The sequence below is a fragment of the Pseudomonas sp. SMN5 genome, from assembly GCF_052041925.1.
Taxonomy (GTDB): Bacteria; Pseudomonadota; Gammaproteobacteria; order Pseudomonadales; family Pseudomonadaceae; genus Aquipseudomonas.
Map to the genome: position 1 here is coordinate 1 of NZ_JBKGGX010000011.1, position 56,071 is coordinate 56,071.

The following is a 56,071-nucleotide window of genomic DNA, read 5'->3' on the forward strand; positions in this document are numbered from 1 at the left end:
CAAGCTCCCTCGCCACAACAGCGCTTTTGCCAAAGAGGCTCTGTTTGCCAAGGCTCAAAACGGTGCCGGGCACTCGAAGCGCAGGCGTTCGCCGCTTTGCGGGTGGGTGAAGCTCAGCATGCTGGCGTGCAGGCACAGGCGCGGCCAGGCGGCCAGGGCTTGCGGGTGGGCGTAGAGCCCGTCGCCCAATAGCGGGTGGCCGATGGACAACATGTGCACGCGCAGTTGATGCGAGCGCCCGGTGATCGGTGTCAGCTCGACGCGGCACCAGTCGCCGCAGCGTTCCAGCACGCGCCAGAAGGTCAAGGCATGTTTGCCGTGCTCATGGTCGACCACGTGGCGCGGCTTGGTTGGCGGGTCATAACGCAAGGGGAGGTCGATGCTGCCGCTGTCCAGCGCCGGCTGGCCCCAGCACAACGCGGTGTAGGCTTTTTCGGTTTCGCGATCATGGAATTGCCGGGACAGTTCGCGATGGGTGTCCGGGTCCCGGGCCAGCAGGATGATGCCGGAGGTTTCCCAGTCCAGCCGGTGCACGATTCGTGCTTCCGGGTAGCCGTTTTCCTGCAAGCGGGTGATCAGGCAGTCCTTGTTGTCGTCGGCCCGGCCGGGCACGGACAGCAGCAGGGTCGGCTTGTCGACCACCAGCACGGCGGCGTCCTGGTGAATGATGCGGATGTTGGAAAGGGGCATTGAAAACAGTCTCGGTACAAACGCCAACGGCGGCTCGGGCCCTTGCTCTCTAACCTTTGGGGGATAGAGGGAAGGGCCCGAGCCGCCGTGGCTCCCGCAGGATCGATCAGCGATCCGGCAGGGTGATGTTGAGTTCCAGAATCGAGCAGCTGCCCTGGCTTTCCAGCGCGACATGCACGTCATCGTTGCCGATGTTGACGTACTTGCGGATCACTTCGACCAGTTCCTTCTGCAAGGAGGGCAGGTAGTCCGGGGTGCTGCGTTGGCCGCGTTCGTGCGCCACGATGATCTGTAGACGCTCTTTCGCGACCGAGGCGGTACTGGGCTTTTTGTTGGCACGAAAGAAGTCAAAAAGGTTCATTACCTACCTCCAAACAGGCGCTCGAAGAATCCCTTCTTCTCGACGTTGAGGAACCGGTGTTCCAGGTCTTTGCCCAGCAAGCGGTCGACGGTATCGCTGTAGGCCTGGCCGGCGTCGCTCTGGTCGTCGAGGATGACCGGGACACCCTGGTTGGAGGCCTTGAGCACCGCCTGGGATTCCGGGATCACGCCCAGCAGCCGGACGGCGAGGATTTCCTTGACGTCTTCGACGCCGAGCATTTCGCCTTTCTCGACACGCTCCGGGTGGTAGCGGGTGATCAGCAGGTGTTCCTTGATCGGCTCTTCGCCTTTCTCGGCACGACGGGATTTGCTTGCCAACAGGCCCAGCATGCGGTCGGAGTCGCGTACCGAGGACACTTCCGGGTTGGTGACGACGATCGCTTCGTCAGCGAAATACATCGCCAGGTGGGCACCTTTCTCGATACCGGCCGGGGAGTCGCAAACCACGAACTCGAATTGTTCCTTGAGCTCCATCAGGACTTTTTCCACGCCTTCCTGGGTCAGCGCGTCTTTGTCGCGGGTCTGGCTGGCGGCCAGCACGTAGAGATTCTCAAGGCGCTTGTCCTTGATCAGGGCCTGTTGCAGGTTCGCTTCACCGTTGACCACGTTGACGAAGTCATAGACTACGCGGCGCTCGCAACCCATGATCAGGTCCAGGTTACGCAGGCCGACATCGAAGTCGACGATGACTGTCTTGTGGCCGCGCAATGCGAGGCCGGTACCGATAGCGGCGCTGGTGGTGGTCTTACCCACACCACCCTTGCCGGATGTAACCACGAGAATCTTGGCCAAGGTGTTTCACCCCTAAGGAAAAAGGACTTTGTCAGCCCCTGAAAAACATCTCTAGAGAACGGCGGCAATTGTACAGGCCTGGCTGGAACAGGGCGCGGGACGAGGTTCACCTCCGGTAAACCCTGCCTGATCCTGTTTCCTACGTCGTTTCAGCCGTTTCGCTACGTTTTAGAGATGCTTGGAAAATGCGGCAGTATCCGTTAAAGCCGAATGATGTTCAACACGTCGCCCGACAGGCTGACCTGCACGCCGGCGCCCCACAACGGGTCACGGCGCAGATCCTCGGAAACCTTGTACTGCCCGGCGATGGAAACCAGTTCAGCGCTCAATTGCTGACAGAAGATCCTGGCTTTGGTGTCGCCCTTGACGCCAGCCAGCGCACGACCGCGCATCGGGCCGTATACATGGATATTGCCATCGGCCAGAAGTTCCGCACCCGGGCTGACCGAGGACACGACCACCAGATCGCCACCCTGGGCGTAAATCTGTTGTCCGCCGCGCACCGGCGAGGTGATGACCCGGGTCGGCTTGACGGTCGGCTCCGGCGGCTTTTCCGGGACTTTCCTGGTTTCGACGGGACTCAGCTCCAGCACCCGCTCCCGGGCCCCGGACGGTGGCAACACCGGGATGTCCACGGCGATGGCAGCGGCGATGTCTTCGATGCGGCTGGCGCGGATTGCCAGGGTACGCAGACCATGCTGGCGGCAGACGCGCATCAGGCCCGGCAGGTCCACCGAGCCCTGGTCGGCCGGCAATTTGTCGAGGGCCAGCACCAGGGGGGCATTGCTGAAGAAATTCGGCGCCTGGGCGACTTTTGCGGCGAGCTGCCGGTCAAGGCCCTCCAGGTCGTTGCGGGCCAGCTCCAGCACCGTAATGGCGAGCATGCTGCCCTTCAGCTGGAACACGGGATCTTGGTCTAGCGGTTCGGTTTGGCTCATGGTCGGCGTACAACGGCTTGTCACTAAAAGTGCCGAGACTTATAACGAGATCGCCCGCGAGCCGCAAGCCGGGTCGAACGATGTAGAATGCGCGGCCCATGTCTTTGTGGAAGCTGTAATGGATCGCCCGCGTTTTCGAGCTGCATTTTTTCATCCGCGTTTCTGGCTGCTGTGGTGCGGCCTGGGGCTGTTGTGGCTGATCGTCCAGTTGCCTTATCCCTGCCTGTTGTGGATCGGTCGTGCATTGGGTGCGCTGATGTACCGGGTGGCCGGTGACCGACGGCGCATCGCCCGGCGTAACCTGGAGCTGTGTTTCCCGGAAAAATCCGCCGCCGAGCGCAAGCGCCTGCTCAAGGAGAACTTTGCCTCCACCGGCATCGCCTTCTTCGAGATGGCCATGAGCTGGTGGTGGTCGCGTTCGCGGCTGGCGAAACTGGCCCATGTCGAAGGCCTCGAGCACCTTAAGCAGGCTCAGCGCGAGGGCAAGGGCGTGATCCTGATGGCGCTGCATTTCACCACGCTGGAGATCGGCGCGGCGCTGCTCGGCCAGCAGCACACCATCGATGGCATGTATCGCGAGCACAAGAATCCGCTGTTCGACTACATTCAGCGCCGTGGCCGCGAGCGGCATAATCTCGATTCCCTGGCCGTAGAGCGTGACGACGTGCGCGGCATGCTCAAGCTGCTGCGCGCTGGCCGGGCGATCTGGTATGCGCCGGACCAGGATTACGGTGCCAAGCAAAGCGTGTTTGTGCCACTGTTCGGCATCCAGGCCGCGACCGTCACGGCCACCAGCAAGTTCGCTCGGCTGGGCAAGGCGCTGGTGGTGCCTTTCATCCAGGAACGCCTGGCCGACGGCAGTGGCTATCGTCTGGTGATCCAGGCACCGCTGGAAGATTTCCCGGGCGAGACCGAAGAGGCCGATTGCATCCGCATCAATCAATGGGTCGAGCGCTCGGTCAGCGATTGTCCCGAGCAATACCTCTGGGCCCACCGGCGCTTCAAGAGTCGTCCGCCGGGTGAGCCGAAGCTGTACGACAAACGCGGTTGAGCCTTTAGTCCACCTTCATGAGCACGGAGCAATGCGATGACCCCAGCTGAACCGGTAACGGGTTTGATTCTTTCCGGCGGCGGGGCTCGGGCGGCGTATCAGGTAGGGGTATTGGCAGCGATTGCCGAATTGTTGCCCGCCGGGGCAGATAATCCGTTCCCGGTGATCGTCGGCACGTCGGCCGGGGCCATCAACGCGGTCAGCCTGGCGAGCGGGGCGATGGATTTCAAGACCGCCATCGAACGGCTGACAGCCTTCTGGCAAGCTGTGCGCAGCCATCAGGTGATGCGCAGCGACTGGCGCGGCGTGCTGGCCCAGGCGACGCGTTTCATCACTCATAGCCTGCTCGGCCTGGGCGCCAAGTTGCCGGTGGCGCTGATTGACAGCTCGCCGTTGCGCGAACTGCTCCAGGCGCAATTCCACGCCTCGGGTATCGAGCAGGCCATCGCCGCGCAGCAATTGCGGGCGGTGGCGGTGACGGCGTTCGGTTATGAGTCCGGCCAGGCCGTGACCTTCTATCAGGGCCGCGGCACCATTGATGCCTGGCTGCGACATCGGCGCATCGGCGTGCCGACGCCATTGTCGGTGGAGCATCTACTAGCCAGTTCGGCGATTCCCTTGCTGTTCGCACCGGTCAAGATCGGCCCGCAATACTTTGGCGACGGCGCCGTGCGGCAATCGGCGCCGATCAGCCCGGCCCTGCACCTGGGGGCCAATCGCGTGCTGGTCATCGGTGTCAGTGGCAACCCGCGAGGCGCCGGCGGGCGGGATCCCATGGAGCGCAGCTACACCGGCCTGCAACCGACTCTCGCGCAGATCGGTGGCCACATGCTCAACAGTACGTTCATCGACAGCCTGGAAAGCGACATCGAGCTGTTGCAGCGCCTGAACGGCTTCAGCCGCTGGTTGCCCGACGACGTCGCGGCCCATACCTTGGGCGCGGCGCCGGTGGAGGTACTGGTGATTTCCCCCAGCCAGCCCATCGACGAAATCGCCGCCCGCCACCGCCAGGAACTGCCCCGCGCGCTACGGGTGTTCCTGCGCGGGCCGGGTGCGACCAAGACCAGCGGCGCCGGGGTGCTGAGTTATCTGTTGTTCGAGGCGGGGTATTGCAGCGAGCTGATCGAACTGGGGCGCCAGGATGCGTTGGCGCAGCGCGAGGAGTTGCGGCGGTTTTTGCGGTTGGCTCAGGAATGACACAAAAGAGCCAGTCGACCCAAATCCCGAGTGGGAGCGAGCCTGCTCGCGATGACGATTGGTCAGTCACTGCTGAGTCGACTGATGCGACGCTATCGCGAGCAGGCTCGCTCCCACAGGGGATTTGTGGCGAACGCTGAATCCGAATCCAATACAGGCCCCCCTGTGTATCAAGGAGCAAGTTGGGTAATCAGAAATGATACTTCAGCAAAAAGCTGGTATTGCTCTGGTTGGTCTTGAACCCTTCGCTGTCTTCGATCCCGTACTTGTTCTTCCAGTAGTCGTACTCCACACCCACATACAGCTGCTTGGCGCCCAGGTTCAGGGCCTTGCCCAGGTCATATTTGATCTGAGGGTTGATGTGCAGGTTGGCGTGGTAGGTGCCTTTGGAATTGCTGTCGTTGTCCACCACCCAGTCGATGAACCCGTCGATCAGGATGTCGGACGAGCCCACGGCAATGGTATAGGCCCAGGCCGGGGTGATCTGCCAGACGTTGTCGCCGGCACGTGGGCCTTCGGTCTGGCGGTTGTAGAAGTTCAGCTGGAAGTAATCGAAGCCGGGAATCGCCAGGTCGAAGCCGGGGCCGATCAGGTACGACTCGTTGTCACCTTCGCCGAACTCGTAGGTCATCGCCAGCAACACATCCTTGATCGGACCCAGTTCCAGCTTCTGGTCGAAGATCTTGCCGAACGACAGGCGCGGGCTGAACTCGCCGTAGTAGGTGTTCGGGCCCGACTGGCCGTCTTCCTTGCCGTTGTAGAAGATCCGGTCGAGGAAGAAAAAGTTGTCGCCGTATTTCCAGGCATCGGCGTGTTCGAAGGTCACGGTCTGCTGGATGCGTGGGTTGACCTGAAAATCCTTGCCGTACAAATAGGTCAGGCTGTTGTTCTGCCACTGGAACAGATCGTCGGCCATGGCCTGGCCCCCGGCCAACAAGGATCCTGCGAGTACCAGGCTGGTGCACGTACGTTTCATTCGGTTTGCTCCCAAAGGTAAGTGATACCGCTTTTTTTTCAATCAGCGCTCTGATGTGGCGCCTTTTTTCGGCGGATGAAACATCCGTTCGGTCAGCTTTTTGCTCGTGACAAAGGCTGACAGGATCTGGGCCATGACCGGAAGGGACTGGCAGTAGGTCAGGCGTTTTTTGGAATTATTGGAGTCGGCCGGATTCGAACGGCCGCGCAGGATACGGGCTTGCATCAACGGGCTCAAGTGGCCGGCGACGGCGCGTCAGCGCTGGTTCTGCAGCGGTGGGGCGGGGCTGGATCATCGGTCGCTTCGCTCTTGCTGTTATTGTCGAGGCGCAGCCTGTCGCCGACAGGAGACCGGTCGTGTTCCGGCCTGCCTGTCAGCGGTATAACGGTGGTGCAGTGTTCGGCTCAGTTGGTCCGTGCGCCCTGGGTGATCCAGGCGCCGATCAGGTCGCGTTCCTGCTGGGTCATCTGGGTGATGTTGCCCAGGGGCATGATCTGGGACGTCACGGCCTGGGCCTGGATCCGCGCGGCCTGTTGCTGGATCTGTTGCGGCGTATCGAACATCACCCCGCCGGGCGCAGCGCTGAACAGCGGGCTGGTGGGCTTGGCCGAGTGGCAGACCGCGCAGCGTTCCTGAATCACGCCGTGGACTTTTTCGAAGGATGGACCTTGGGTAGTGGAAGCCTGGGCTGGAGCCGCCGCAGGAGCGGCCGGCGCGGCTTCAGGCTTGGCGCCGCCACCCATGGCGGTTTCCGGCAGCGGCTGGTACTCGATGGCCGCCGGCGCCTTGGCCACGTCTGGTGCGGTGGAGACAGGCTTGGGACCGGTGACGTAGGCCAGGCAGATCATCGCCAGGGCGCCGACCGGCAGCGTCCAGGCAAACCGGTTGCTGTCGTGGCGGGTGTTGAAATAGTGCCGTACCAGCACCGCCGCCACTGCAATCCCGGCCAGGATCAGCCAGTTGTATTGGCTGCCGTAGGTGCTCGGGAAATGGTTGCTGATCATGATGAACAGCACCGGCAGGGTGAAGTAGTTGTTGTGCCGTGAACGCAACAGCCCTTTGGCCGGCAGTGCCGGATCAGGCGTGCGATTCTCGGCAATGGCTGCTACCAGCGCACGCTGTGCCGGCATGATGATGCGGAACACGTTGCCGACCATGATCGTCCCGATGACCGCCCCGACATGCAGGTAGGCACCGCGACCGCTGAATACCTTGCTGAACCCATAGGCAGCGGCGATCAATAGCACGAACAGGATCAAGCCGAGCAAGGCGGGGCGCTTGCCCAGGGCCGAGTCGCAGAGAAACGAATAGATGAACCAGCCGACGAACAACGAGCCAATGCCCAGGGCAACGCCTTCGGGCCCGCTCAGGCCACTGCCGGGCGCAAGCAGGTAGACGGTCGGGTTCCAGTAGAACACCACGCACAGCAGCGCGATGCCCGACATCCAGGTGAAGTAGGCTTCCCATTTGAACCAGTGCAGGTTGTCCGGCATGGACGGGGGTGCGAGTTTGTATTTTTCCAGGTGGTAGATGCCGCCACCGTGGATGGCCCACAGATCGCCGGCCAGGCCGCTCCTGGGATTGACGCGATTGAGGTTGTTTTCCAGCCAGACGAAGTAGAACGACGCGCCGATCCAGGCCACGCCAGTGATCATATGAACCCAGCGAATGCTCAGGTTCAGCCATTCCAGCATATGTGCTTCCACAGTCTTTACCTCTCGCCCGTCACGCTTGTCTGCGCGTGATCGGACGCTTCTCTTATTGGTGGGGGGCGAGGATCAGTAACTCATCCTCTTTGAAGAAATGCTCATCGCAGTTATTGCCTGTGCCACTGCGATCAACCACCAGGAAGTCATCCCGCTTTTCGATCGTCAGCACCGGGTGGTGCCAGACGCCGCGATGGTAATTGATGCCCTGCCTGCCGTTGGTGACGAAGGCGCGGGCCAAGCCTGATACAGGTGCATCGCCAAGTGGCGCGACCACGATCAGAAAGGGGTTGCCGAGCAGCGGAATGAACGCCTGGCTGCCCAGCGGATGGCGCTCCAGCATGCGCACGGTCAGCGGCATGTCCAGCGCGTCGGCGCGGAAGATGCTGATGATCGCCTTGTCGTCAGGCAGGGCGGTTTCCACCGTCGCCAGGCGATGGAAGCGCATGGTCGAACCGTTGTTGATCATGAAGTGATCGCTGCCATCGGTTTCGATTACGTCACCGAACGGGGCGAAGGCTTCTTTGGTCAAGGGTTCGATCTTGAGTGTGCGCATGCTGGTCTTCTTAATCCAAAATTCTGTGTTGTCGGTTCAGCTTTTGTGGCGAGGGAGCTTGCTCCCGCTGGGTCGCGAAGCGGCCCTCAACAATGGGACTGCTGTGCAGTCCAGCGGGAGCAGGCTCCCTCGCCACAGGTGCTGGTTTACTTCGCGACCTTGCCCAGGACTCGCAGGCGACTCACACCCCCATCCGGGAACACGTTCAGGCGGATGTGGGTGATTGGGCCCAGGGCCTTGAGCTGCTCGGCGAAGGTATGTTCGGCATGCATTTGCAGCTTCTGGCTCGGCAGCAGTTCGCGCCAGAACAGCGACTGGGTTTCGATCTGGCTGTCGGTGCCGCCCTTGACGAACGCGCCCTGGATCGAGCAGCTGTCAGGGTAGTTGCCCTTGAAGTGCAGGGTGTCGACGATGACTTTCTCGACCTCGCCGGCATGGCCCAGGGCGACGATGACCCAGTCGTTGCCTGGCGTGCGACGGCGGGCGGTTTCCCAGCCGTCACCCATGTTGATGCCACGACCAGGGTTGAGGATGTTGCTCATGCGTCCGAAGTGCTCGTCCGAGCAGGCCAGGGCACGGCCACCGTTGAGGGCGGCGGCCAGGTCGATCTGTTCGTTGTCGCCTACGGCCGACCAATCGCGGTACGGGATGCCATACACCCGCAGGCGGGCCACGCCGCCATCGGGATAGATGTTGAAGCGCAGATGGCTGAAGGCCTGGTCGTTGCTGATTTCATGGTAGTGGTGGCTGTTGCCCTGCAACTCGACCGCCGAGAGCACTTCGGTCCATGGGGTGTTTTCGTCCGGCTCGCCTTCGGTCAGGAAACAGGCTTCCAGGGACGCCGACGGCGGATAGTTACCGGTGAAGAACGAGGTGTCGATATCCACGCCCTTGATCGAGCCCGCCACGCCCAGGCGGATCACTGCACTGTCGTAGCCTTCGAAGCGCTTGCGACGTGACTCCCAGCCGTCCATCCATTTGCCGTTGTCGTCGAACACGCCTTCTTTCCACACCGCCGGGGTCGGCTGGAACAGGCGGTTGGCGTCGGCGAACCAGTCATCGGTAACCGAGATGATCCTGGTGCCCAAGCGGGCGTCGGCCAGGTTGACGAACTTCTCGAAAGGTACGGCGTAAGCTTTCATTCTTCTTGTCTGCCTTTAATAAGTTTGGCTGGGGATGCTTGCAGTGCTGTTCGGCAGGCTGCTCGCTAGAGGGTCAGTAGTCGGAACAACGCGATTTTGTTGATCTCTGCCAGCGCGCATTTGAATTCAGTCTCGACCGAATGGTGGATGCGCGTTTCGAACGCCGCGAGGATCTGGTGCCGGTTGCTGCCTTTTACCGCCATGATGAAGGGAAACCTGAACCTGGCCTTGTAGGCTTCGTTCAGCTCGGTGAAGCGCTGGAACTCTTCAGTCGTGCATTGATGAATACCGGCGCCAGCCTGTTCGTTCGTGCTGGCCTCGGTCAGTTGCCCCTGGACGGCAGCTTTGCCGGCCAGGTCCGGGTGAGCGTTGATCAGCGCCAGCTGACTGGCTTGATCGGCACTCAACAGGATGTCGCTCATGCGCTGGTGCAGGGTTTCGATCTCGTCGATCGACGGGTCCTGGCCCAGGTCGAAGGCTTTTTCAGCCACCCATGGCGAATGTTCGTAGATCTCGCCGAAGGCTTCGACGAACGCCTCGCGGCTCAGGGTGGAAGGCTTGAGGGTCTGGAACGTAGTCATTTCGAGCCCCCCGTTTTAGACACGCCCGGATGCGGATGGACCTGCTGCCAGTGCCGGGCAATGTCGACGCGACGGCTGAACCAGACCTGCTCGTGGCTCTTGGCGTACTCCAGGAAACGCTTGAGGGAGGCGAGGCGGGCCGGGCGGCCGATCAAACGGCAGTGCAGGCCGATGGAAAGCATCTTCGGCGCTTCGCTGCCCTCGGCATATAGCACGTCGAAAGCGTCCTTGAGGTACTGGAAAAAGTCGTCGCCGTTGTTGAAACCCTGGACCTGGGTGAAACGCATGTCGTTGGTGTCCAGGGTGTAGGGAATCACCAGGTGCGGCTTGCCGTTGGGGGTGTTCGGCTCCCAGTAGGGCAGGTCGTCGTCATAGGTGTCGCTGTCGTAGAGGAAGCCGCCTTCTTCCATCACCAGCCGTCGGGTGTTGGGGCCGGTGCGTCCGGTGTACCAGCCCAGCGGACGTTCCCCGGTGATCTCGGTGAGGATGCGGATCGCCTCGAGCATGTGCTCGCGTTCCTGGGCCTCGTCCATGTATTGGTAGTCGATCCAGCGGTAGCCATGGCTGCAGATTTCATGGCCGGCGGCGACCATCGCACGGATCAGGTCCGGGTGACGCTGGGCGGCCATGGCTACGGCGAAGATGGTCAGCGGGATATCGAATTGCTTGAACAGCTTGAGGATCCGCCAGACCCCGGCACGGCTGCCATACTCGTACAGCGATTCCATGCTCATGTTGCGTTCGCCTGGCAGCGGTTGCGCCGCGACCATCTCGGAAAGGAACGCTTCGGACTCCTTGTCGCCGTGCAGGATGTTGCGCTCGCCGCCCTCCTCGTAATTGAGCACGAAGGACAGGGCGATGCGGGCATTGCCCGGCCACTGGGGGTGGGGAGGGTTACTGCCGTAACCGATCAGGTCGCGTGGGTAGTCAGCGCTCACTGCAGTCTTCCTTCTTGTTCGAACCATGTGGGTGGCGCCTGGAGGATGGATCGGGTCTGGCGTCACGACGATGGAGTGATTGTATACAACTTTATGCGCGATTTGTAAGCCTGATTTTTTGCATTTTTCGCTCGACGCTCCCCATGACCTACACTGCAAGAAATCTGCCCGTTTGGTCAATTTATGCTTGGGAGGGCCGGATAACCATTGGTTTAACTCAATACCAGGTCGGGAAGGTCAGCAGGCTCGGGCGGAAGTAAAGAACTGTTTTTTATTGTGTACAATTTCGTTTTAAAGTGTCTTAATTCGTCATCGCCGCGCTGTTCGTGCCTTGAAACGGTGCGGCCTGTCTTTCAACTGATTCAGGAGGCGTCGGGCCGGGCTGCCTTGCAGCGTGGCGCGCACAATCAATGGGACGTTTGACTACTCACGTTTTGGATGCTGCACACGGCTGCCCAGGCAGCGCAATCACAATCGAGCTGTACCGCGTGGAAGGCACGCAGTTGCAATGGGTTGCCAGTGCGCAGACCAACAGCGACGGCCGTTGCGATGCACCGCTGCTGCAAGGGGAGGACTACCGATCGGGGGTCTATCAATTGCAATTTCATGCCGGCGACTACTACCGCGCCCGTGGCGTCCAGTTGCCCGATCCGGCGTTCCTGGACGTGGTGGTGTTGCGCTTCGGCATTTCGGCCGAGCAGGAGCACTATCACGTACCCCTGCTGATTTCGCCTTACGCCTATTCAACCTATCGAGGCAGCTGACCCCAAGCAGTTGCCTGATCCTGGAAGCCACTGCGCATAAAGCTTCTCTGGTTTTCGCCCGCCCACACTGCGGGCTTTTTTTTTGCCCGCGGGTTTACAGCCGGGCGTTGTCATCGCGGATGATGAAAACGGTGTCGGCAGCGCCTGGCAGGATCTGCGAACCGCCCCTGAGCCAGATGATCCTGTTGGCTTCGTGGGCGTCCTTGACGACTTGTGCGGCGGCGTCTCCGACCTGAGTTTCCAGGCTCATGCCCGTCGTGTTGGGGTTGTTTTGCGTGGGCATGGACAGCTTCGGGATCCGGGTGCGGTGCAGGCTCATGAAAAACAGGTAGTCATGGCCTGTGCGTCGAAAGACCAGGGCCGGAAAACTGTTGAAGCTGTTGGGCTCCATGACCGTGTAGCCATTGCGCCTCAGCAGATCGGCCATGAAGCGCTTGAAATCCACAGTGGAGTAGGTGTTGAGGAAAAATTCCCACTGGCGCCGAAACCGCATGGGGTCGAAGTCCAGCCGGTTCAAGGCACCCGTCGAGGACGGGGCAGGCAGCTCGATTGTGCGTGATGTATTGGTGATGCCTGACGTGGTGGGAAGAATCGACAGCATCAGCAACGGATCACTCCATTGCGGGTGCGGGGAAGGGGTGGCGTGTTTCCAGCTGTGGAAAATCTGCCGCAGGGCAGTCAGTCCTGCGGCGTCGGCGTACGGTGAGCTGTTGGCCAGCTCGAATTGCTTCCTGGCGATGTTTTCCAGGGTGACAGTGGTGACCTCCGGAAAAATATCCCTGACATGAGCCGTCAGTGGTTTTTCGAAAGGCAGCCGGGTGTCGATTTCCCAGTGATCATCCGGTGGAACACGTATCGCGGCCCTGGGCTGTTCCTCCGGTGTGTGCCTGAGAATGGCTTCCAGCACATCGAAATCATAGGCCGGATGCGTAGGCGGCTGGATGTACAGAATCGGGAATTGGCGTGCATCCATGCGGCTCATGACCTTGTAGTGGACATCGTTCACGGTGATGAACTGGGGCAGCGCGAGTGTCGGCGTGAACGCCCAATCCGGCCTGAAGAGCGCCGGCGCTTGCTCGGTGGCTTCGTTTTGCGGGGGCGGTGTCGTGCGCTGGCGCTTGGAGGTGGTCGAGGCGTCATCGTCCGACGAGCTGTGCAAGGTGATGGTCAGCACTGAGTCACTGCTGTCTGCATCGACCGCAACGACAACTTGCCGCCACAGCAGGCTGCCTGCCACTTGTTCCAGGCGTGGCCCGGAGGCGACCAGTTCGGCGCTGGAGCGGGCCCTGTAATGGCCTTCGGCATCGTGGCCCAGCAGCACCGTCCCGCCTTCTTCCAATTCGACGTACGTGCGTGTCCTGAAGGTGCGGATTCCCGAAATGGCGTCGGGCTCCGATAACAGGGGCACCAGTTCCGGTGAAAGGTAATAAGGGTCCAACGACAGGGCGACGGATATCGCTCCGACCGGCGCCAGTGAACTGATCTCGGAGAGGTGGACGGGGGTGTGCAGCGGCTCTGGTGCCTGGGTGTCGCTTCCTGACGATGAGCTGGAGCCCGGGTCAAAGCCATCCCCCCTGATGGGATTTCTGGGTAATGTCGGGGCCTGCGTATCGCGCGGGCTGTGGGGCGTCTCGGTGGGCACCGTGGGCCGAATAGGGCGTTTTGGACTCATGAAATGTGTCTGCTCCTGGATTGAAAAATGATCGAGCCTGCGGCCTGTCGCGCTGACAGGCCGCGGTCTTGAAGATGTTCAATGAAAAGGCGCAGGCGGGTGCGTTACATAGATATGCCGTTCGAACGAACCTTTCGTAAGACGCGCCTCAGGGCTGGGAATGTCCTGGCAGCACTTCATCCAGCGCCCGAACCCAGGTGGAATAAGGGAGTTGCTGGCCGAATGTCGGGCTCAGGCTGACGGCGTAGGCCAACATCAGCGACTTGCTCAGCGTAAAGCCCTCTACCAGTTTCACGCACTGTTCCCGCAGTAGGCGCAGTGCATTGTCGTCCAAAGGTGGGTGCTGGCTGAGGCCTTCGCGGACGAGGTCCTGATAGATCTCGAGATGGTGGTCGCACAGCTCGGTCTTTTTCAGCTGATGCGCCCTGATGACCCGGGAGGGTTGTGTATCGAGGCGCCATTGACGTGACTTGAGGTGATAGCTCAAGGTGCCGGATGAGCCGTCCTTGACGGCCATATGTGAGACTTTCAAGGATTCGGCCGTGACCTTGGCCAGCTCCGGTGGCCAAGCGTCGACGTCGATCATGGGCGCCAGGTAGCGGCCATCCAGCGATTCTACGTAGACCCGCTCGAACAGGCTGTCGACCTCATAGACGACACCTTGCGCCGTAATCACCCGTATCCGGTCGACCAGGTCCTGCGCCCCATAGGCAGGGAGATAGATGACCGTTGCGCCGATGTGCAGTCGGTTGGAGACCAGGGTGATCCGGACCGGGCCGAGGGCCGTGGCGTCGAGTTCCCAGGTGGAGGCGTGGGGCAAGCGGGGTTTGGCACTGGCCAGGGCGCCGGGCGTGGACAGGCGCAGCGTCATGTTCGGGCTCAGGTGGACAAGGTACGTCGCGCCCTGGCCGATCAGGACTTCGACACCGCTCTGTTGCACAGAGGCCGTGAGCTTGGCGCAGGTCGCTCGCTGGCCCATGTAATGCGGCTTCTTATCCAGCGGTTGGAGGTAGGCATAGCGCTTTCGAGTGGGCGTGAGCGCCTCGGGCGCTTCGGTCGTCCAGCTCACCGGAGCTTTGTCGATGAAGCGCTTGTCCAGCAACAGGCCGTAGTCGGGAGCGGGCTGAGCCAAGCGGTAGGACGTGCCGTCATTCATGACCAGGATGAACACATGCTGGGACACCAGGGCGGAAAAGGCCCGGCGCCCGGTGGGCTTTATTCGTGCGGTGTAGCGCTCATCGGAACTGGCCAGGTTGTTCAGCACGACCCGCCGTTCGCCGAAGTGCAGCGTCAGCCCACATTCGCCGTATCGGACGCTGTCGCCTTCGTCTTCCTGAGTGACATGGGCATTGTAGTGGGCGTCGATCCGGGTCAGTTCGGCGCGGGTGTAGTCCAGATGAAGGGTGGTGGACCGGTCACTTTTCTGCTTGACGTTCAGGGTGGTGAGTTCGACCAGGCGGGACACATAATGGCTCGTGTCTCGGTCGTGGGCGATCGAGACCTCGCTGCGATCGTTGAGGATGCTCGGGTTCCGCGGTGTGCCCTGTTGCACCATGATGGCTTCTACGGCAAGCCGGTGGTCATCCTCGATGCTGTCGGGCAGGTCGGGCACCCAATGAAAGCCGTCCTGGGTGATGAAGGTCAGCTTGCTGTTTTGCAGTGCTCTTGGGTAGGCGGTGTCGCTGTAGACGTGGTTGACGGTCACGGTGCGAACATCCCAGTCGTTCGCATCGAAGCAGGCCGTCATCACCAGGTTGCCGGCTTCGATGGCCCAGCTTTCAATCAGGTCCGCGCGCCAGTCCAGCGCGATGACACTGTGGTCTGCGCCATCTTCGCTGATCGAGACATGGCCGGGGCGATGGGCGATGGCATAGACGTCAGCCCCCGGGCCGCCATCTGCGTTGCGGTTGCTGCCGCCGAGGATGTGAATCCGGTCATCGCCGGCGCCGGCTTCGATGGAGTCGTGGCCGCGGGACTTCAATATGTTCGAGCCGGCCGTTCCCTTGATGACGCTGGTTCCGCCTTCGAGGATTTCGACGTGTTCGATGCTGTCCAGGACGGTCGGGCGGTAGGCGCCACTCGCGGCTTCAGGCGCTTGCTCGATGACGCTGACTCGCCCGGCGGCGAGATCGACGTGATACCCCAGTCGCGGCGCCTGGGGGTTGCTGTTGCGGCCGGCCAATATCAGCGTGTCGCTGCCTGCGCCGCCCACCAGGCGATTGGGCGAGGGCGCCGGCTCTGGCGCGACGATTTCTGGCAAACCCTCGAAAATGAACACGTCATCTTTCGCGCCGCCGGTCAGCGCTTTGATACCGCTGCCGTAATGGAACACGTTCGGCTTGTTTTCGGCGCCCAGGAGGGTGTCGTTGCCACCGCCGATGTACCAATGAATGCCCTTATGGTCCGCCGCCGCTTCAATAACGGCGCCGGGGGTTTGCTCGGTGACACCGTTGCGTGCGTCGATTGTGTCATCGCTGTCCTTGATTCGCGGGCGCACGGTCGTCGCTTGCTGGCGTTCGCCGGTCCACCAGTTCCAGGTGCTGTAGGTTACCCGTTCGAGTTCTACGGTGAAGTTGCCGTTCACGATCGCTTCGGTGCTGTCTTTCAACGGTCCCCTGAGCAGGTTCAGGGCGTTGGCCCGCAGCCGCCGGGTGTGCTCGGCGGTGGCCTTGGCGACGAGATAGCGATCGCGGATGTCGTCATCCGGGCTGATCATCCAGAAGGCGAACCAGCCCGTGCGCAGGCGTTCATGCACGGTGAGTTGCAGGTAGTCGTCGATTTCATCGACTTGACGGATGGCGCCCCAGACCTGTGAACCGACCACCAGGATCAGCCCTGCCGCCAGGCCCGCGGGACCGGCCGAGGTGAACCCTGCCAACGCGGCGACACCGAGGGTCACGGCCATGGCGGCACTGGTGACGCTCAAGGCGGCGCTGACGTAATGATCGGTGGCTTCCCGGCCGGTGGCGGTGGCGGCGGCCTTGAAGGCATCGACGGCGGCGATGATGTCGAAAGGCAGGGTCAGCACGCTGGCGATCAGGCCGCTGCCACGGGCCAGCCGGATGGCGAACGTGGTCTTGCCGAAATCCCCCAGCGAGCGCTGGCCCGCCTTGATCATCTGGGTGGCTTGCCGGGTCACCAGCGCCTCGACGCCGATGGACGCCACCTCGGCGCTCAGGCTGGCGCCGTTGAACAGCGTCTGGTAAGCGTCCTGGTCGCGGATGGCGTCTTGCAGACCGCGCAGGCCGCTGTAGATACCGAAGGCCTGGAGACCCAGACCGGTAGGAATGAGTACGTGGCTCTTGGCCTGGTTCAACCAGCTCAGTGACTGTTGTGCCAAGCCACGGCTGTCGAGGTTCTGGGCCAGTTTCAAGAGCCTGTCCAGCGTATTCCGGTAACTGCCCGGCTCAGCCTGGGTTTGCCGAGGTTGTCGCAGCAATGGGCGCGCGGCCCGGGACCGCAGGCTTGCCATTTCGAAGAGCAGGGTGGGCAGGCGATAGTCGTCGGCATCGGTGGTGTGTGTCAGGCGGGTTTCGATGGCATCCGGGTTGAGCTGCAATGAGTCCAGGAAGAAGCGGCTGGGGATGCGAAAGAAAGTGTTGTCGCCATTCAGCGGCTGCCCATCGGTCGTCGCGCCCAGTGCATCCAGGGCCGAACGAGTGACGGCCACGGAGCCGATGTGGAGCGGGCCATAAAGTTGATCGACGACCTTGAGCTGGGCGCGTCTGTGGGTGTGTTCGGGGCTGGGCGGCGCCTTATCGGGCACTCGGAAATCGAGTGTCGCGGGGGTGTGTTCATTGGTGTGCAGACCCAGGTCCGTGACGACGACACCGTGGTCGTCAGGAGCAAAGGGGGGTGGTGTAACCTCGGCCATGATGAACTTCCTTGTTCAACGGTACGTGAAATGGCCTTCTATCTAAGGTGTTTTCCCCTGAGGTGTATATCGATGGGTTGTTGCCACGTTTTGCCAAGGCCGGGGCTCGAAAGCTCAGGCCACTGGTGGCAATCGATGCTCAGTGGGCGGACATCAGCGATGCCGCGCCCGCGCCGCCGAACAGGCCGGCGCTGATCCGGTTGAACCAGCTCTGGCCCCTGCCGGTGCGCAGATAGCGCGCCGCGCCGTGGGCGCCGAGGCCGTAGGCCAGCTTGCAGAGCAGGTCGAGGACGGTCCAGGTGGCGATCATGATCGACAGTTGTGGCAGGAACGGCTGCTGGGCGCTCAAAAACTGCGGCAGGAACGCGGCGAAGAACAGGATGTCCTTGGGGTTGCTGGCGCCCAGCACGAACGCCCGCCCGAACAGCGCGCGAAACCGCGGGACGGCGGCGGCCTGGGGCACTTCGGCGCCCTGGGCGGGTTGGCGCGATTGCTGCCAGCTCTGCCAGGCCAGGTAGAACAGGTACAGCGCCCCGAGGATCTTCAGTGCACTGAACAGTTTTTCCGAGGCCAGTAGCAAGGCACCGAGCCCCAGGGCCGAAGCGCTCAGCAGGCAGATCGAGGCGAACACGCCGCCGAGAAACGCCGGATACGAACGACGCAGGCCGTAGTTCAGGCTGTTGCCGATCATCAACAGCGACAGTGGGCCGGGGATGAGGATCACCACCAGGGCTGCACCGCTGAACAACAGCCAGGTTTCCAGATTCATTGCTTTGCTCCTGATAGACAAAAGCCTCACCCGGCGGGGTGAGGCGGATGAAACCGTGGATCGCTTACAAGAAGATGAACTTGGCGATGAAAATCGCGCAGAGCACCCACAGGCTGACGGAAATTTCCTTGCGCTTGCCGGTGCCGGCCTTGAGTACCACGTAGGTGATGAATCCCAGTGCGATACCGTCGGCTACCGAGAACGTCAGGGGCATCATGATGGCCGTGACAATGGCCGGGATGCTGTCGGTCGCTTCGTCCCATTCGATGTGGGCCATGCCGCCCATCATCAGCATGGCGACGTAGATCAGCGCCCCGGCAGTGGCATAGGCGGGGATCATCCCGGCCAGCGGCGCGAAAAACATGGCGGCAATAAATAGCACACCGACGGTCACGGCGGTAAGCCCCGTACGACCACCCGCGGCGACACCGGCGGCGCTTTCCACGTAGCTGGTCACCGGCGGCACGCCGACCATGGCGCCAAAGACGCTGGAGGCGCTGTCGGCCTTCAAGGCGCGGGACAGGTTTTCGATCTTGCCATCGGGCTTGACCAGCCCGGCGCGCTGGGCCACGCCCATCAAGGTGCCGGCGGTGTCGAACATGTGCACGAACAGGAACGCCAGCACCACGCTGATCATGCTGACATTGAACACGCCGGCCACGTCCATCGCCATCCAGGTCGGCGCCAGGCTCGGAGGCGTCGACAGCACGCCGTTGTACTGCACCAGGCCCAGGCCCCAACCGGCCAGGGTGACGGCGATAATGCTGATCAGGATCGCGCCGAATACCCGGTGATAGCTCAGCACGGCGATCATCAGGAAACACACGGCGGCCAACAGCGGACCGGGCTCACGCAGCGAACCAAGCCTGATCAGGGTGGCGGGGCTGTCGACGATGATACCGGCGGTCTTCAGGCCGATCAGTCCAAGAAACAACCCGACCCCGGCGCCCATGGCGAACCGCAGGCTCACCGGAATGCTGTTGAGCAGCCACTCCCGGACCCGCGAGAGAGTCAGGACCATGAACAGCACTCCGGAAACGAACACCGCGCCAAGGGCGGTTTCCCAGTGGTAGCCCATGGTGCCGACCACGGTGTAGGTGAAGAAGGCGTTCAGGCCCATGCCCGGCGCCAGGCCCACCGGCCAGTTGGCGTACAAGCCCATCAACAGGCAGCCCAGGGCGGCGGCGATGCAGGTGGCGACGAATGCGGCGCCATGGTCGATACCGGCGTCGGCCATGATGTTGGGGTTGACGAAGATGATGTAGGCCATGGTGATGAAGGTCGTCAGGCCGGCAATCATCTCGGTCTTCACCGTGGTGCCATGCAAGCTGAGTTTGAAGAGGCGTTCCAGCCAGCCACTGCGAAGGGGCGGCGAAAGGTCCAGCGGCTGGGCTTCGGGTTTGCGGCTTTCCACAGCGAGTACTCCTCAAGAGTTTTATTGTTATTTCCAGCGCCGCACGCCCTGAGGCTGGTTGCGAGGCTTTGAGGCAGGTAAGGCTGGCGAAGTTGTTGACCGTATGGTCAGGAACTCGCACGAAACGAATTATGCTTTTGTATACAAATAAAGCAAATAATGTTTTTCGTTTTGTGGACGGAATGTTGGGCGATAGGGATATATCGGCCTTGAGGAAGTCATCGCGAGCAGGCTCGCTCCCACAGAGGACTGTAGTGGCTGAAGAATTTGTATCCGACGACGCTATCCTGTGGGAGCGAGCCCGCTCGCGATAGCGTCAGCCCAGGCAACCTCTGACCTAAGCCTTCCCCAACCCCAGGTTCACCGCCAACCACCCATTCACCGCCTCTTCCCCAGCCTCGGCAAACACCCGCTCCAGCAATTTCACCTGCTCACGCCGCAATGCCTGTTCGAACCGCTCGCCCTCGGCCGTCAGCTCCAACAAGCGCTTGCGCTTGTCAGTCTCGGAGGCAACGCTGTTCACCAAGTGCATTTCCATCAACTGGCGCAACGGCATGTTCAGCGCCTGTTTGCTCACGCCCAGCAGCGCCAGCAGTTCTTTCACGCTCAAGGATGGGTAGCGGGCGATGAAAAACACGATGCGCTGGTGCACCCGACTCAACCCACGGCGCTCCAGCATTTCATCGGCCTTGGCGGTGAACGCCTGGTAACCGAAGAAAAACGCTTCCATGGCCATTTGTTGGGATATCGGGTTTTTAAGGTCAATCATCTTGACGTATCCAGAGAGGGCGGAGTAATTTCGGTCAACCAGTTTGACTCATTATTCCCGCGACCGGCTACAGGTGACCCATGGCTTTTTCCGAACGTGTCTCGCGCCTCAAAAGTTCTCTGATTCGAGAAATCCTCGCGGCGGCGCAGCGCCCCGAGGTGATGTCGTTCGCCGGTGGCCTGCCGGCCGAGGCCATGCTGCCGAAAGTGCAGTGGGAAGACATGCCGCTGTCCATGGGCCAATACGGCATGAGCGAAGGCGAGCCGGCGCTGCGCGAAGCCTTGGCGGCGCAGGCGCGTTCATTGGGACTGGCCTGTGAGGCGAGCCAAGTGCTGGTGGTCAGTGGCTCCCAGCAAACCCTCGATCTGGCGGCGAAGCTGCACATCGATGTCGGTACCGAAATCATGCTGGAAGCGCCCACGTACCTGGCGGCGTTGCAGATTTTCCAACTGTTCGGCGCCGATTGCATCACGGTGCCCTTGGAAGCCGACGGTCCTGACCTGCAACAGCTGCGGGCCCGATTGGAGCGTCATCGCCCGGCATTCATCTACCTGATCCCGACGTTCCAGAATCCCTCGGCGGTGCGCTACAGCGAAGCCAAGCGCGATGCAGTCGCCGCCTTGCTGGATGAGTTCGGTGTCACCCTGATCGAAGACGAACCCTACCGCGAGCTGACGTTCGATGGCGCCAGCGCCACGCCGATCACCAGTCGCTTGAAGAAGGCCAGTTGGATCTACACCGGTACTGTGTCGAAAACCCTGTTGCCGGGGCTAAGGGTCGGTTATCTGATTGCCAGCCCGGACTTGTTCCCGCACCTGCTGCGGCTCAAGCAGTCGGCGGACTTGCACACCAATCGCATCGGCCAATGGCAGGCGTTGCAATGGATCGGGACCGAACAGTACCGAAGCCATTTGAGTGAACTCAGGGATTTCTACCGGGAACGGCGCGACCGCTTCCAGGCCGCGCTGCACAAGCACTTTCATGACATCGCGGACTGGAACGTGCCCCAGGGCGGGCTGTTTTTCTGGCTGACCCTCAAGCAACCCCTGGACACCCGCACCCTGCTCGCCGCAGCGCTGGCGGCCGATGTGGCGTTCATGCCGGGCGAGCCGTTCTTCCCCGAGCCGGACAAGCACCCCGGGCATCTGCGCTTGAACTTCAGTCACATCGATCCGGCGCGACTGGATGAAGGGCTCAAGCGGCTGGCGGGAGTAGTGCGGGAGGCTCTGGCGGCAGAGGCGGCTTGATATCAGGCCTTGTGGTGGCTATCCGCGCCCCATCGCGAGCAGGCTCGCTTCCACAGGGTTTTGGGGCACGTCTTGATAAGCTGGACGATCACAGTCCCAGTGTGGGAGCGAGCTTGCTCGCGATGAGGCCAGTAGCGACACCGGACAATTGTCAGATTGCCGCGAACCGCTTATCCAGATAATCAATGATCACCTTGGACTCATACATCCAGGTGGTCTTGCCATCTTCTTCAATGCGCAGGCAGGGCACCTTGATCTTGCCGCCTTGCTCCAGCAACGTCTGGCGATCCTGCTGGTTGTTTTTCGCATCGCGCAGGGCCACCGGCACGTTGAGGCGACGCAAAGTGCGGCGGGTCTTCACGCAGAACGGGCAGGCATGGAACTGATAGAGCGTCAGGCTGCGGGCTGCCTGGTCGACCTGCGCCTGGGCATCGGCCGGACGCTGCTTTTTGCTCGGGCGGGTAATGAAATCGATGAGGATGATCAGCTGGCCCAGGCCAACCCGAAGTGCTTTGACGATCACGGAACAAGCCTCGCGGCAGGGAAGAAGAGGGCGCGCAGCTTACCTGATTTTTCACCGGCGAAAAAAAACCGGCGATGGATGCCGGTTTTTCTCGAGCGACAGTTTACTTGATGAGACTGAGGAACTCGCTGCGGGTCGCGGCGTTTTCACGGAATTCACCGAGCATCACCGAGGTGATCATCGAAGAGTTCTGCTTTTCCACACCGCGCATCATCATGCACATGTGCTTGGCCTCGATCACCACCGCCACGCCCAGGGCGCCGGTCACCTGCTGGACCGCGTCGGCGATCTGGCGGCTGAGGTTTTCCTGGATCTGCAGGCGCCGGGCATACATGTCGACGATCCGCGCGACTTTCGACAGCCCCAGCACCTTGCCGCTCGGGATGTAGGCCACGTGGGCCTTGCCGATGAAAGGCAACAGGTGGTGCTCGCACAGCGAGTACAACTCGATGTCCTTGACCAGCACCATTTCGCTGTTGTCGGAACTGAACAAGGCACCGTTGGTGACTTCTTCCAGGGTCTGCCCGTAACCACGGCAGAGGTACTGCATGGCCTTGGCAGCGCGCTTGGGCGTGTCGAGCAGGCCCTCGCGGGAAACGTCCTCGCCCAGTTGGCCGAGAATCGCGGTGTAATTCTGTTCCAGAGACATGAAACTACCTGTGGGATTTTACGCAAAGGGCAAGGGTACGGTGGCGGACACGGCGCTGCAAGCTCGGCAATCGTCGGCTACTCGTCGCGGCCTTCCATCATGGTGCGCTTGAGCATCACGTACACCGCCCCGGCGCCGCCGTGTTTCGCCTGGCAGGAGGCGAAGCCCAGCACTTGAGGGTGCTGGCGCAGCCAGGTGTTGACGTGGCTCTTGATCATCGGCCGCTTGCCGTCCAGTCGCACCGCCTTGCCGTGGGTGACGCGCACGCAGCGGATTTCGAACTTGGTGGCTTCGGCCAGGAATGCCCAGAGGGTTTCCCGGGCCTTTTCGACGTTCATGCCGTGCAGGTCGAGGCTGCCTTCGAAAGGGATCTGGCCAGCCTTGAGCTTGCGCATCTGGCTGTCCTGGACGCCGTCACGGGCCCACATCAACTCGTCTTCGGGGCCTACGTCGATCACGAACTGGTCGGACAGGCCGTCCACGGTGGTGGCGTCGGTGCGTACGGTGGCCGCCTGGCGCAGCTTGGCGATCTGGGCGCGATCGGCCTTGGGTTTGCCGGTCTCGGCGCGATCGTGTTTGATCGGTTTAACACCCTGTATCGCACTTTTGAACAGGGAAAAATCGTCGTCTTGCATGTCAGCCTCCGCGAAGGCCGGCCAGTTTACCCAACTCCAGCGGGATCAGGCGCGACAAAACGTCGGATGGTGGGTCAGTCGTGCTTTTTCATCAGGTGCGGAGCCATCGCCAGCTCCAGGGATTGGCGGGCGCGACGGCGGCAGCGGCGCCATAGCCAGACGCCCAGCCACAGCACCAGCAGGCCGACCACCAGGATGATGGTCGAACCGACCGGGGTGGCGTTCAAGTCGCCCAGGGCAGGGGGGCGGCCCAGCAGGCTGGCGGCACCGGCCATGGCCAGTAGCACACCGAGCGTTGCCAACAGCGCAGCGATCGCCGCGCCGATACGAAACCGCCAGTTGCTCTGGCCTTTGGGCCGCAACCGACGTGCGTCAAAACCATCGGATAACTTCATTCCGACCTTCCTCAATGGGTATCGGCCCTTCGACCGGAAGATGTTCGGGTTGTTCCTGAGGCTAGTGTCCTGTTTCGCTAATACGTTTTTTTTTTGACGAGTGGCTGTTGTCGTCAGGCAAGGCGCCGCGACGAGTCATAGCCCGCTATGGCGAGGAGCGGCAACGCAGCATGACGGCAACAGACGCCGTCAAAAAAGAACAGTATTTGTGATACAGGACACCAGGGCAATTGCCGCGAGTGAGAGGCTTTTGCGGATGAGCGGCTCCAGTTGCCGCTCACCGAGGATGATCGGATCAAATCAGGTCGTGCGTCAGGGCCAGGGTGGCGAAGTTGTCCGCCATGATCGCCATCTCGGTCTGGTGCACGTGTTCGGCGCTGAGCACGCCGCCCTTGTGCGGCAGGTCGCGGGTGGCGCAGGCGTCTTCCACAAGGGTGCAGCGAAAGCCCAGGTTCTTGGCGGCGCGCACGGTGGTGCTGACGCTGGAATGGCTCATGAAGCCGCAGACAATCAGGTCCAGCGGGCCGAACTCTTCCAGACGCTTTTTCAGTTCGGTGCCGTGGAAGGCACTGGGCAACATCTTGCCGATAATGGTTTCGTCGCCCTGGGGGTCGAGGCCGGAAATGAACTCGCCGCGCTCGCCCTGTGGATCGAACAGCCCGCCATGGGTGCCCAGGTGTCGCACATGCACCACCGGCCGGCCGGCCGCACGGGCCGCGCCGAGCAATTGCTTGATGTTCGCGACGGCTGCGTCCATGCCACTCAGGGCCAGGGGACCGGCCAGGTATTCTTTCTGGGCATCGATGATGATCAGGGTCGCTTGACTCAGGTTGGCCGCTGCGTAACCGCGACCGCTGAGTTGAAACATCGTTTTTGGAACGGACATTCTGGGGCTCCTTCGGGTGGGGCTTTTGCGACATTCTCCTCTGGCTGAGCGGTTCTGTGAATCGCTTCCATTGCAGGCGCCGTCATTGCTGGCCTACAGCCTTGTCAAGATGGTCGTCCTGTTCAATAGGTCGAGCAAAAAACGGAGATTTCCTACGGTTGGGTCGGTGTTTATCTTTCATCCCGGAGCCGGGTTTGGGTGCTGTCGCGTTTGGCTGCTAGACTCGCCCGTCGATTTTTCTGGAGTTTGCCGCCGTGATCACTTCCCGCCTTCGCACCCTGCGTGACCATATCCGTTGGGCCGTCAGCCGTTTCCATGGGGAGGATCTGTTTTTCGGCCATGGCACCGACAATGCATGGGACGAAGCCCGGCAACTGGTGTTGGGTGCGCTGCATCTGCCATGGGAAATCGCCGACAGCTATCTGGACTGCCGTCTCGAAGACGAGGAGCTGGTGCATGTCCAGCGCCTGCTGCACCGGCGTATCGCCGAGCGGATCCCTACCGCCTACTTGCTGGGTGAGGCCTGGTTCTGCGGGATGTCGTTCATTGTCGATGAGCGCGTGCTGATCCCGCGCTCGCCCATCGGTGAGTTGATCGAAAAGCGTTTTGAGCCGTGGCTGGGCCAGGAGCCGGCGCGGATTCTCGACCTGTGCACCGGCTCCGGCTGCATCGGTGTTGCCTGCGCCTACGAGTTTCCCGAGGCTGAAGTGGTGCTGGCGGACCTGTCGTTCGAAGCGCTGGAAGTGGCGAACCAGAACATCGAGCGCCATGGGCTCGACGAGCGTGTGTTCACGGTGCAGGGCGATGGCTTCGAAGGTTTGCCCGGCCAGCGCTTCGACCTGATCGTGTCGAACCCGCCCTACGTCGATGCCGAGGATTTCGCCGACATGCCCCCGGAGTACCAGCACGAACCGGAACTGGGCCTGGCCTGTGGCGACGACGGCTTGAACCTGGTGCGCCGGATGCTGGCCGAAGCGGCGGATCACCTGACCGAGAAGGGCCTGTTGATCGTCGAGGTCGGCAACAGCCAGGTTCATGTCGAGGCGCTGTACCCCGAGGTGGATTTCGCCTGGCTGGAGTTCGAACGCGGCGGTCACGGCGTGTTCATGCTCAGCGCCGAACAGTGTCGCCAGCACCAGGCGTTGTTCGCTTCGCGGGTTTAGTTTACCTGGGACGGTGTGACTGCTTCGCTCTTGTGGCGAGGGAGCTTGCTCCCGCTGGGCTGCGAAGCAGCCCCAAAAGCGTCATAGCACTGTTCAAGGAAAATCGCATCGCTGGTGTTCACGATTGCTGTGCAGCCGAGCGGGAGCAAGCTCCCTCGCCACGGGGGGCAGTGAGCTCGGCTCTTAGCGCCGTGTCGCAATCCAGATCAGCAGCCCGGCCTGGAACATGGCAAAAGCCACCAGGCAGGTGATGGTGAAGCGCAGGCCGGTGTCTTCGCGCTTGAACTTGTTGACCTTCTCTTCATGCTGCTTGAGTTTGACTTCCTGTTCCGCCAGGTTCTGCTCGGCTTGTTGCAGCATCTGCGCAGCTTCGAGGATTTCCACGAACTGCAGTTTCTCGGTGTTCCAGTCCCCCACCAGATCGCCAACCTGGGCTGGCTTGATGCTGCCTTTGAGGTGCTGGGCGTCGGCGTACACCACCTCGAAGCCCTGGGCCTTGAGAAAGCGGTCACGGCGCAGACGGGTGTCTTCGTTCAGCGCGTCCTTGTTATTGAGATCCAGGCCATCGACCCGGTAGCCTGGCCAGCGCTTCTTGGCCCAGGTGATGCCCTGGGCGGCGAGAAAGCGGCCGATCCCACGGTTCAACGGCTCGACTTGCAGATTGTCCGGGGAAAAGGACAGGCACTTCTCGACGTGGTCGGCCCAGACATCCAGATGATTCTGTTCCTTGCGCACCCGCTGACCCGGCAACTGAATGCTCATGCGTAGCAGACTGTGTTCCTTGCTGTGGCGCTCGGCATAGCTGAACTCGACGAACCGCAGCGGCCGCACACCGGTGGCGCGGTCGGTCTTGAGCGGCGCCAGCCGCAGCATCTTGTGATGTTCGGCCTGCACGTCCGCCCAAGGCAACTCCACCGCTGGCGGGGCGGGCGTTTCGGTGGCAGTGTCGGGTGAAGCTTGAGTTTCGGTCATAACGGCAAAATCCTGTCCAGGCCGGCGGGTCGGCAGCCGTTGCGCTGTCCGACACCGGTTTATCGGCCGTTCTGGCCAGGACTGGAGGGTTAAAAGAGCTTAACGAGCCGTTATCGAGTCAATAAAACCCACGATCCGCTCGCCGAGCTCGGCGGCGAGGGGCAGGTTGGGGTCTTTATAAGAGGCCAGTTGCCGTTTCACGTCGTTGGGCACGATGCGCAGCACGTGGTTCATGCCCTCGATCAGCGCCAGCTCGGCGTCGGGCTTCGCGGCTTGCAACAGCCGGGCGTCATCGACGCTGACCTGGATGTCGCTACTGCCCTGGATGATCAGCGCCGGGATCTTCAGCGCCGCGAAAGCCTGGGCCGGATCCTGGCGAAACAACGAAATCAGGTACGGCTGCACGCTCGGGCGGAAGATGACTTGCAATTGCGGCGGTACATTCGGGTCGGGCCGGCCGGCCTTGAGACTGTCGAGCAGCTCATTACTGCGCAGCATCAAAGGCGGCGGCAGGCGGCTGCTCAATTGTTGGCGCAATACCTGGTCAATCGGCCGGGCGCTGCCGGACAGCGAAATGATCGCCGCCGCGTTCGCCTGCGGTGCGGCAAGGCTGGCAATCAGCGCGCCTTCGCTGTGGCCCAGCAGGATCAACGGGCCGAGTCTCGGGTCGGCCGCGAGCTTGCGACTCCAGGCAACGGCATCGTTGACGTAGGCCTCGACGCTCAGGTTGCGTTCGTCCGGGGTCGCCGCCAGGCTGGTCGCCACGCCGCGCTTGTCATAGCGCACGCTGGCGATATTGTGCCGGGCCAGGACCCAGGCCAGGCGCTTGAGGCTGTCATTGCGCCCGCCCTCGGGGTTGTTTCCGTCACGATCCGTAGGACCCGACCCGGAAATGATCAGGACAACCGGCACCGGCCTGTCGGACTTGGGCAGCAATAGCGAGCCGTGCAGCTCGCCGCTGCCAGTGTCGAGGCTGATGGGACGTTGCAGAACGGTGGCCTGGGCCAGGCCGGTAAAGAGGGTAAGGCACAGGACAAGCAGCTTTAACATCATCAGGCCGTGAGTTGCGAAGGTGCCGGTTGGACTGGCGGGCATCGAGAAGGTTCGAGGATGAACTACGCGGGGAGGCTGCGTATACTGGCGGCCATTACGAATCGGCGAATTCACGGAGCACCCTGCATGTCCGGCAATACCTACGGCAAGCTGTTCACTGTCACCACCGCGGGCGAAAGCCATGGCCCGGCGTTGGTCGCCATTGTCGACGGCTGCCCGCCGGGCCTGGAGATTTCCCTGGAGGACCTGCAGCGCGACCTGGACCGCCGCAAGCCCGGCACCAGCCGTCACACCACCCAGCGCCAGGAAGCCGATGAAGTCGAAATCCTTTCCGGCGTGTTCGAAGGCCGCACCACCGGCTGCGCCATCGGCCTGTTGATTCGCAACACCGACCAGAAGTCCAAGGACTACTCGGCGATCAAGGATCTGTTCCGTCCAGCCCACGCCGACTACACCTACCACCACAAGTACGGCGAGCGCGACTACCGTGGCGGCGGCCGCAGTTCGGCCCGGGAAACCGCCATGCGCGTGGCAGCCGGGGCGATTGCCAAGAAATACCTGGCCAGCCAGGGCATCCTGATTCGTGGCTACATGAGCCAGCTGGGCCCTATCGAAATCCCGTTCAAGACCTGGGATTCGGTGGAGCAGAACGCATTTTTCTGCCCCGATCCAGACAAGGTGCCGGAGCTGGAGACCTACATGGACCAGCTGCGCCGGGACCAGGATTCGGTCGGCGCGAAGATCACCGTCGTGGCCGAAGGTGTGATGCCAGGCCTCGGCGAGCCGATCTTCGACCGCCTCGACGCCGAACTGGCCCACGCCCTGATGAGCATCAACGCGGTGAAGGGCGTGGAGATCGGCGCCGGTTTCGCCTGCGTCGCCCAGCGTGGCACCGAGCACCGTGACGAACTGACCCCGCAAGGTTTCCTGAGCAACAATGCCGGCGGCATCCTCGGTGGCATTTCCTCGGGCCAGCCGATTGTCGCGCACCTGGCCTTGAAGCCGACCTCCAGCATCACCACGCCGGGGCGTTCCATCGACATCCAGGGCAACCCGGTGGAGGTCATCACCAAGGGCCGTCACGACCCATGCGTCGGCATTCGTGCCACGCCGATTGCCGAGGCGATGATGGCGATCGTGCTGATGGATCACCTGTTGCGTCATCGTGGCCAGAACGCCGATGTGCGGGTCGCCACGCCGGTGTTGGGTCAGCTTTGATGATTGACTGGCCGAGCGCCGTGGTCTGACGGGCATGGCGGCGTTGCCGTACTGGCGGCTTTCCAGTTTCTACCTGTTCTATTTCGCGCTGCTTGGATCGACAGCGCCATTCCTGGCGCTGTATTTCGATCATTTGGGGTTCAACGCGGCGCGCATCGGCGAGCTGGTGGCGATTCCCATGCTGATGCGCTGCGTGGCGCCGAATATCTGGGGCTGGCTGGGGGATTACACCGGCCGGCGCCTGGCGATCGTGCGCTTCGGTGCGATTTGCACGTTACTGACCTTCTCGCTGATCTTCATCCATAAGAGTTATGCCTGGCTGGCGATGGTCATGGCGTTGCATGCGTTCTTCTGGCATGCAGTGCTGCCACAGTTCGAAGTCATCACCCTGGCCCACCTGAGCGGGCAGGCCGCGCGCTACAGCCAGATCCGCCTCTGGGGCTCCATTGGTTTCATCATCACCGTGGTACTGCTGGGCCGGCTGTTCGAATGGCTGAGCCTGGACATTTACCCGATGGCGCTGGTGCTGATCATGGCCGGCATCGTTCTCGCCAGTTTCTGGGTGCCCAACGCCCAGCCGACCCAACCGCCGCGCGTGAACGGGGACGGCTTCCTGCGACAACTGCGCAGCCCCGGCGTATTGGCGTTCTACGTCTGTGTCGGCTTGATGCAGGTCAGCCACGGCCCGTATTACACCTTCCTGACCCTACACCTTGAGCGCCTGGGCTACAGCCGTGGACTGATCGGCATGCTCTGGGCTGTCGGGGTGGTGGCCGAAGTGCTGGTGTTCTTGCTGATGAGTCGGATCCTGGGGCGGTTCTCGGTGCGTCGGGTGCTGCTGGCGAGCTTTCTGCTGGCGGCGTTGCGCTGGTTGCTGCTGGGCTCGCTGGCCGAATTCCTCTGGGTCCTGCTGTTTGCCCAAGTGCTGCATGCGGCGACCTTCGGCAGCTTCCACGCCGCCGCCATTCATTTCGTACAGCGTAGCTTCGGCCCGTGCCAGCAAGGCCAGGGCCAGGCACTGTACGCGGCGCTGGCCGGCACGGGCGGGGCCTTGGGCGCGCTGTATTCCGGCTACAGCTGGAATGCGCTGGGCGCCGGTTGGACCTTCAGCCTCGCCAGCCTCGCTGCCTTTGCCGCAGCCGTTATCATTGCGACCCGTATGCAAGAGGACCGGCCATGAGCCTTCGAACCGTTAATTTGCTGGAGCCATCGTCATGAGCAGCCTGTCCGTCTACCACGTCTCAAGCCCTGACATTCCGAACAAGGTGTTGACGCATTTCGAAGACATCGTCGCGACCCTGGCCGAAAAAGGTATTCGCTTCGATCGCTGGCAAACCACCACGAAGCTCCAGCCTGGAGTGGGCCAGGATGAAGTCATTGCGGCCTACCAGGCGCAGATTGACACGCTGAAGGCTGAGCGGGGGGATGCCTCGGTCGATGTCATCGGCCTGCACAGCGAGCATCCGCAAAAAGACGAGTTGCGTGCCAGGTTCCTGAAGGAGCACAGCCATGACGGGGACGAGACGCGGTTTTTCGTCGCTGGCCGAGGCTTGTTCAGCTTGCACCTGGACGACTACGTGTATGCGGTGCTGTGTGAAAAGAACGACCTGATCACCTTGCCGGCCGGCACGCCACACTGGTTCGATGCGGGTGAACACCCGCACTTCGTGGCGATCCGCTTGCGCGATGATTCCAAGGGCTGGGAAGAGCGCTTCACCGGCGATGAAATCGCCAGCCGTTTCCCGGCTTTAGAAGACTGAAAAACTGTGGGAGCGAGCTTGCTCGCGATGAGGCCCAGCCAGTCGATATCTCCATTACTGACCCACCGCAATCGCGAGCAGGCTCGCTCCCACAGGGATTTGGGTGACGCCTTAATAAGTTGGACGCCCACAGTCCCAGTGTGGGAGCGAGCTTGCTCGCGATGAGGCCCAGTCAGTCGACATTTTCATTGACTGGCCTGACGCTATCGCGAGCAAGCTCGCTCCCACAAATCAGTATTTCCAGCCGGTTCAGGCGCTGTGATAGGTCGGCAGGGCGAAGCGATGCTGGCTTTGTAGCAGGGTGATCTGCGGCAATTCGCTGGCTTGTTCGGCCAGGTCACGGCGGATGGCGCTGATCGCCCAGGACAGTTGGTCCCCGGCGTGCAACTGGGCGTAGGAAATCGTGCGTTTGAACAGTTTGCCTTCGCTGTTGCGCAGGGTCAGCAGGATGCCGCCATCCGGGCGGGCCTGGGTGGTCACTTCGTAGTTGGAAAACAGGGATGCAAACTTCTCTTGAATCATGTTCATCGTTGAGCTCCATGGTCTTGTTGGCAAACCGTGGAGGGGGAGTTGCAGCGTCTGTGCCAGCCTCAGCTGATTATAAAAAATCCTTGAAAAACAACTAGTTATGGAAACGCCTGATTTTCGCTTTCGTGCATCTTGCATGAATGGCCATCGTGCATCCTGCATTTTGCGTGGTCGGGCGAATTTATTTGGAACCAATCGGCCCCACCGCGCTCCCGCTTCGCCTGCCTTCGGCTATGGATACAAAACATTGCAAAAACCGCGTGTACAGCCGCTCGAGCGCTGACGTACTTTTCGAGCACATTGAAGCTTCAGCCCGATAACAAGAAACCGAGACCCACGAGGTCGAGCGGGGATCTACCATGAGTCGTACACCCAGCGACGCCATCACCTGGGGCATGATGTTGCGCAAACTGCCCGCCATTGCCCGAGCCGTACCCCGCATCGTCAAGGGCATGAAACTGGCCAACGTCCAGGATCCTTCGCAGCCGTGCGGCCTGGGCTGGTGTTTCGAACAGGCCGTCCGGCGCAATCCCCACGGCCCGGCGCTGCTCTGTGACGAAACAGCGTGGAGTTATGCACAGGTCAATGAGCGCGCCAATCGCATCGCTCATTACCTGATGGCGCAGGGCATCGGCAAGGGCGACTGTGTGGCGGTGTTCATCGAGAACCGGCCCCAACTGTTGGTGACGGTACTGGCGGTGGCGAAAGTCGGCGCGGTCAGTGCCATGGTCAATACCTCGCAGACCGGTGACGCCCTGGTGCACAGCCTGGCCTTGGTCACGCCAGTGGCGGTAGTGGTGGGGGACGAGCGGGTCAGTGCCTTCAAAGACGTGCGCGGCCGAACCGCGCTGTCGAGCACCAGGACCTGGTGGGTGGCCGATCAGGACGGCACTGATGTGCCGCCGGATTTCGTCGACCTGATCAGCCACAGCGATCCGTTCCCCACGGATAACCCGGCGTCCAGCCAACAGGTTTTCTTCAACGATCCGTGTTTTTATCTCTATACCTCGGGCACCACCGGGCTGCCCAAGGCCGGCGTGTTTCGCCATGGTCGCTGGATGCGCACTTCCACCAGTTTCGGCCTGATCGCCTTGGACATGCAGCCCGACGACGTCCTTTATTGCACCTTGCCGCTCTATCACGCCACGGGCCTGTGCGTGTGCTGGGGCGCGGCGATCTGTGGCGCATCGGGATTCGCGATCCGGCGCAAATTCAGCGCCAGTCAGTTCTGGGGTGATGTACGTCGCTACCGGGCGACGACGCTGGGTTACGTCGGCGAGCTGTGCCGCTACCTGATCGACCAGCCCGCGGCTGTCGAAGACCGCCAGCACGGTGTGAAGAAAATGATCGGCAACGGCTTGCGCCCGGGGGCCTGGTCCGCGTTCAAGACGCGTTTCGGTATCGAGCATATCTGTGAACTGTACGCGGCCAGCGACGGCAATATCGGCTTTACCAATGTCCTGAATTTTGACAATACCGTGGGCTTTTCCCTGATGGGCTGGGAACTGGTGCAGTACGACCATGACAGCGGAGTACCGTTGCGCAACCTGCACGGGCGCATGCAAAAAGTCCCCAAGGGCCAACCGGGTCTGTTGTTGGCACGGATCGACGAAAAGGCGCCGCTGGACGGCTATACCGATCCGGCCAAGACCGAAAAAACCATTTATCGCGATGTCTTCACGCCGGGTGATCGCTACTTCAACACCGGCGATCTGCTGCGCAACATCGGCTTCGGCCACGGGCAGTTCGTCGACCGCCTTGGTGACACCTATCGCTGGAAAGGCGAAAACGTCTCCACCACCGAAGTGGAAAACGTCCTGCTGCAACACCCGCAAGTAGCCGAGGCGGTGGCCTATGGCGTGGAAATCAAGAACACCAATGGCCGGGCCGGCATGGCCGCGATTACCCCGGCCGAATCCCTGGCGACCCTGGATTTCAGCGAGCTTTTGCAGTTCCTGCAGGGCAGGTTGCCGCCCTATGCGGTGCCGTTGTTCCTGCGGATCAAAGTGAAAATGGACACCACTGGCACGTTCAAGTACCAGAAGACCCGTCTCAAGACTGAAGGCTTCGACCCATGCAGCTCGGGTGGGGAGCCGATCTATGCCTGGTTGCCCGGCACCGCGACCTACGTGCCGCTGGACCGGCAATTGGCGACGCAGATCCAGGGTGGGCAATGGCGTTATTGATTTTGGCTATACCGGGTACTGATAAAAAAGGGATGACAGGTTTCGGGCCGCTCGGGAAACTAGCCGCTTTGCGACGACCCGAATGGAGTTTTCAATGTCCGATACAAGCCGCCAGATGACCCCGGAAGAGGCTGCGGAATTTGCCGAGCAGGTGTTCAACGTGGCCCGCCAGGGCGACGCCGCCATGATGGCCGCGCTGCTGAGCAAAGGCCTGCCGCCGAACCTGCGTAACCACAAGGGCGACACCTTGCTGATGCTGGCCGCCTACCACGGGCATGTGGAGACGGTGAAAGTACTGCTGGAACACAAGGCCGATCCGGAAATCCGCAACGATAACGGCCAGAGCCCGATTGCCGGCGCGGCGTTCAAGGGCGACCTGGCGGTGGTCTCGGCCCTGGTGGACGGTGGCGCGCAAGTGGAAGGCGCATCCTTCGATGGCCGCACGGCGCTGATGATGGCGGCGATGTTCAATCGGGTGGAAATCGTCGATTACCTGATCGGCAAAGGTGCCGATCCGAAAGCCAAGGATGCCAATGGTGTAACGGCGCTGGATGCAGCGAAGACCATGGGTGCGGTGGATACCACGGTCCAGTTGCAGAAGTTGCTTGGCTGAGGGGCCCGCACGTAGATATCGACCAGAGCTTTTTGTGGCGAGGGAGCTTGCTCCCGCTCGGGTGCGCAGCGCCCGCAGAAAATGGGTCTGCTTCGCAGCCCAGCGGGAGCAAGCTCCCTCGCCACAGGTTCCTGACTTGAAGTATCCGATGCGCTATCCTGCGCGCCCTTGAAATTCATCCCCACAGGATCCACCCCATGAAAGCCGCACTCGTCGAACTCATCAGCAAAATCAGTTCCGGCTGCCTCGGCGAGGCTGACATCGCACGGATAGCTGACGAAGCGGCCCAGGCCTACGCCGATCCGGCGGCTTTTCTGGCCGCCAACCCGGATATCAACTACGACGACACCTTCCCGATCCCGTTGGGTGAGTGGGTGGTGGTGGGCAGCCTGCCGGACACCGTGTTGTTCCAGGCCGACAGCTACGTGGAGCTGTTCGAACAGATCGTTGCCTCGTTCGGCCCTGGCGTGGCGTTCAATCTCAAGCCCAAGCAACTGGCGAAAACCGAAGCCCTGACGGCGCTCAACCGCATTCAGATACAGATGAGCAGCCTGAACAAGGAAAACGGCGGCTACACCCTGATGAACTTCAGCCAATTACTGGACGATGAATTGCAGATGGTGCTGGTCTATGGCAATGACGTGCCGCGAGTGCTGGAGCTCAGTGCCGAAGTCGGCATCGCCGCCGCGCCAGCTTTGGAAGCCCTCAAGGTCGCGGTGCACGTTTGATGCAATAAACGGAACCCTCGCCGGGCTGCGGCTATCCTAAGGATGCCTGTCATCAATTGGGAGCGACACCATGGGTTCCACCTTCAACGGCCTGGTTGGCCTGATCATCCTGGCGCTCGATATCTGGGCGATCATCAACGTGCTCAAGAGTGGCTCTGAAGTCGGGGCGAAGGTCCTGTGGGTGCTGCTGATCCTGCTGCTGCCGGTCCTGGGCCTGATCATCTGGGCGATCGCCGGACCGCGGGGCAACGTGCGGGTCTGATCATCAGATAATCACTTTCGGCTGACGAACATCATTGTGGTGAGGGAGCTTGCTCCCGCTGGGCTGTGTAGCAGCCCCAGTCCAGGCGACGCGACTGTCCGGATAGATCGCGCCGGCCGGTTTTACGACTGCTTCGCAGCCGAGCGGGAGCAAGCTCCCTCGCCACGGTCGATCGAATCTTTCAAGCCGTCGCCATGGCCCGTTTCTGCGCCGCGCTCAAGAAGCGCAGCAAGGCCAGCAACGGGAACACACTGCCGACAATCACCACCCACAGCCAGCCGCCGTGCTCGTACAACGCACTGGCAATCGAGGAGCCAAAGGCACCGCCGATGAAGATGCTGGTCATGTACAGCGCATTCAATCGGCTACGGCTTTTTCCATCGAGGGCGTAAATGGTGCGTTGGCCCAGCACCATGTTCATCTGCACGCAGAAATCCAGGACCACGCCGGTCACGGCCAGGCCAATCACACTGTAGATCGGGTGGATGAACGCGGGCAGGAAGCTCAGGCTGGCGAACAGCATCGCCAGCAGCGACGCCCTGTGAGTATGGCCGGCGTCAGCCAGGCGACCGGCGATGGGCGCGGCGATGGCGCCAATCGCACCGACCAGGGCGAACAGGGCGATTTCAGTCTGGGACAGGCCATGATTGCGCGACAGCTCAAGCGGCACGGCGGTCCAGAACAGGCTGAACGTGGCGAACAGGCACGCCTGGTAGAATGCCCGCTGGCGCAACAGCGGTTGCTGGCGCAGCAGGGTGCCGAGCGAGCCCAGCAGTTGCCCGTACGAGGCGCTGTGGTCGGGCTGGCGCTTGGGCACGGTCACGGCCAGCACCACGCTGATCGCCGCCATCAGCCCGGCCGCGATCATGAACATCGCCCGCCAGCCGAAGTGATCGGCTACCACGCTGGAAATCGGCCGCGCCAGCAGGATCCCGAACAACAGGCCACCCATGATCCCGCCCACGACCCGACCCCGGGACTCTTCCGGCGCCAGGTGCGCCGCCAGGGGAATCAATACCTGCACCGACACCGAACTGAATCCCACCAGCAGCGAGACCAGCAGGAACACATTCGGCTGATCGGTGAATGCCGCCCCCAGCAGACTGGCAATCGCCACCAGGGTGGTGACGATCATCAGCCGCCGGTTCTCCAGCAAGTCACCCAGCGGCACCAGGAAAAACAGGCCCAGGGCATACCCGATCTGGGTCAGCGAGACGATCAGGCTCGCCAGGGTGCTGCTCAGGCCGACGTCGGGAGCGATCAGGTCGATGATCGGTTGGGCGTAGTAGATGTTGGCAACGATGGCGCCGCAGCAGAAGGCGAACAGCAGGACCATGGCCCGGGTCAGGCTCGTGCCGGTGGAGGCGGTGGAAAGAGGCGCGCGCATGGCTATCTCGTCAGTGAACGGGAAGAAAGGGCGCAAGGCTAAAGGGTTATGCAGCTCCGGAACAGGCTTTGGGGGTGATAGCAGACATGCCTGTTGTTGATGTAGGGAGTGCTCTGCATATTGTGGACATGCGGGACGTTGTAGATGTGCCAGATATGTGGATGCAGGGCTGTTGTGGCGAGGGAGCTTGCTCCCGCTCGGTTGCGCAGCAACCGCAAAAAGCTGAGGACCGCTACGCCCGAGGCGTCGGACCGTCCCAGCGGGAGCAAGCTCCCTCGCCACAATGGATCTGTGTTCAGGCGTTACTTACCGCTATAGATCTGATCGAAAACCCCACCATCATTGAAGTGAGTCTTCTGCACCGTGCGCCAGTCACCAAAGGTCTTCTCCACCGACAGGAAATCCACCTTCGGGAAGCGGTCAGTGTACTTGGCCAGTATCGCCGGATCCCGTGGGCGCAGGTAGTTGGCGGCGGCGATTTCCTGGCCTTGCGGCGACCACAGATACTTGAGGTACGCTTCGGCGGCCTCGCGGGAGCCTTTTTTCTCCACCACTTTGTCCACCACGCTCACCGGTGGCTCGGCTTCGGCGGAAACGCTTGGGTAGATCACTTCGAACTGATCGCGACCAAACTCGCGGGCGATCATCTCGGCTTCGTTTTCAAAGGTCACCAGCACATCACCGATCTGGTTGGTCATGAAGGTGGTGGTCGCGGCACGGCCACCGGTGTCCAGTACCGGCGCCTGCTTGAACAGCTTGCCGACGAAGTCCTTGGCCTTGTTCTCGTCACCGCCGTTCTTGAGCACGTAGCCCCAGGCCGACAGGTAGGTATAGCGGCCGTTACCGGAAGTCTTCGGGTTGGGCACGATCACCTGCACGCCGTCCTTGAGCAGGTCGGGCCAGTCTTTCAGCGCCTTGGGGTTGCCTTTGCGCACGATGAACACCGTGGCCGAGGTGAAGGGCGCGCTGTTGTTCGGCAGGCGGGTGACCCAGTTCTCGGGCACCAGCTTGCCGTTGTCCGCCAGGGCATTGATGTCGGTGGCCATGTTCATGGTGATGACATCCGCCGGCAGCCCGTCGATCACCGAACGGGCCTGCTTGCTGGAGCCACCGAAGGACATCTGCACGGTGATGTTTTCGTTGTGCTCGGCCTGCCAGTGTTTCTGGAAGGCGGCGTTGTAGTCCTTGTAGAAATCACGCATCACGTCGTAGGAAACGTTGAGCAACGTCGGAGCGGCGTGGGCGAGGCTGCCGAAAGTCAGGCCTGCGGCGAGAAGGGAGGCGCCAAAGAAGTTCTTCACTGCGAATTCCTTTTGTTTGAACAAGTTTTCCGAGTCATCAGCCGGCACACTAGCGGCAAGCTGATATCACTTCAAGCACTAAAAAGTGCTTTGCTTATTCCACTTTCTTAAACAACGCGCTGCCACAGCGGGAGCAAAAAGCCGCTGCCGGTTCATGGTTTTTCTTGCTGCACACCGGGCAGTCGTGCTGGAGCTGGTCACCGCGCATGGCGGAGGCCAGTTCGGCGGTGAAAATCCCGGTCGGCACGGCGATGATCGAGTAACCGGTGATCATCACCAACGAGGACACCACCTGGCCCAGCGGGGTCTTGGGCACGATATCGCCGAAGCCCACGGTGGTCAGGGTCACGATCGCCCAATAGATGCCTTTGGGAATGCTGGTGAAGCCATGCTCGGGACCTTCGATGACGTACATCAAGGCGCCGAATACGGTGACCAGTGTCGAGACGCTGACCAGGAACACGATGATTTTCTGCTTGCTGCCTCGCAGCGCCGACATCAGATAGTTGGCTTGCTTGAGATACGGGCTGAGCTTGAGCACCCGGAAAATCCGCAGCATACGGATGATCCGGACGATCAGCAGGTACTGGGCATCGCTGTAGTACAGCGCCAGGATCCCCGGCACGATTGCCAGCAAGTCCACCAGGCCATAGAAACTGAACGCATAGCGCAGCGGCTTGGGCGAGCAGTACAGGCGCAGGCCGTACTCGACGATGAAGATGAAGGTGAAGCCCCACTCGATGCCGGCCAGCAGGCCCGCGTAGTTCTTGTGCACGCTGTCGATGCTGTCGAGCATCACGATCACCAGGCTGGCGAGGATGATCAACAGCAGGGTGCTGTCGAAGCGCCGGCCGGCCACGGTGTCGGTCTGAAAAATCATGACGTAGAGACGTTCACGCCAGTTGTTGCTGTTGTCCATAACCTTCGCCTGAACCAGGAATCAGCGAAGCCTAGGGCGATTGCCGGGCAGAGTGCAAGGCGCGCTTTCGCTCAGGATCTGTCGCCACGTTCGCGCCGTGGCCTGCACCAGCCAGCAGGCGAGTATGAACGGCGCGGTGAGCGGCGCCAGGCCGAGGGCGGCAAACCCCGGCGCGAGCATCACGGCCAGCAGGATCCCGGCCAGGGGCAGCCAGGGTTTTCGGCGTTGTTGACTGAGGGCCAGCGCCACCAGGGCCGGGTTATAGCCGCCCAGTCCGGACAGCGCCGCAGCGTTTTCCTGATGCAGCACGGCGAACGCGACGCCGGCCGCCGAACCGAGCAGCGCCCAGCTCGCGGCTCGACGGCTGGCAATCAGCAGGCCTGCCGCAATCAGCGCACCGGCTGACGAATGGCCGAGAAACATGACCTGGCCTAACCCTGCCAGACAGCCGGCCAGCAGGTTGGCCGGCGTCAGCTCGACCGGCATCAGCGCAGGCGGTGGCGCAGCGAAACTCAGCAGCAGCCAGCCCAGCCCCACGAAAGGCGCGGTGTAGGCGGGCAGGCAACGTGGGTCTTGACTGCGCTTTAGCCATTGCTCGGTCAGCATCGCGCTGAGCCCACCGCCGGCAAGGATCAACGGCGGTAACAAGGCTGACCAGGGCAGCGCCAGGCTCACCAACAACCCCAACAGGATGCCGTTGTAACTGAACAGTCCGGCCTGCCGATCGGCCTTGGCATAACCGCGCCGCTGGGCCGTGAGCAAACCGGCCACGCCGCCCAGCAGCGCACCGCCAAACAGCCCGGGCGCGGTGAGCAGGATGGCCAACAGACACAGCAGGCCACACAGCGGGTGGCGCTGGAGAAAGATCTGACTGAAGCCGTTGAGCAGGGCGGTGGCCCAGTCGGGGCAAAGGGCGTTTTGCATGGTTGTGTGTCTGGTAAACCGGGTTGAGTTCATCGCGAGCGGGCTCGCTCCCACAGGGGTTTTGTGGACGCCGCTGAATCCATGTGGGAGCGAGCCTGCTCGCGATGAGGCCAGTCCAGGCCCTAGATCAAGGTCTCGATACGCAACGAATTGGTCGACCCCGGCTTACCAAACGGCACCCCCGCTGTAATCAACAGGGTATCGCCGCGCTGGGCCATGCCTTGGGCCTGGGCGATTTCCAGGGCGGTGGAGCAGACCTCGTCCACCTGCCGCAGCCGGTCGTTGACCACTGAGTGCACGCCCCAGGCCACCGTCAGGCGGCGGGCGGTCGCAAGGTTCGGCGTGAGGTTGAGGATCGGCACCGTCGGCCTTTCCCGCGCCGCTCGCAGGCTGGAGCTGCCGGATTCGCTGTAGTTCACCAGCACCGCCACCGGCAGGACCGCGCTAATCCGGCGGATCGCGCAACTGATGGCGTCCGACACCGTGGCCTCGGCTTTCGGCCGGCTGACGTCCAGTTGCGTCTGGTAATCGGGGCCGTTCTCGACCTGGCGGATGATCTTGCTCATCATCTGCACCGCTTCGAGGGGGTAATCGCCGGAAGCGGTTTCCGCCGACAACATCACCGCGTCGGCGCCTTCGGCCACCGCGTTGGCGACGTCGGTGACTTCGGCGCGGGTCGGTGCCGGAGAGAAACGCATCGATTCGAGCATTTGCGTAGCGACCACCACCGGTTTGCCGAGGGCGCGGCAGGTGCCGATGATGTTTTTCTGGATCTGCGGCACGCTCTCGGCCGGGACTTCCACACCCAGGTCGCCCCGGGCCACCATGATTGCGTCACTCAATTCGGCGATCTCCCGCAACTGGGCGACCGCTGACGGTTTCTCGATCTTGGCCATCAGGAACGCTTTGTCGCCGATCAATGCCCGGGCTTCGCGGATGTCCTCGGGACGCTGCACGAACGACAACGCCACCCAGTCCACGCCCAGCTCCAGGCCGAAGCTCAAGTCGCGGCGGTCCTTGGCTGTCAGCGGGCTCAAGTCGAGTACCGCCTGCGGCACGTTCACGCCTTTACGGTCCGACAATTCGCCACCGTTGAGCACTTCGGTGTCGATGGCATCAACGTGGCGGGCGATGACTCGCAGGCGTAGTTTTCCGTCATCCAGCAGCAGGTCCATGCCCGGCTCCAGGGCGGCGATGATTTCCGGGTGGGGCAGGTTGACCCGGCGTTGATCGCCCGGTGTCGGGTCCAGGTCCAGGCGCAGGGCCTGGCCGCGTTGCAGCAGCACCTTGCCTTCTGTGAATCGGCCGACCCGCAGTTTCGGTCCCTGCAAATCCATCAGGATACCGAGCGGGTAGTTGAGCTGGCGCTCGACTTCACGAATCCACTGATAGCGCTGGGCGTGATCGGCATGTTCGCCATGACTGAAGTTCAGGCGGAAGATATTCACCCCGGCCTGCACCAGTTCGCGGATGTCATCGATCCCACGGGTGGCGGGGCCGAGGGTCGCGAGGATCTTGACCTTTTTATCAGGCGTCATGTTTGGGGTTCTCGAGGATCAGGATGGCGCGAAAGTCGTTGACGTTGGTGCGGGTCGGCTCGGTGACGATCAACGCGTCCAGCGCGGCGAAGTAGCCATAGCCATTGTTGTTGTCCAACTCGTCGCTGGCACTCAGGCCCAGTTCGGCGGCTCGACGATAACTGTCCGGGGTCATGATGGCCCCGGCGTTGTCTTCGGAGCCGTCGATGCCGTCCGTGTCTCCGGCCAGGGCATAGATCCCGGAGTGGCCTTTGAGGCTGTCAGTCAGGCTCAACAGAAATTCTGCATTGCGTCCGCCGCGACCGTCACCGCGTACGGTGACCGTGGTTTCGCCGCCGGAAAGGATCACGCACGGCGCTGGCAATGGCTGGCCGTGCAGCGCGATTTGCCGGGCGATGCCGGCATGGACTTTCGCCACTTCCCGGGATTCGCCTTCCAGGTCGCCGAGGATCAACGGACTGAAACCGGCCTGGCGCGCCTTCACCGCGGCGGCTTCCAGCGACTGCTGGGGCCGGGCGATCAACTGGAAATGACAGCGCGCCAGGTGCGAATCGCCAGGTTTGACGGTTTCCGATTCCGCGCTCAGTAGCCAACTGCGCACCGACGCCGGGACATCAATCTGGTAACGCTTGAGGATCGCCAGGGCGTCGGCCGAGGTGCTGGGGTCGGCCACCGTGGGGCCCGAAGCGATAACCGTCGCCTGATCGCCCGGCACGTCGGAAATCGCATAGGTGTAAACCGTCGCCGGCCAGCAGGCCTTGCCCAGTCGCCCGCCCTTGATCGCCGAGAGATGCTTGCGCACGCAATTCATCTCCCCAATGCTGGCGCCGGACTTGAGCAGGGCTTTGTTGATCGCTTGCTTGTCGCCCAGGGTAATGCCGGCCGCCGGCAATGCCAGCAACGCCGAGCCACCGCCGGACAGCAGGAAAATCACCCGGTCGTCTTCGTTCAGGTTGCTCACCAGCTCCAGCACCCGCCCAGCCACCGCCAGGCCGGCGGCGTCGGGCACCGGGTGAGCGGCTTCCACCACCTCGATTTTCTGGCACGGCGCACCATGGCCGTAACGAGTCACCACCAGGCCGGTGACTTCGCCCTGCCAGCAACGCTCGACCACCTGGGCCATGGCAGCGGCCGCCTTGCCGGCGCCGATGACGATCACCCGGCCACTGCGATCAGCTGGCAAATATTGCTCGAGGACATGCTGCGGATGGGCCGCGTCGATGGCTGTGGCAAACAGCTCGCGCAGCAGTTGTTGCGGATCGACCGACATGGCGGGCTCCCGGATTCTTATTGTTTTTAAAGTGGATGCAGACCCTGTGGGAGCGAGCTTGCTCGCGATAGCGGTAGACCAGTCAACATTGTTGCCGAAGTTGAAATCGTCATCGCGAGCAAGCTCGCTCCCACAGAGGGCTTCGGTGGTGTCAGTTATCTCGGATCGAGAAGTTCGCCATATGCTCCAGCCCCTTGATCAACGCCGAGTGATCCCAGTTGCTGCCACCCATGGCCGCACAGGTGCTGAACACCTGCTGGGCATTGGCGGTATTGGGCAGGTTGATGTTCAGTTCCCTGGCACCTTGCAGGGCCAGGTTCAGGTCCTTCTGGTGCAGGCTGATGCGGAAGCCCGGGTCGAAGGTGCCCTTGATCATGCGCTCGCCATGCACTTCCAGGATCTTCGACGAAGCAAAGCCGCCCATCAGCGCTTCACGGACCTTGGCCGGGTCGGCGCCGTTCTTCGAAGCGAACAGCAAGGCTTCGGCCACGGCCTGGATGTTCAGGGCGACGATGATCTGGTTGGCGACCTTGGCGGTCTGCCCATCGCCGTTGCCGCCGACCAGGGTGATGTTCTTGCCCATGGCCTGGAACAACGGCAGGGCGCGCTCGAACGCAGCGCTGTCGCCGCCGACCATGATGCTCAGGGTCGCGGCCTTGGCGCCGACTTCACCGCCGGACACCGGAGCGTCGAGGTACTGCGCGCCTTTCTCGTTGATCTTCGCCGCGAACGCCTTGGTCGCGGTGGGGGAGATCGAACTCATGTCGATCACCACCTTGCCCGCGCCCACGCCCGCTGCCACGCCATCGGCGCGGAACAGCACGTCATCGACCTGCGGGGTATCGGGCACCATGACGATGATGAATTCGGCTTCCTGGGCGACTTCCTTCGGGTTCGCCAGGGCCACCGCGCCGCCGGCCACCAGGTCAGCCGGAGCCTGATCGTGATGCTGGGTAAGGAACAGGCTATGACCGGCTTTCTGCAGGTTCAACGCCATTGGGTGGCCCATGATGCCGGTGCCGATGAATCCGATTTTAGCCATTGGAAAATCCTCTTGTTTTTATTGCTGCTTCAGGCAAATGGAGAACTGTTCTTCTGTGGGAGCGAGCCTGCTCGCGATAGCGATGGTCCAGTCGACATCGTCGTTGCATGTGAAATAGCTATCGCGAGCAGGCTCGCTCCCACAGGGGGACATTCGTGTCAGATCGCGTTATGGGTTTTCAGCCAGCCCAGGCCCGCTTCGGTGGTGGTCAGTGGCTTGTATTCGCAGCCAACCCAACCCTGGTAACCGATGCGATCCAGGTGTTCGAACAAAAAGCGGTAGTTGATCTCGCCGGTGCCCGGCTCGTGGCGGCCCGGGTTGTCCGCCAATTGCACGTGGTTGATCTCGGCCAAGTGCGATTGCAGGGTGCGGGCCAGATCGCCTTCCATGATTTGCATGTGGTAGATGTCGTATTGCAGGAACAGGTTGGCGCTGCCGACCTGCTCGCGGATCGACAGGGCCTGGGCGGTGTTGTTCAGGTAGAAGCCGGGAATGTCCCGGGTGTTGATGGCTTCCATCACCAACTTGATACCCGCCGCTTGCAGTTTCTCGGCGGCGAACTTGAGGTTGGCGACGAAGGTCTTTTCCACCAGGGTTTCGTTGCAGTTCTGTGGGCAAATCCCGGACAGGCAGTTGACCTGGGTGTTGCCCAGCACCTTGGCGTAGGCAATCGCCAGGTCGACTCCGGCGCGGAATTCCTCGACCCGGTCCGGCAAGCAGGCGATGCCGCGTTCACCCTTGGCCCAATCACCGGCCGGCAGGTTGAACAGCACCTGAGTCAGGCCGTGGGCGTCGAGCAAGGCCTTGATTTCGGCGGAGCTGTAGTCGTAGGGGAACAGGTATTCCACACCCGTGAAACCGGCCTTGGCGGCCGCTTCGAAACGGGCGAGGAAATCCTGCTCGGTGAACAGCATGGACAGGTTGGCTGCGAAACGCGGCATGGTGGTCTCCTGCAAAGGTGTGGCGGCTTCTGTGGCGAGGGCGCTTGCTCCCGCTGGCTGCGCAGCAGCCCATTTTGTGAGTGCTTCGCACTCAAGCGGGAGCAAGCTCCCTCGTCACGGGGCCGGTGATTTCCTGAATGAACAGTATTGCCTGTGGGAGGGCGTCAGTATCAGTCAAGCAACGAAATAGCCGTCGGCGCATCGTTACCCACCAGCGCCAGGTCTTCAAATTCGTTGACGGCATTGATCTCGGTGCCCATGGAAATGTTGGTCACCCGTTCCAAGATCACCTCGACGATTACCGGCACCTTGAATTCCTCGATCATTGCCTGAGCCTGGCGCAGCGCCGGTTGGATGCCGGACGGTTCGAACACCCGCAGTGCCTTGCAGCCCAGACCCTCGGCCACGGCGATGTGGTCGACGCCATAACCGTTGAGCTCTGGCGCGTTGAGGTTATCGAAGGACAGTTGCACGCAATAGTCCATGTCGAACCCGCGCTGGGCCTGGCGGATCAGGCCCAGGTAGGAGTTGTTCACCACCACGTGAATGTATGGCAGCTTGAACTGCGCACCCACCGCCAGTTCTTCGATCATGAACTGGAAATCATAGTCGCCCGACAGCGCCACGACCTTGCGGCTCGGATCGGCCTTGACTACCCCCAGCGCCGCCGGAATGGTCCAACCCAAAGGGCCGGCCTGACCGCAGTTGATCCAATGCCGAGGCTTGTACACATGCAGGAACTGCGCGCCGGCAATCTGCGACAGGCCGATGGTGCTGACGTAGCAAGTGTCCTTGCCGAACACCTGGTTCATTTCCTCATACACCCGCTGCGGCTTGACCGGCACATTGTCGAAGTGGGTCTTGCGTTGCAGACTGGCCTTGCGTTGCTGGCAGTCCTGCAGCCAGGCGCTGCGGTTCTTCAGCTTGCCGGCGGCTTGCCATTCGCGAGCGACTTCGATGAACACGGTCAACGCCGAGGCGGCGTCGGAAACGATGCCCAGGTCGGGAGTGAACACGCGGCCGATCTGGGTGGGCTCAATGTCCACGTGAATGAACGTGCGGCCTTCGGTGTAGACATCCACCGAACCGGTGTGACGGTTGGCCCAACGGTTGCCGACCCCTAGCACCAGGTCGGACTTGAGCAGTGTCGCATTGCCGTAGCGGTGGGAAGTCTGCAGGCCGACCATGCCGACCATTTGCGGATGATCGTCGGGAATCGTGCCCCAACCCATCAGCGTCGGGATGACCGGGATACCGGTCAGCTCGGCGAACTCCACCAGCAGCTCACTCGCATCGGCATTGATGATGCCACCACCCGCCACCAGCAGCGGGCGTTCAGCCTGGTTGAGCAGCGCCAGGGCTTTTTCGATCTGCACGCGGTTGGCCGCCGGTTTGGCCAGGGGCAGCGGTTGATAGGCATCGATGTCGAATTCGATCTCGGCCATCTGCACGTCGAACGGCAGGTCGATCAGCACCGGGCCCGGACGACCGGAGCGCATTTCATAAAAGGCTTTCTGGAATGCATAAGGCACCTGGCCTGGCTCCAGGACGGTGGTCGCCCACTTGGTCACCGGCTTGACGATGCTGGTGATGTCGACGGCCTGGAAATCTTCTTTGTGCAGGCGGGCGCGAGGCGCTTGTCCAGTGATGCACAGGATCGGGATCGAATCGGCCGACGCGCTGTAGAGGCCGGTCACCATGTCTGTCCCAGCGGGTCCCGACGTACCGATGCACACGCCAATGTTGCCGGCCTTGGTCCGGGTGTAGCCCTCGGCCATGTGCGAGGCGCCTTCAACGTGGCGAGCAAGGACGTGATCGATGCCGCCCACTTTTTGCAGGGCCGAGTACAGCGGGTTGATCGCTGCGCCCGGGATGCCGAAGGCGGTGTCCACGCCCTCACGGCGCATCACCAGGACGGCGGCTTCGATTGCTCTCATTTTGCTCATGGTTTTGTGCCTCTTACGTTTTGTAATTGTATACAAGTGGCTTTGCGAGGAGTGTATTCATGGCCAGCGGCGCAGGTCAATCCATTTCCTCAAGCATCTGTTTTATTCATCTGGTCGGCTCGAAAGACTGCGTCTTTTCGTCGCTTCAGCTGTTTTGTAGGAATTATTGTATACAAAAATTATTTCTGTTGTGTTCTATTTGTGGTGTGCGGATTTTCTCGAATCGAGAGCCGAAAGGCCCTCCCATAACAAAAGAAGGACAGCACCCATGAGCGCTCTAACCTTGGAAGTCGCCGTCAAACTGACCGGCCAGGCCCTCGCCGCCGGCCGTGAAACCCACTGCGCCCCGCTGACTGTCGCGGTGCTTGACTGCGGCGGGCACCTGATCGCGCTGCAACGCGAAGACGGTGCCAGCCTGCTACGCCCACAAATCGCCATCGGCAAGGCCTGGGGCGCCATCGCCCTCGGCAAGGGCTCACGCCTGCTCGCACTCGACGCCCAACAACGCCCGGCCTTCATCGCCGCGTTGAATAGCCTGGGGCAGGGCAGTGTGGTGCCGGTTCCGGGTGGGGTGTTGATCAGGGACCAGGGCGGCACCGTGCTGGGCGCCGTAGGCATCAGCGGCGACACCTCGGACATCGATGAACAGGTGGCGATCCGGGCGGTGGAGGGGGTGGGGTTGATGGCGGATGCGGGGGTGGCTGTTTGATGCTGTATTGAGAGACCTATCGCTATCGCGAGCAAGCTCGCTCCCACGGAGGGCGGCGGACACAAAATGAGTGAACATCGCAAACCCCTGTGGGAGCGAGCTTGCTCGCGATAGCTATCTACTTGGTTACATCGCCTAATAAGCCCATCCGGCAATCGAAGATTCTCAGATCTAGCCTTTCAAGAGCTGATCATCAGAGAGGTAGTCGAATGCCGGAGTTACCCGCTTCACACCGTTTGCGCACCGGTCGCTATGGCGAGTTGAATCGAATCTATTTGCTGACCACAAATACCGTTGGCCGAAAGCCTGTTTTTCAGAGTTTCGCCTTGGGCAGATTGGTCGTCGATCAATTGCGGTATGCCCAGGATGAGAAATGGGCCAAGTCGCTGGCGTGGGTGATCATGCCCGATCATTTCCATTGGTTGATCGAGTTGCAGCAAAGTTCGCTGAATCAGTTGATGCAAAAAACCAAATCCCTAAGTGCTCGGGCAGTGAACCTATCCACAGGTCGCAAAGGTAGCCTCTGGCAGCAGGGATACCATGACCGAGCGCTGCGGAGGGAAGAAGATTTGGTCAAGTTGGCCCGGTATGTGGTCGCCAATCCGCTGCGGGCAGGACTGGTGGAGCGGCTTGGCGACTATCCGTTGTGGGATGCGATCTGGGTTTGACTGGAATCCGAGTCGCCTTCATCGCGAGCAGGCTCGCTCCCACAGGTTTCGGTGGTGGACACAAAATGTATGAACACCGCAGATCCCCTGTGGGAGCGAGCCTGCTCGCGATAGGAGCATCGCGGTCTAAGCCTGACGACCCACCTCACACCCCTTCAAAACCAACCGGATGATCGTCTGCGCAGCCGCTTCATAATCGGCTTCATCGAGCTTCGCCTTGCCCGTCACGGCGGTAATCTGCCAGTCGAAATCGGCGTAGGTCTGGGTGGCGGCCCAGATGCTGAACATCAGGTGGTTGGGGTCGATGGGGGCGATCTGGCCGCGGTCGATCCAAGTCTGGATGCAGTCGATGTTGTGGCGGGCCTGGGCGTTGAGTTGCTCTACCAGGTCGGCGCTCAGGTGCGGGGCGCCGTGCATGATTTCGCTGGCGAAGACTTTCGAGGCGAAGGGCAGGTCGCGGGAGATGCGGATCTTGGAGCGGATGTAGTGGCTCAGCACCTCGCCTGGCACGCCGTCGGCATTGAAAGGGGTGGACGCCTGGAGGATCGGCTCGATGATGCTTTCCAGGACCTCGCGGTAGAGGTTTTCCTTGGATTTGAAGTAGTAGTACACGTTGGGTTTGGGCAGGCCGGCCTTGGCCGCGATATCGCTGGTCTTGGTCGCGGCGAAGCCCTTGTCGGCAAATTCTTCGCTGGCGGCACGCAGGATCAGTTCTTTGTTGCGCTCGCGGATAGTGCTCATAAACCCTGGGGTTCCTTGCCTGTTCTGGCGGTGGCGCATGGTAGCACCGGCCTCGCGCGGCGCTCAAGAATGCCCACGGCGGTGCGCCTCGCGGTATGCTGCGCGGCATTATTGTTCAAGGAGCCCCTCCCATGGCTGGAAGCAGTTTGCTGGTATTGATCGATGACATCGCCACCGTGCTCGACGATGTTGCATTGATGACCAAAATGGCCGCCAAGAAAACCGCCGGCGTGCTGGGCGATGACCTGGCGCTCAACGCCCAGCAAGTCTCGGGCGTGCGTGCGGAGCGGGAGCTGCCGGTGGTCTGGGCAGTGGCCAAGGGCTCGTTCATCAACAAGCTGATCCTGGTGCCGTCGGCGCTGGCGATCAGCGCTTTCGTGCCGTGGCTGGTCACGCCGCTGTTGATGGTTGGTGGCGCCTACCTGTGTTTCGAAGGCTTCGAGAAACTGGCGCACAAATTCCTTCACAGCCCCGCCGAAGACCAGGCCGAGCACGCCCAATTGGTCGAAGCCGTGGCGGATCCGGCGGTCGATCTGGTGGCCTTCGAAAAGGACAAGATCAAGGGCGCGGTTCGTACCGACTTCATCCTCTCGGCGGAAATCATCGCCATCACCCTCGGCACGGTGGCCGATGCGGCGCTGACCCAGCAGGTGATCGTGCTTTCCGGTATCGCCATTGTCATGACGATTGGCGTCTACGGCCTGGTCGCGGGGATCGTCAAGCTCGATGACCTGGGCCTCTGGCTGACCCGCAAGCCAGGACAAGCCGCCAAAAGCATTGGCGGCGCCATCCTGCGTGCCGCGCCCTACATGATGAAGAGCCTGTCGGTGATCGGCACCGCGGCGATGTTCCTGGTGGGCGGCGGCATCCTCACCCATGGTGTGCCGGTGGTTCATCACTGGATCGAAGGGGTGGCGGCCAGTGCGGGCGGCGCCGGGTTTATCGTGCCGATGTTGCTCAATGCGCTGGCGGGGATCGTCGCGGGTGCGGTGGTACTGGCGGGCGTGATGGTTGTTGGCAAGGTATGGAAAGCGCTGAAAGGCTAGCGCTGGCAATTGTTAATGGCTCCCGACCTCGGCGGGGCCAAACTGATATTTGGAACAATCAATGATCGAAACCTTTCAATTGCTGGCGCTGTATGTGCTTTGCATCGTTGCGTTCTGCTTGATTGCCGGGCGTTTCCCTTTGCTCGCTCCTGAAGCACTGCACCGGGTATCGTCGCTGGATGGCTTGCGTGGCGTCCTCGCAACAGCGGTAGTGGTTCACCACTTCACCATCACCTTTGTATGGCACACCACCGGAACCTGGCAGGTCACCGACAGTCGCGTGATCAACAATATGGGCGCTGTACCGGTGTCCTTGTTCTTTATGATCACCGGCTACCTTTTTACGCAAAAAGTGATCAGAGGGCAGCCTGAGTGGGGCTCGCTGCTTTCCTCTCGACTGCGCCGCATTTTCCCTATGTACATCGCGTCCGTGGTCCTGGTTGCGGCTATCAGTTTCTACCAGACAAGCGGGGAGCCAGCCCCGCTGCTGGATAACGTCGTCGCGCTCGGTAGGTGGTTGATTTTCCTGGGGGGCCCCATCAATGGGTTTCCAGACAGCAAACTGATCAACGCTTCTGTGCAGTGGACACTCCTGTACGAGGCACTTTTCTATCTTTCACTCCCGCTCATGTATTGCCTGTTCCGTCGCAAGTTGCCGATCCTCGCCCTGGTGATTTCCATCGGCGCGATGGCACTCCTATGGACAGAGTATCAAGACATATTTCACAAGCGATTCGTCAAGTTATTCCTGGTGGGTATGGCTGTCGCCTTTCTTGAACCTCGCCTGCGCAAGACGTCGATCGACTTTTCAGGTCTCAAGTGTTCCCTTATTGCCGCCGTTGTCCTGCTGGCGAGTCTGAAGATGCGTTCATACTCGACGGGGCAAATGTTGATTCTCGGTATTCCGTTTGGGCTATTCGTCCTGGGCAACAATCTGCACGGACTCTTGGAACACAAGGGGCTAAAGGTGCTCGGCGAAGCGAGCTACAGTATCTATCTGCTGCACGGTATCGTGATCTACAGCGTGTTCAGCTTGCTGAAAATATACGATTTCACAGACGGCACACTCGCTGGCTACGCATGGTATCTGCCGCTTATCATTCTGATGGTAAGCGCATTGAGCGTCTTGACTTACTGGTCGATCAAGCGACCATTCATCATTGCGCGCCGTAGGCGGCTTGATAAAGCTGCCGAAGAAATGTGATTCCAGGTGATCGCCGAACTCATTTTGGTCCACCGATCCGTAAGGACTCTGCGTGGCTGACGTCCACAGTTGATCTACAGGTTTCTGGAAGGCCGCTATCTTTAATCCTTGTTACGAGAACGAAATGGCCTATCTGCCTCCCGCCATCACATCGCAAAAACTCCTGATCGTATGTCGGGACGTGGGCGGTTATGTAAAACGGCTTAGCGATTACCTGGCCAAAAACAATGAGGTCACTTTTGTCGATCTTTCTGCACAGCGCGGCGAGATCCGGTTCCTGCCTGGGAAGCTGCGGCGATGGCTGAAGAAGTTCCTGACAGTCCGTGCAGCGCAGCGCCTGATCCAAAAGGCCGGGAAAGTCGACGCTGTTCTCATCATCAATCCGGCGCAGATAGACGTCACTCTTGTCGATCAAGCAATGAGTGCGGCACAACAGACCATCGCGTTCCTGTCTGACGGCGTTGCCAGGCTTGCCATGCCGGTGGCTCAATTGGCCCGTTTCGACAAGGTCTACACCTTCGACGACGCTGATGCCCGGGAATACGGATTTCGCAAGCTCAACAATTATATTTACGAGCTCGATACAGAACTTGAAACCACCCGTGAGTACAAAGCGTTTGTAGTGATGGCGGGCAAGAACCGCATTGATGTGCTGGGCAGAATTGCAGCGGAGTTCGAGCGTCTCGGCCACACGAATTATAAGTTCCTGGTCCAGAGCAAGGTGGTCGAAAACGCCAGCCCCGGTATCACTTTTTTCAGGGAAAGAATGTCGCTCGAAGAGGTTGGGGAGCTGATCAGGCGCTCGGAGATCCTGATCGATATCGTCCGGCCGGGCCATGCAGGTCTGAGTTTTCGCTTCTTCGACGCTTTGTTCTACCGCAAGAAGATCATCACCAACAACCCGTCGGTCATGAATTACGATTTTTATGATGCGCGAAACATTCTGGTCATCGACAGTGACCGCCCTGTTATCCCGCCGTCATTTCTCGCTGAGGAATATATTGATCCACCTGCGCATGTGGTCCAGAAGTACAGCATGGATAGTTGGGCTAGCGAAGTGTTTGCTCCAGTTACCGATGACCAGCGATAGGAATCGCTTCGCCACGGCGCTTATCCACTAGCTATGAAAAAGCCCCCCGTCATCGAGTGTGCCGGGGGGCTTTTCATTTGTGGAAGATTATTCCGCTATCTGCAACTTGCGCGACTCGGTGTACACATACCGCACCTTCTCGTACTCGAACGGCGAGTTCAGCTGGCCGTAGCGGAAACTGGTCTGGTAGCGCTTGTCCACGCCGCGCAGGAGCAGCAGTTCCGGGTGATTGGAACTGACTTCGGAGACGTTCAGGAAGTTGATCGCCGATTCGGCGGTGTAGTCCACCAACAGGCCTGAGGTATCACGCAGGTTCGATGGGCCGAAGATCGGCAGCACGAAATAGGCGCCGGCCGGCACGCCGTAGAAGCCCAGCGTCTGGCCGAAGTCTTCGCTCTGGCGCGGCAGGCCCATGGCAGTTGCCGGGTCCCACAGGCCGGCGATGCCGACGGTGGTGTTGAGCAACAGCCGCGCGGTGGTTTCCATCGAACGCTTGCCCTTGAATTGCAGCAGGCTGTTCATCAGGTTCGGCACGTCTCCCAGGTTATTGAAGAAGTTGCTGACCCCGGTGCGCACGAAGCTCGGCGTGATGTAGCGGTAGCCATCGACAACGGGCAGGAACACCCATTGGTCGAAGCGGTAGTTGAAGTGATAGACCCGGCGGTTCCAGGACTCCAACGGGTCATAGACATTGAGGGCGTTGAGCGTCGAGCGCTCGAATTCGCGCTGGTCCAGCCCTGGGTTGAACTTGAGCTTGGTCAACGGCTCCTTGAAGCCATCCGAATCCACCACGGCAGGCGCGTTGGCCTTGCTGTCCTGGGCATGGACCATGCCTGCACTCATTAACGCAGCGATAAGCAGGAGATATTTAGCCACGGAAGAACTCCAGCATGGCGTCGCTGTTGACGCGGTAGTTGAGGTTGCCGCAATGGCCGCCCAGTGGATAAACCGTCAGGCGATCGCCGAAGGTCTTGCGCAGGAAACCCAGGTCGCCCGGGCCGAGAATGACGTCGTCGGCGTTATGCATGACAGCGATCTTCGGGCTGGCCTGCAGGTAGTCCTTGAGTGCGTACAGGCTGACCTGGTCGACCAGTTGCAACAGGCTCCCGCCGTCGGTGCGCGCTCGCCACATCGGAATCACCTGCTCGGTGAGGTAGCAATCGAAATCGCACTGCAATGCGCGCTTGAGAAACGGTGTCAGGCTGGTGCTTTCGGTGATCGGGAATTTCGGCGGGATGATCAGGCCGCGACGGTTGATCAGGTCCGAGGTGAAGGCGATGTCGGCCGCCGAGAAGCGGAACGAGGTGCCGATCAGCATGGCCATCTGTTCGTTGTTCAGGTGTTGCTTGGACTGCTGGAAGTCGTAGAGCAACGCGTCATTGAGGTCGATGTAGCCTTTTTGCTGGAAGTAGCGAGTCAGCTTGTTCAGCACCAGCTCATAGAAGGTGGTGGTGCTGTTGATGCCCTTGACCTCGGTCTGTACCAGTCGGTCCAGGTTGGTGATCGAGGTGTAGAGGTTGACCGGCGGGTTCAGCAACAGCACTTTCTTGAAGTTGAAGCTGCGCCGGGTTTCATCCAGGTGCGCGACGAAGGCCGCGTCCAGGGCGCCGAGGCTGTAGCCGGTGAGGTAGTACTCGGTGACCGGCAGTTTGGGGTTCTGCGCACGCACGGCCTGCATCACCCGGTACATGTCCTCGGCGTCTTCCTTGGAAATGCCCGGCGTGGCGAAGCGCGAAGCGGCGCTCATGAAATCGAAGCTGGTGGGCGATGACAGCTGCACCACGTGGTAGCCGGCCTTGTAGTAGAGGCGCTTGAGGTACTCGTTGATGGTGCTGTCATAGCGCGCACCGGTGCCGGCGATCAGGAAGATCAGCGGTGCGGGTTTGTCCTGTGTCGCCAGGCGGTAGGTGAGGCTTTTTACCGGCCAGAAATTGTCCGGCAGGATGAACTCGCGCTCCGGGCGCAGCGTCAGGCTGTGGTCGGCCTGATTGATGTCCTCGATCAGCGGCAGCTCCGGACGCAGGTCCGGCGGGGTGGTGGCGATGGTCGCCTCGAACGGGTTGGTCAAGGGATAGCCATAGCTGGCGGCGTCGATATCTACCGCCAGCGCGGACGCACTCAGGATAAGGCCGCCGAAGAGGGCAGCGAAGGAACGGAGCATGACGAGATCCCTAAGAGGAAGGTGCCGATTGAGGTTCGCAGCCTATGACCACCGAAGCTGAGCCAAGTGCCATGACGGGCACGAAACAGGCACGGACGGGGTGCAATAGTAGCGGGACGATACACGTTCGCGTGTGGTGGCCGCTAGTCATCTGATGACTACTCGATTGGGGCGGGCAAAATGTCCGCGTCGACTACACTGCAAACGCCCGGGGGTCGTTGCTGGCTTTCTGATGTCGTTTCTCGATGCCTTGACGTCGCAGACAGAGCAGGTTCCGGATCGGCGCGGGTTGATGATCGACGGGTCAGTACTCCACTGGCGTTCGGGCCGGTTTGCAGGCGAGCGTGATGGGGGCGCTGAGCACCATAACTATACGTTGACGCTGCTCGGCATCCGTCGGGCGCAGCACTTTCGGGGAAGTAACGATGAAGATGCGACGACTCTTGGGCGCAGGTGCCGCACTGGTACTGGCGATCAGCTCCACCCTGGCCAGTGCCGAAAACAAAACCCTGAGCATCGGCTACGTTGACGGCTGGTCCGACAGCGTCGCGACCACTCACGTGGCGGCCGAAGTCATCCAGCAGAAGCTCGGCTACGACGTGAAGCTGCAAGCGGTGGCGACCGGGATCATGTGGCAGGGCGTGGCGACCGGCAAGCTCGATGCGATGCTGTCGGCCTGGCTGCCAGTGACCCACGGTGACTACTGGACCAAGAACAAGGACCAGGTGGTCGACTACGGTCCTAACTTCAAGGACGCAAAAATCGGCCTGATCGTGCCGGAGTACGTCAAGGCCAAGACGATCGAAGACCTGAAGACCGACGACTCCTTCAAGAAGCGCATCGTCGGCATCGACGCCGGTTCAGGCGTGATGCTCAAGACCGAGCAGGCCATCAAGGACTACGACCTGACCGGTTACCAGCTCAAGGCCAGTTCCGGCGCCGGCATGATTGCCGAGCTGACCCGCGCCGAGAAGAAGAACGAATCCATCGCCGTGACCGGTTGGGTGCCGCACTGGATGTTCGCCAAGTGGAAACTGCGCTTCCTCGAGGATTCCAAAGGCGTCTATGGCGCGGCTGAAACTGTGAACAGCATCGGCAGCAAGGAACTGGCGACCAAGGCGCCGGAAGTGGCCGAGTTCCTGAAGAAATTCCAGTGGGCTTCGAAAGACGAGATCGGCGAAGTCATGCTGGCGATCCAGGAAGGCGCCAAGCCGGACGCCGCTGCCAAGGACTGGGTTGCCAAGCACCCGGACCGCGTGAAGGAGTGGACCGGCAAGTAAATCGCCTGGTCTAGCTGCTGCGAAGAACCGCATGGCTCGCGTCATGCGGTTTTTTTATGCCTGCAACCTTTCGGTTTTGCCAATTTCCTGTGAAGGCGAGCTTGCTCGCGATAGCGGTATATCTGCTTGCATCTATATTGAATGTGCGACCGCAATCGCGAGCAGGCTCGCTCCCACAGGGAAAAGGAGAAAGTTTGCAGGAAACTGGCAGAACCATCATGTCGTTCTAATACTAAGGTCGTCTGGATCCTAACCTTGAGCCGCATAGAGTAGGGTCGTTCCAACTTAAATCTGTGCTGCGAGGATAAAAACAATGAACGACAGCATTTACCTCTCGATTCAAAACAGCCCGCGCTTCAAGGAGCTGGTGAGAAAAAGGGAAAGGTTCGCCTGGATTCTCTCGGCGATCATGCTCGGGCTGTACTCCGGATTCATTCTTCTGATCGCCTATGGGCCGCACGTTCTCGGGGCTAAGATCTCGCCTGAGTTGACGATCACCTGGGGTATTCCCATCGGTGTCGGCCTGATTGTCTCGGCGTTCATTCTGACCGCCATCTACGTGCGACGCGCCAACGGCGAGTTCGACGACCTGAACAATGCGATTCTCAAGGAGGCTCAGCAATGATCCGGCGTCTAATGGCTCTCTTGAGCATCGCAGCGTTTGCCCCGGGTGCCTGGGCGGCTGAAGCCCTGACCGGTGCCGTGCAGAAACAACCCCTCAACGTCTCCGCCATCGTGATGTTCGTGGCCTTCGTCGGCGCGACCCTGTGCATCACTTACTGGGCATCGAAGCGTAGCAAGTCGGCCTCCGACTATTACGCGGCAGGCGGCCGGATCACCGGTTTCCAGAACGGCCTGGCGATTGCCGGTGACTAC

At 61.2% G+C, this 56,071-nt stretch carries 56 protein-coding genes (1 of these 56 cut by a window edge); 20 read left to right on the forward strand and 36 right to left on the reverse strand.

What is annotated here, in order from left to right:
- Positions 1–54: 54 nt before the first annotated feature.
- From ACLEJR_RS12700 to minC, 4 genes are all read right to left on the reverse strand, one after another.
- The gene (locus ACLEJR_RS12700) at positions 55–690 is read right to left on the reverse strand and encodes an RluA family pseudouridine synthase (protein WP_025214990.1); all 636 of its coding nucleotides are present in this window, start codon (positions 688–690) and stop codon (positions 55–57) included.
- A gap of 106 nt (positions 691–796) precedes the next feature.
- Complete coding sequence (minE, locus tag ACLEJR_RS12705) at positions 797–1,051, reverse strand: cell division topological specificity factor MinE (protein ID WP_007960071.1); 255 nt, start codon at positions 1,049–1,051, stop codon at positions 797–799.
- Entirely contained in the window at positions 1,051–1,863 is an 813-nt protein-coding gene (gene minD / locus ACLEJR_RS12710; protein WP_024779631.1) for a septum site-determining protein MinD, read from the reverse strand. The genes minE and minD overlap by 1 nt, the downstream gene beginning before the upstream one ends.
- Positions 1,864–2,063: 200 nt before the next feature.
- Positions 2,064–2,801 (reverse strand): septum site-determining protein MinC, encoded by a 738-nt coding sequence (gene minC, locus ACLEJR_RS12715; protein WP_440794384.1) that lies wholly within the window; start codon positions 2,799–2,801, stop codon positions 2,064–2,066.
- A gap of 118 nt (positions 2,802–2,919) precedes the next feature.
- Here minC and ACLEJR_RS12720 point away from each other — a divergent pair, with 118 nt between their 5' ends.
- Both ACLEJR_RS12720 and ACLEJR_RS12725 read left to right on the forward strand, forming a co-directional pair.
- Positions 2,920–3,852: a lipid A biosynthesis lauroyl acyltransferase gene (locus ACLEJR_RS12720; RefSeq protein WP_440794382.1), complete on the forward strand. Its 933-nt coding sequence runs from the start codon at positions 2,920–2,922 to the stop codon at positions 3,850–3,852.
- A gap of 36 nt (positions 3,853–3,888) precedes the next feature.
- A complete protein-coding gene (locus ACLEJR_RS12725; protein ID WP_440794380.1) occupies positions 3,889–5,049 on the forward strand; it encodes a patatin-like phospholipase family protein in 1,161 nt (386 codons plus the stop codon).
- A gap of 190 nt (positions 5,050–5,239) precedes the next feature.
- Here the strand turns inward: ACLEJR_RS12725 and ACLEJR_RS12730 are convergent, their stop codons facing one another.
- From ACLEJR_RS12730 to puuE, 7 genes are all read right to left on the reverse strand, one after another.
- The gene (locus ACLEJR_RS12730; protein WP_440814370.1) at positions 5,240–6,025 is read right to left on the reverse strand and encodes an outer membrane protein OmpK; all 786 of its coding nucleotides are present in this window, start codon (positions 6,023–6,025) and stop codon (positions 5,240–5,242) included.
- 42 nt (positions 6,026–6,067) lie between these two features.
- Complete coding sequence (locus ACLEJR_RS12735; protein WP_440814372.1) at positions 6,068–6,250, reverse strand: hypothetical protein; 183 nt, start codon at positions 6,248–6,250, stop codon at positions 6,068–6,070.
- A 179-nt stretch (positions 6,251–6,429) separates the two neighbouring features.
- Positions 6,430–7,731: a urate hydroxylase PuuD gene (locus ACLEJR_RS12740; protein WP_440814375.1), complete on the reverse strand. Its 1,302-nt coding sequence runs from the start codon at positions 7,729–7,731 to the stop codon at positions 6,430–6,432.
- Between the two features lie 52 nt (positions 7,732–7,783).
- Entirely contained in the window at positions 7,784–8,287 is a 504-nt protein-coding gene (locus tag ACLEJR_RS12745; RefSeq protein ID WP_440794373.1) for an ureidoglycolate lyase, read from the reverse strand.
- A 146-nt stretch (positions 8,288–8,433) separates the two neighbouring features.
- Positions 8,434–9,429, reverse strand: coding sequence for an allantoicase (gene alc, locus ACLEJR_RS12750; protein WP_440814377.1), 996 nt, complete (start codon positions 9,427–9,429; stop codon positions 8,434–8,436).
- A 65-nt stretch (positions 9,430–9,494) separates the two neighbouring features.
- Complete coding sequence (uraD, locus tag ACLEJR_RS12755; protein ID WP_440794369.1) at positions 9,495–10,010, reverse strand: 2-oxo-4-hydroxy-4-carboxy-5-ureidoimidazoline decarboxylase; 516 nt, start codon at positions 10,008–10,010, stop codon at positions 9,495–9,497.
- Positions 10,007–10,948, reverse strand: coding sequence for an allantoinase PuuE (gene puuE, locus ACLEJR_RS12760; RefSeq protein WP_440814380.1), 942 nt, complete (start codon positions 10,946–10,948; stop codon positions 10,007–10,009). Before puuE ends, uraD begins: the two co-directional genes overlap by 4 nt.
- Positions 10,949–11,358: 410 nt before the next feature.
- Between puuE and uraH the strand changes: the two genes are divergently transcribed.
- The gene (gene uraH, locus ACLEJR_RS12765) at positions 11,359–11,712 is read left to right on the forward strand and encodes a hydroxyisourate hydrolase (protein WP_440794365.1); all 354 of its coding nucleotides are present in this window, start codon (positions 11,359–11,361) and stop codon (positions 11,710–11,712) included.
- A gap of 94 nt (positions 11,713–11,806) precedes the next feature.
- On the opposite strand, the gene ACLEJR_RS12770 is transcribed toward uraH, so the two are convergent.
- The 5 genes from ACLEJR_RS12770 to ACLEJR_RS12790 all read right to left on the reverse strand — a co-directional run bounded on the left by ACLEJR_RS12770 (position 11,807) and on the right by ACLEJR_RS12790 (position 20,210).
- The gene (locus ACLEJR_RS12770) at positions 11,807–13,120 is read right to left on the reverse strand and encodes a hypothetical protein (RefSeq protein ID WP_440814382.1); all 1,314 of its coding nucleotides are present in this window, start codon (positions 13,118–13,120) and stop codon (positions 11,807–11,809) included.
- A gap of 412 nt (positions 13,121–13,532) precedes the next feature.
- Positions 13,533–17,258 (reverse strand): calcium-binding protein, encoded by a 3,726-nt coding sequence (locus ACLEJR_RS12775; RefSeq protein ID WP_440814383.1) that lies wholly within the window; start codon positions 17,256–17,258, stop codon positions 13,533–13,535.
- 139 nt (positions 17,259–17,397) lie between these two features.
- The gene (locus ACLEJR_RS12780; protein WP_440814385.1) at positions 17,398–18,027 is read right to left on the reverse strand and encodes a LysE family translocator; all 630 of its coding nucleotides are present in this window, start codon (positions 18,025–18,027) and stop codon (positions 17,398–17,400) included.
- Positions 18,028–18,091: 64 nt separating this feature from the next.
- Positions 18,092–19,441: an NCS2 family permease gene (locus tag ACLEJR_RS12785; protein ID WP_440794358.1), complete on the reverse strand. Its 1,350-nt coding sequence runs from the start codon at positions 19,439–19,441 to the stop codon at positions 18,092–18,094.
- Positions 19,442–19,778: 337 nt separating this feature from the next.
- Positions 19,779–20,210 carry a MarR family winged helix-turn-helix transcriptional regulator gene (locus ACLEJR_RS12790; RefSeq protein WP_440794356.1) on the reverse strand — a complete coding sequence of 144 codons (432 nt, stop codon included), beginning with the start codon at positions 20,208–20,210 and terminating at the stop codon, positions 19,779–19,781.
- Between the two features lie 80 nt (positions 20,211–20,290).
- Here ACLEJR_RS12790 and ACLEJR_RS12795 point away from each other — a divergent pair, with 80 nt between their 5' ends.
- Positions 20,291–21,457: a PLP-dependent aminotransferase family protein gene (locus tag ACLEJR_RS12795; RefSeq protein WP_440814388.1), complete on the forward strand. Its 1,167-nt coding sequence runs from the start codon at positions 20,291–20,293 to the stop codon at positions 21,455–21,457.
- Between the two features lie 151 nt (positions 21,458–21,608).
- On the opposite strand, the gene ACLEJR_RS12800 is transcribed toward ACLEJR_RS12795, so the two are convergent.
- The 5 genes from ACLEJR_RS12800 to ACLEJR_RS12820 form a co-directional block, all read right to left on the reverse strand.
- Positions 21,609–21,980, reverse strand: a complete 372-nt coding sequence (locus ACLEJR_RS12800) for a glutathione S-transferase N-terminal domain-containing protein (protein ID WP_440794353.1) — start codon at positions 21,978–21,980, stop codon at positions 21,609–21,611.
- A gap of 103 nt (positions 21,981–22,083) precedes the next feature.
- Complete coding sequence (gene folE, locus ACLEJR_RS12805; protein ID WP_072431607.1) at positions 22,084–22,629, reverse strand: GTP cyclohydrolase I FolE; 546 nt, start codon at positions 22,627–22,629, stop codon at positions 22,084–22,086.
- Between the two features lie 77 nt (positions 22,630–22,706).
- Positions 22,707–23,264, reverse strand: coding sequence for a Smr/MutS family protein (locus ACLEJR_RS12810; RefSeq protein WP_440814390.1), 558 nt, complete (start codon positions 23,262–23,264; stop codon positions 22,707–22,709).
- Between the two features lie 74 nt (positions 23,265–23,338).
- The gene (locus tag ACLEJR_RS12815; RefSeq protein WP_440794349.1) at positions 23,339–23,659 is read right to left on the reverse strand and encodes a hypothetical protein; all 321 of its coding nucleotides are present in this window, start codon (positions 23,657–23,659) and stop codon (positions 23,339–23,341) included.
- Between the two features lie 295 nt (positions 23,660–23,954).
- Complete coding sequence (locus tag ACLEJR_RS12820; protein WP_440794348.1) at positions 23,955–24,545, reverse strand: cysteine hydrolase family protein; 591 nt, start codon at positions 24,543–24,545, stop codon at positions 23,955–23,957.
- Between the two features lie 254 nt (positions 24,546–24,799).
- On the opposite strand from ACLEJR_RS12820, the gene prmB reads away from it, so the two are divergent.
- On the forward strand, positions 24,800–25,708 hold the full coding sequence (gene prmB / locus ACLEJR_RS12825) for a 50S ribosomal protein L3 N(5)-glutamine methyltransferase (protein ID WP_440814393.1): 909 nt from the start codon (positions 24,800–24,802) through the stop codon (positions 25,706–25,708).
- 183 nt (positions 25,709–25,891) lie between these two features.
- Here the strand turns inward: prmB and ACLEJR_RS12830 are convergent, their stop codons facing one another.
- The gene (locus tag ACLEJR_RS12830) at positions 25,892–26,680 is read right to left on the reverse strand and encodes a hypothetical protein (RefSeq protein WP_440794345.1); all 789 of its coding nucleotides are present in this window, start codon (positions 26,678–26,680) and stop codon (positions 25,892–25,894) included.
- 99 nt (positions 26,681–26,779) lie between these two features.
- Positions 26,780–27,733 carry an alpha/beta hydrolase gene (locus tag ACLEJR_RS12835; protein WP_440814581.1) on the reverse strand — a complete coding sequence of 318 codons (954 nt, stop codon included), beginning with the start codon at positions 27,731–27,733 and terminating at the stop codon, positions 26,780–26,782.
- Between the two features lie 126 nt (positions 27,734–27,859).
- Between ACLEJR_RS12835 and aroC the strand changes: the two genes are divergently transcribed.
- The 3 genes from aroC to ACLEJR_RS12850 are packed head-to-tail and all read left to right on the forward strand — an operon-like array spanning position 27,860 to position 30,711.
- The gene (aroC, locus tag ACLEJR_RS12840) at positions 27,860–28,951 is read left to right on the forward strand and encodes a chorismate synthase (RefSeq protein WP_440814395.1); all 1,092 of its coding nucleotides are present in this window, start codon (positions 27,860–27,862) and stop codon (positions 28,949–28,951) included.
- A gap of 34 nt (positions 28,952–28,985) precedes the next feature.
- On the forward strand, positions 28,986–30,131 hold the full coding sequence (locus ACLEJR_RS12845) for an MFS transporter (protein ID WP_440814396.1): 1,146 nt from the start codon (positions 28,986–28,988) through the stop codon (positions 30,129–30,131).
- 34 nt (positions 30,132–30,165) lie between these two features.
- On the forward strand, positions 30,166–30,711 hold the full coding sequence (locus tag ACLEJR_RS12850; protein WP_440814399.1) for a 1,2-dihydroxy-3-keto-5-methylthiopentene dioxygenase: 546 nt from the start codon (positions 30,166–30,168) through the stop codon (positions 30,709–30,711).
- Positions 30,712–30,960: 249 nt separating this feature from the next.
- Here ACLEJR_RS12850 and ACLEJR_RS12855 read toward each other — a convergent pair whose 3' ends face one another.
- A complete protein-coding gene (locus ACLEJR_RS12855; RefSeq protein ID WP_053149889.1) occupies positions 30,961–31,239 on the reverse strand; it encodes a DUF3509 domain-containing protein in 279 nt (92 codons plus the stop codon).
- A 359-nt stretch (positions 31,240–31,598) separates the two neighbouring features.
- Between ACLEJR_RS12855 and ACLEJR_RS12860 the strand changes: the two genes are divergently transcribed.
- The 4 genes from ACLEJR_RS12860 (at position 31,599) to ACLEJR_RS12875 (ending at position 35,028) form a co-directional block, all read left to right on the forward strand.
- Positions 31,599–33,425: a long-chain-acyl-CoA synthetase gene (locus ACLEJR_RS12860; protein ID WP_440814401.1), complete on the forward strand. Its 1,827-nt coding sequence runs from the start codon at positions 31,599–31,601 to the stop codon at positions 33,423–33,425.
- 94 nt (positions 33,426–33,519) lie between these two features.
- The gene (locus tag ACLEJR_RS12865) at positions 33,520–34,038 is read left to right on the forward strand and encodes an ankyrin repeat domain-containing protein (RefSeq protein ID WP_440794335.1); all 519 of its coding nucleotides are present in this window, start codon (positions 33,520–33,522) and stop codon (positions 34,036–34,038) included.
- Between the two features lie 197 nt (positions 34,039–34,235).
- A complete protein-coding gene (locus tag ACLEJR_RS12870) occupies positions 34,236–34,766 on the forward strand; it encodes a hypothetical protein (protein ID WP_440814403.1) in 531 nt (176 codons plus the stop codon).
- Between the two features lie 70 nt (positions 34,767–34,836).
- Positions 34,837–35,028, forward strand: a complete 192-nt coding sequence (locus ACLEJR_RS12875) for a PLDc N-terminal domain-containing protein (RefSeq protein WP_440794331.1) — start codon at positions 34,837–34,839, stop codon at positions 35,026–35,028.
- Positions 35,029–35,209: 181 nt separating this feature from the next.
- On the opposite strand, the gene ACLEJR_RS12880 is transcribed toward ACLEJR_RS12875, so the two are convergent.
- From ACLEJR_RS12880 to gcl, 9 genes are all read right to left on the reverse strand, one after another.
- Entirely contained in the window at positions 35,210–36,415 is a 1,206-nt protein-coding gene (locus ACLEJR_RS12880) for an MFS transporter (protein WP_440814405.1), read from the reverse strand.
- 302 nt (positions 36,416–36,717) lie between these two features.
- Entirely contained in the window at positions 36,718–37,716 is a 999-nt protein-coding gene (locus tag ACLEJR_RS12885) for a sulfate ABC transporter substrate-binding protein (protein ID WP_440814407.1), read from the reverse strand.
- 94 nt (positions 37,717–37,810) lie between these two features.
- On the reverse strand, positions 37,811–38,635 hold the full coding sequence (locus ACLEJR_RS12890; RefSeq protein WP_440794325.1) for an ion transporter: 825 nt from the start codon (positions 38,633–38,635) through the stop codon (positions 37,811–37,813).
- 21 nt (positions 38,636–38,656) lie between these two features.
- The gene (locus ACLEJR_RS12895; protein ID WP_440814409.1) at positions 38,657–39,559 is read right to left on the reverse strand and encodes an urea transporter; all 903 of its coding nucleotides are present in this window, start codon (positions 39,557–39,559) and stop codon (positions 38,657–38,659) included.
- 122 nt (positions 39,560–39,681) lie between these two features.
- Complete coding sequence (gene pyk / locus ACLEJR_RS12900) at positions 39,682–41,097, reverse strand: pyruvate kinase (protein WP_440814410.1); 1,416 nt, start codon at positions 41,095–41,097, stop codon at positions 39,682–39,684.
- Entirely contained in the window at positions 41,087–42,367 is a 1,281-nt protein-coding gene (locus tag ACLEJR_RS12905; RefSeq protein ID WP_440794319.1) for a glycerate kinase type-2 family protein, read from the reverse strand. Before ACLEJR_RS12905 ends, pyk begins: the two co-directional genes overlap by 11 nt.
- Positions 42,368–42,518: 151 nt before the next feature.
- Positions 42,519–43,409: a 2-hydroxy-3-oxopropionate reductase gene (locus tag ACLEJR_RS12910; RefSeq protein ID WP_440794317.1), complete on the reverse strand. Its 891-nt coding sequence runs from the start codon at positions 43,407–43,409 to the stop codon at positions 42,519–42,521.
- Between the two features lie 158 nt (positions 43,410–43,567).
- Positions 43,568–44,350 (reverse strand): hydroxypyruvate isomerase, encoded by a 783-nt coding sequence (gene hyi / locus ACLEJR_RS12915; RefSeq protein WP_440814412.1) that lies wholly within the window; start codon positions 44,348–44,350, stop codon positions 43,568–43,570.
- A gap of 170 nt (positions 44,351–44,520) precedes the next feature.
- Positions 44,521–46,296, reverse strand: coding sequence for a glyoxylate carboligase (gene gcl / locus ACLEJR_RS12920; protein WP_440814414.1), 1,776 nt, complete (start codon positions 46,294–46,296; stop codon positions 44,521–44,523).
- A gap of 268 nt (positions 46,297–46,564) precedes the next feature.
- Here gcl and ACLEJR_RS12925 point away from each other — a divergent pair, with 268 nt between their 5' ends.
- A complete protein-coding gene (locus ACLEJR_RS12925) occupies positions 46,565–47,005 on the forward strand; it encodes a GlcG/HbpS family heme-binding protein (protein ID WP_440814415.1) in 441 nt (146 codons plus the stop codon).
- A gap of 209 nt (positions 47,006–47,214) precedes the next feature.
- On the forward strand, positions 47,215–47,673 hold the full coding sequence (locus ACLEJR_RS12930; protein WP_440814418.1) for an REP-associated tyrosine transposase: 459 nt from the start codon (positions 47,215–47,217) through the stop codon (positions 47,671–47,673).
- A gap of 126 nt (positions 47,674–47,799) precedes the next feature.
- Here the strand turns inward: ACLEJR_RS12930 and ACLEJR_RS12935 are convergent, their stop codons facing one another.
- Complete coding sequence (locus ACLEJR_RS12935) at positions 47,800–48,414, reverse strand: TetR/AcrR family transcriptional regulator (RefSeq protein WP_440814420.1); 615 nt, start codon at positions 48,412–48,414, stop codon at positions 47,800–47,802.
- A 131-nt stretch (positions 48,415–48,545) separates the two neighbouring features.
- Here ACLEJR_RS12935 and ACLEJR_RS12940 point away from each other — a divergent pair, with 131 nt between their 5' ends.
- From ACLEJR_RS12940 to ACLEJR_RS12950, 3 genes are all read left to right on the forward strand, one after another.
- Positions 48,546–49,460: a DUF808 domain-containing protein gene (locus ACLEJR_RS12940; RefSeq protein ID WP_440814421.1), complete on the forward strand. Its 915-nt coding sequence runs from the start codon at positions 48,546–48,548 to the stop codon at positions 49,458–49,460.
- Positions 49,461–49,521: 61 nt separating this feature from the next.
- Positions 49,522–50,664: an acyltransferase family protein gene (locus ACLEJR_RS12945; RefSeq protein WP_440814422.1), complete on the forward strand. Its 1,143-nt coding sequence runs from the start codon at positions 49,522–49,524 to the stop codon at positions 50,662–50,664.
- A gap of 124 nt (positions 50,665–50,788) precedes the next feature.
- Entirely contained in the window at positions 50,789–51,754 is a 966-nt protein-coding gene (locus ACLEJR_RS12950) for a hypothetical protein (protein WP_440814425.1), read from the forward strand.
- Positions 51,755–51,841: 87 nt separating this feature from the next.
- On the opposite strand, the gene ACLEJR_RS12955 is transcribed toward ACLEJR_RS12950, so the two are convergent.
- Together ACLEJR_RS12955 and ACLEJR_RS12960 are read right to left on the reverse strand one after the other, a co-directional pair.
- Positions 51,842–52,630, reverse strand: a complete 789-nt coding sequence (locus tag ACLEJR_RS12955; protein WP_440794301.1) for an MlaA family lipoprotein — start codon at positions 52,628–52,630, stop codon at positions 51,842–51,844.
- A complete protein-coding gene (locus ACLEJR_RS12960; RefSeq protein ID WP_440794299.1) occupies positions 52,623–53,915 on the reverse strand; it encodes a serine/threonine protein kinase in 1,293 nt (430 codons plus the stop codon). Before ACLEJR_RS12960 ends, ACLEJR_RS12955 begins: the two co-directional genes overlap by 8 nt.
- 425 nt (positions 53,916–54,340) lie before the next feature.
- Between ACLEJR_RS12960 and ACLEJR_RS12965 the strand changes: the two genes are divergently transcribed.
- The 3 genes from ACLEJR_RS12965 to ACLEJR_RS12975 all read left to right on the forward strand — a co-directional run.
- Entirely contained in the window at positions 54,341–55,195 is an 855-nt protein-coding gene (locus ACLEJR_RS12965; protein WP_440794297.1) for a glycine betaine ABC transporter substrate-binding protein, read from the forward strand.
- A gap of 313 nt (positions 55,196–55,508) precedes the next feature.
- Positions 55,509–55,820: a DUF485 domain-containing protein gene (locus tag ACLEJR_RS12970; RefSeq protein WP_440794295.1), complete on the forward strand. Its 312-nt coding sequence runs from the start codon at positions 55,509–55,511 to the stop codon at positions 55,818–55,820.
- Positions 55,817–56,071, forward strand: the 5' portion of a protein-coding gene (locus tag ACLEJR_RS12975; protein WP_440794293.1) for a cation acetate symporter. It continues 1,404 nt past the right edge of the window; the window shows 255 of its 1,659 coding nt (coding positions 1–255); the start codon lies at positions 55,817–55,819; the stop codon falls past the right edge of the window. The genes ACLEJR_RS12970 and ACLEJR_RS12975 overlap by 4 nt, the downstream gene beginning before the upstream one ends.

Bases quoted from the DNA above. Each gene is read 5' to 3' on its own strand.
- ACLEJR_RS12845 (WP_440814396.1), top strand. From the start codon at position 28,986: ATGGCGGCGTTGCCGTACTGGCGGCTTTCCAGTTTCTACCTGTTCTAT.
- ACLEJR_RS12960 (WP_440794299.1), bottom strand. From the start codon at position 53,915: ATGCTCCGTTCCTTCGCTGCCCTCTTCGGCGGCCTTATCCTGAGTGCG.
- folE (WP_072431607.1), bottom strand. From the start codon at position 22,629: ATGTCTCTGGAACAGAATTACACCGCGATTCTCGGCCAACTGGGCGAG.
- ACLEJR_RS12790 (WP_440794356.1), bottom strand. From the start codon at position 20,210: ATGATTGACCTTAAAAACCCGATATCCCAACAAATGGCCATGGAAGCG.
- ACLEJR_RS12970 (WP_440794295.1), top strand. From the start codon at position 55,509: ATGAACGACAGCATTTACCTCTCGATTCAAAACAGCCCGCGCTTCAAG.
- ACLEJR_RS12775 (WP_440814383.1), bottom strand. From the start codon at position 17,258: ATGGCCGAGGTTACACCACCCCCCTTTGCTCCTGACGACCACGGTGTC.
- ACLEJR_RS12865 (WP_440794335.1), top strand. From the start codon at position 33,520: ATGTCCGATACAAGCCGCCAGATGACCCCGGAAGAGGCTGCGGAATTT.
- ACLEJR_RS12850 (WP_440814399.1), top strand. From the start codon at position 30,166: ATGAGCAGCCTGTCCGTCTACCACGTCTCAAGCCCTGACATTCCGAAC.
- ACLEJR_RS12810 (WP_440814390.1), bottom strand. From the start codon at position 23,264: ATGCAAGACGACGATTTTTCCCTGTTCAAAAGTGCGATACAGGGTGTT.
- ACLEJR_RS12895 (WP_440814409.1), bottom strand. From the start codon at position 39,559: ATGCAAAACGCCCTTTGCCCCGACTGGGCCACCGCCCTGCTCAACGGC.
- ACLEJR_RS12870 (WP_440814403.1), top strand. From the start codon at position 34,236: ATGAAAGCCGCACTCGTCGAACTCATCAGCAAAATCAGTTCCGGCTGC.
- ACLEJR_RS12940 (WP_440814421.1), top strand. From the start codon at position 48,546: ATGGCTGGAAGCAGTTTGCTGGTATTGATCGATGACATCGCCACCGTG.
- ACLEJR_RS12835 (WP_440814581.1), bottom strand. From the start codon at position 27,733: ATGATGTTAAAGCTGCTTGTCCTGTGCCTTACCCTCTTTACCGGCCTG.
- pyk (WP_440814410.1), bottom strand. From the start codon at position 41,097: ATGACGCCTGATAAAAAGGTCAAGATCCTCGCGACCCTCGGCCCCGCC.
- ACLEJR_RS12855 (WP_053149889.1), bottom strand. From the start codon at position 31,239: ATGAACATGATTCAAGAGAAGTTTGCATCCCTGTTTTCCAACTACGAA.
- ACLEJR_RS12945 (WP_440814422.1), top strand. From the start codon at position 49,522: ATGATCGAAACCTTTCAATTGCTGGCGCTGTATGTGCTTTGCATCGTT.
- minE (WP_007960071.1), bottom strand. From the start codon at position 1,051: ATGAACCTTTTTGACTTCTTTCGTGCCAACAAAAAGCCCAGTACCGCC.
- aroC (WP_440814395.1), top strand. From the start codon at position 27,860: ATGTCCGGCAATACCTACGGCAAGCTGTTCACTGTCACCACCGCGGGC.
- ACLEJR_RS12820 (WP_440794348.1), bottom strand. From the start codon at position 24,545: ATGTCCGTTCCAAAAACGATGTTTCAACTCAGCGGTCGCGGTTACGCA.
- ACLEJR_RS12780 (WP_440814385.1), bottom strand. From the start codon at position 18,027: ATGAATCTGGAAACCTGGCTGTTGTTCAGCGGTGCAGCCCTGGTGGTG.
- ACLEJR_RS12725 (WP_440794380.1), top strand. From the start codon at position 3,889: ATGACCCCAGCTGAACCGGTAACGGGTTTGATTCTTTCCGGCGGCGGG.
- ACLEJR_RS12880 (WP_440814405.1), bottom strand. From the start codon at position 36,415: ATGCGCGCGCCTCTTTCCACCGCCTCCACCGGCACGAGCCTGACCCGG.
- ACLEJR_RS12815 (WP_440794349.1), bottom strand. From the start codon at position 23,659: ATGAAGTTATCCGATGGTTTTGACGCACGTCGGTTGCGGCCCAAAGGC.
- gcl (WP_440814414.1), bottom strand. From the start codon at position 46,296: ATGAGCAAAATGAGAGCAATCGAAGCCGCCGTCCTGGTGATGCGCCGT.
- ACLEJR_RS12730 (WP_440814370.1), bottom strand. From the start codon at position 6,025: ATGAAACGTACGTGCACCAGCCTGGTACTCGCAGGATCCTTGTTGGCC.
- ACLEJR_RS12965 (WP_440794297.1), top strand. From the start codon at position 54,341: ATGAAGATGCGACGACTCTTGGGCGCAGGTGCCGCACTGGTACTGGCG.
- ACLEJR_RS12795 (WP_440814388.1), top strand. From the start codon at position 20,291: ATGGCTTTTTCCGAACGTGTCTCGCGCCTCAAAAGTTCTCTGATTCGA.
- ACLEJR_RS12925 (WP_440814415.1), top strand. From the start codon at position 46,565: ATGAGCGCTCTAACCTTGGAAGTCGCCGTCAAACTGACCGGCCAGGCC.
- ACLEJR_RS12860 (WP_440814401.1), top strand. From the start codon at position 31,599: ATGAGTCGTACACCCAGCGACGCCATCACCTGGGGCATGATGTTGCGC.
- ACLEJR_RS12720 (WP_440794382.1), top strand. From the start codon at position 2,920: ATGGATCGCCCGCGTTTTCGAGCTGCATTTTTTCATCCGCGTTTCTGG.
- uraH (WP_440794365.1), top strand. From the start codon at position 11,359: ATGGGACGTTTGACTACTCACGTTTTGGATGCTGCACACGGCTGCCCA.
- ACLEJR_RS12735 (WP_440814372.1), bottom strand. From the start codon at position 6,250: ATGCAAGCCCGTATCCTGCGCGGCCGTTCGAATCCGGCCGACTCCAAT.
- ACLEJR_RS12905 (WP_440794319.1), bottom strand. From the start codon at position 42,367: ATGTCGGTCGATCCGCAACAACTGCTGCGCGAGCTGTTTGCCACAGCC.
- minC (WP_440794384.1), bottom strand. From the start codon at position 2,801: ATGAGCCAAACCGAACCGCTAGACCAAGATCCCGTGTTCCAGCTGAAG.
- ACLEJR_RS12745 (WP_440794373.1), bottom strand. From the start codon at position 8,287: ATGCGCACACTCAAGATCGAACCCTTGACCAAAGAAGCCTTCGCCCCG.
- ACLEJR_RS12830 (WP_440794345.1), bottom strand. From the start codon at position 26,680: ATGACCGAAACTCAAGCTTCACCCGACACTGCCACCGAAACGCCCGCC.
- ACLEJR_RS12930 (WP_440814418.1), top strand. From the start codon at position 47,215: ATGCCGGAGTTACCCGCTTCACACCGTTTGCGCACCGGTCGCTATGGC.
- ACLEJR_RS12935 (WP_440814420.1), bottom strand. From the start codon at position 48,414: ATGAGCACTATCCGCGAGCGCAACAAAGAACTGATCCTGCGTGCCGCC.
- hyi (WP_440814412.1), bottom strand. From the start codon at position 44,350: ATGCCGCGTTTCGCAGCCAACCTGTCCATGCTGTTCACCGAGCAGGAT.
- uraD (WP_440794369.1), bottom strand. From the start codon at position 10,010: ATGACTACGTTCCAGACCCTCAAGCCTTCCACCCTGAGCCGCGAGGCG.
- ACLEJR_RS12890 (WP_440794325.1), bottom strand. From the start codon at position 38,635: ATGGACAACAGCAACAACTGGCGTGAACGTCTCTACGTCATGATTTTT.
- ACLEJR_RS12910 (WP_440794317.1), bottom strand. From the start codon at position 43,409: ATGGCTAAAATCGGATTCATCGGCACCGGCATCATGGGCCACCCAATG.
- ACLEJR_RS12700 (WP_025214990.1), bottom strand. From the start codon at position 690: ATGCCCCTTTCCAACATCCGCATCATTCACCAGGACGCCGCCGTGCTG.
- ACLEJR_RS12950 (WP_440814425.1), top strand. From the start codon at position 50,789: ATGGCCTATCTGCCTCCCGCCATCACATCGCAAAAACTCCTGATCGTA.
- alc (WP_440814377.1), bottom strand. From the start codon at position 9,429: ATGAAAGCTTACGCCGTACCTTTCGAGAAGTTCGTCAACCTGGCCGAC.
- ACLEJR_RS12875 (WP_440794331.1), top strand. From the start codon at position 34,837: ATGGGTTCCACCTTCAACGGCCTGGTTGGCCTGATCATCCTGGCGCTC.